The organism is Thermosulfurimonas marina (assembly GCF_012317585.1).
Classification (GTDB): domain Bacteria; phylum Desulfobacterota; class Thermodesulfobacteria; order Thermodesulfobacteriales; family Thermodesulfobacteriaceae; genus Thermosulfurimonas_A; species Thermosulfurimonas_A marina.
The window spans coordinates 606,629-660,777 of the sequence record NZ_CP042909.1 but is presented as its reverse complement, the minus strand read 5'-3'; the positions used below and the strand labels follow the sequence as shown (position 1 = coordinate 660,777).

The 54,149-nt window shown below is 54.3% G+C and carries 62 protein-coding genes, 2 tRNA genes and 2 pseudogenes (2 of these 66 running past the window's edge); 48 read left to right on the top strand and 18 right to left on the bottom strand.

The genetic code is table 11. The features are described 5' to 3' along the window. Both FVE67_RS03525 and aspS read right to left on the bottom strand, forming a co-directional pair. Positions 1-1,954 carry the 5' portion of a bifunctional alpha,alpha-trehalose-phosphate synthase (UDP-forming)/trehalose-phosphatase gene (locus FVE67_RS03525; RefSeq protein WP_168719275.1) on the bottom strand. The gene continues 245 nt to the left of window position 1, outside the view, so 1,954 of the gene's 2,199 nt are visible here — the first part of the coding sequence; its start codon is at positions 1,952-1,954; its stop codon lies off the left edge, out of view. Further along, complete coding sequence (gene aspS / locus FVE67_RS03520) at positions 1,944-3,722, bottom strand: aspartate--tRNA ligase (protein WP_168719274.1); 1,779 nt, start codon at positions 3,720-3,722, stop codon at positions 1,944-1,946. Before aspS ends, FVE67_RS03525 begins: the two co-directional genes overlap by 11 nt. A 91-nt stretch (positions 3,723-3,813) precedes the next feature. Here aspS and pyrR point away from each other — a divergent pair, with 91 nt between their 5' ends. From pyrR to FVE67_RS03480, 8 genes are all read left to right on the top strand, one after another. Continuing rightward, the gene (gene pyrR / locus FVE67_RS03515) at positions 3,814-4,356 is read left to right on the top strand and encodes a bifunctional pyr operon transcriptional regulator/uracil phosphoribosyltransferase PyrR (protein WP_168719273.1); all 543 of its coding nucleotides are present in this window, start codon (positions 3,814-3,816) and stop codon (positions 4,354-4,356) included. A gap of 74 nt (positions 4,357-4,430) precedes the next feature. Continuing rightward, positions 4,431-5,732, top strand: a complete 1,302-nt coding sequence (gene thiC / locus FVE67_RS03510; RefSeq protein WP_168719272.1) for a phosphomethylpyrimidine synthase ThiC — start codon at positions 4,431-4,433, stop codon at positions 5,730-5,732. 75 nt (positions 5,733-5,807) lie between these two features. Then, positions 5,808-6,407 carry a TetR/AcrR family transcriptional regulator gene (locus FVE67_RS03505; RefSeq protein WP_168719271.1) on the top strand — a complete coding sequence of 200 codons (600 nt, stop codon included), beginning with the start codon at positions 5,808-5,810 and terminating at the stop codon, positions 6,405-6,407. After that, positions 6,404-6,778, top strand: a complete 375-nt coding sequence (locus FVE67_RS03500) for a hypothetical protein (protein ID WP_168719270.1) — start codon at positions 6,404-6,406, stop codon at positions 6,776-6,778. Before FVE67_RS03505 ends, FVE67_RS03500 begins: the two co-directional genes overlap by 4 nt. Before the next feature lie 10 nt (positions 6,779-6,788). After that, the gene (locus FVE67_RS03495) at positions 6,789-7,172 is read left to right on the top strand and encodes a hypothetical protein (protein WP_168719269.1); all 384 of its coding nucleotides are present in this window, start codon (positions 6,789-6,791) and stop codon (positions 7,170-7,172) included. Between the two features lie 95 nt (positions 7,173-7,267). Beyond that, entirely contained in the window at positions 7,268-8,053 is a 786-nt protein-coding gene (locus FVE67_RS03490; RefSeq protein WP_168719268.1) for an inositol monophosphatase family protein, read from the top strand. After that, on the top strand, positions 8,050-8,541 hold the full coding sequence (locus FVE67_RS03485; RefSeq protein ID WP_168719267.1) for an NUDIX domain-containing protein: 492 nt from the start codon (positions 8,050-8,052) through the stop codon (positions 8,539-8,541). Before FVE67_RS03490 ends, FVE67_RS03485 begins: the two co-directional genes overlap by 4 nt. Further along, positions 8,486-9,403, top strand: coding sequence for a GGDEF domain-containing response regulator (locus FVE67_RS03480; protein ID WP_168719266.1), 918 nt, complete (start codon positions 8,486-8,488; stop codon positions 9,401-9,403). Before FVE67_RS03485 ends, FVE67_RS03480 begins: the two co-directional genes overlap by 56 nt. On the opposite strand, the gene FVE67_RS03475 is transcribed toward FVE67_RS03480, so the two are convergent. Genes FVE67_RS03475 through hisB form a run of 4 tightly spaced genes read right to left on the bottom strand, consistent with a single transcriptional unit; the run spans position 9,400 to position 13,349 of the window. Continuing rightward, positions 9,400-11,388 carry a ribonuclease catalytic domain-containing protein gene (locus FVE67_RS03475; protein WP_168719265.1) on the bottom strand — a complete coding sequence of 663 codons (1,989 nt, stop codon included), beginning with the start codon at positions 11,386-11,388 and terminating at the stop codon, positions 9,400-9,402. The genes FVE67_RS03480 and FVE67_RS03475 overlap by 4 nt on opposite strands. Position 11,389: 1 nt before the next feature. Then, positions 11,390-12,112, bottom strand: coding sequence for a 1-(5-phosphoribosyl)-5-[(5-phosphoribosylamino)methylideneamino]imidazole-4-carboxamide isomerase (gene hisA / locus FVE67_RS03470; RefSeq protein WP_168719264.1), 723 nt, complete (start codon positions 12,110-12,112; stop codon positions 11,390-11,392). A 9-nt stretch (positions 12,113-12,121) separates the two neighbouring features. Beyond that, complete coding sequence (locus tag FVE67_RS03465) at positions 12,122-12,763, bottom strand: hypothetical protein (RefSeq protein ID WP_168719263.1); 642 nt, start codon at positions 12,761-12,763, stop codon at positions 12,122-12,124. A 10-nt stretch (positions 12,764-12,773) separates the two neighbouring features. Continuing rightward, entirely contained in the window at positions 12,774-13,349 is a 576-nt protein-coding gene (gene hisB, locus FVE67_RS03460) for an imidazoleglycerol-phosphate dehydratase HisB (RefSeq protein WP_168719262.1), read from the bottom strand. Between the two features lie 98 nt (positions 13,350-13,447). Here hisB and FVE67_RS03455 point away from each other — a divergent pair. The 8 genes from FVE67_RS03455 (at position 13,448) to FVE67_RS03420 (ending at position 18,936) form a co-directional block, all read left to right on the top strand. Beyond that, positions 13,448-13,534, top strand: a tRNA-Leu gene (locus FVE67_RS03455). Between the two features lie 22 nt (positions 13,535-13,556). Then, positions 13,557-14,840 (top strand): DEAD/DEAH box helicase, encoded by a 1,284-nt coding sequence (locus tag FVE67_RS03450; RefSeq protein WP_168719261.1) that lies wholly within the window; start codon positions 13,557-13,559, stop codon positions 14,838-14,840. A gap of 68 nt (positions 14,841-14,908) precedes the next feature. Beyond that, complete coding sequence (locus FVE67_RS03445) at positions 14,909-16,204, top strand: IMP cyclohydrolase (RefSeq protein ID WP_210534649.1); 1,296 nt, start codon at positions 14,909-14,911, stop codon at positions 16,202-16,204. Positions 16,205-16,327: 123 nt separating this feature from the next. Then, the gene (locus tag FVE67_RS03440) at positions 16,328-16,810 is read left to right on the top strand and encodes a hypothetical protein (RefSeq protein WP_168719260.1); all 483 of its coding nucleotides are present in this window, start codon (positions 16,328-16,330) and stop codon (positions 16,808-16,810) included. Continuing rightward, positions 16,789-17,418: an aminopeptidase gene (locus FVE67_RS03435; protein ID WP_168719259.1), complete on the top strand. Its 630-nt coding sequence runs from the start codon at positions 16,789-16,791 to the stop codon at positions 17,416-17,418. The genes FVE67_RS03440 and FVE67_RS03435 overlap by 22 nt, the downstream gene beginning before the upstream one ends. 4 nt (positions 17,419-17,422) lie before the next feature. After that, the gene (locus FVE67_RS03430) at positions 17,423-17,929 is read left to right on the top strand and encodes a BCAM0308 family protein (protein WP_168719258.1); all 507 of its coding nucleotides are present in this window, start codon (positions 17,423-17,425) and stop codon (positions 17,927-17,929) included. A gap of 3 nt (positions 17,930-17,932) precedes the next feature. Beyond that, the gene (locus FVE67_RS03425) at positions 17,933-18,211 is read left to right on the top strand and encodes a TraR/DksA family transcriptional regulator (RefSeq protein WP_168719257.1); all 279 of its coding nucleotides are present in this window, start codon (positions 17,933-17,935) and stop codon (positions 18,209-18,211) included. After that, complete coding sequence (locus FVE67_RS03420) at positions 18,211-18,936, top strand: CDP-alcohol phosphatidyltransferase family protein (protein ID WP_168719256.1); 726 nt, start codon at positions 18,211-18,213, stop codon at positions 18,934-18,936. Before FVE67_RS03425 ends, FVE67_RS03420 begins: the two co-directional genes overlap by 1 nt. On the opposite strand, the gene rpe is transcribed toward FVE67_RS03420, so the two are convergent. Beyond that, positions 18,853-19,536 carry a ribulose-phosphate 3-epimerase gene (rpe, locus tag FVE67_RS03415; RefSeq protein ID WP_168719255.1) on the bottom strand — a complete coding sequence of 228 codons (684 nt, stop codon included), beginning with the start codon at positions 19,534-19,536 and terminating at the stop codon, positions 18,853-18,855. The two genes, FVE67_RS03420 and rpe, sit on opposite strands and share 84 nt — an antisense overlap. After that, positions 19,526-19,915 (bottom strand): hypothetical protein, encoded by a 390-nt coding sequence (locus FVE67_RS03410; RefSeq protein ID WP_168719254.1) that lies wholly within the window; start codon positions 19,913-19,915, stop codon positions 19,526-19,528. Before FVE67_RS03410 ends, rpe begins: the two co-directional genes overlap by 11 nt. Positions 19,916-20,036: 121 nt before the next feature. Here FVE67_RS03410 and FVE67_RS03405 point away from each other — a divergent pair, with 121 nt between their 5' ends. The 15 genes and pseudogenes from FVE67_RS03405 to FVE67_RS03340 all read left to right on the top strand — a co-directional run bounded on the left by FVE67_RS03405 (position 20,037) and on the right by FVE67_RS03340 (position 33,467). Next, positions 20,037-21,395, top strand: coding sequence for a flippase (locus FVE67_RS03405; protein WP_168719253.1), 1,359 nt, complete (start codon positions 20,037-20,039; stop codon positions 21,393-21,395). Beyond that, positions 21,386-21,712: pseudogene (locus tag FVE67_RS09595) on the top strand (acyltransferase); the annotation flags it as partial. The gene FVE67_RS03405 and the pseudogene FVE67_RS09595, both read left to right, overlap by 10 nt. 84 nt (positions 21,713-21,796) lie before the next feature. Beyond that, a pseudogene (locus FVE67_RS09590) lies at positions 21,797-21,961 on the top strand (DapH/DapD/GlmU-related protein); the annotation flags it as partial. Between the two features lie 11 nt (positions 21,962-21,972). Beyond that, positions 21,973-22,854, top strand: a complete 882-nt coding sequence (locus FVE67_RS03395) for a sulfotransferase family protein (protein ID WP_168719251.1) — start codon at positions 21,973-21,975, stop codon at positions 22,852-22,854. Next, a complete protein-coding gene (locus tag FVE67_RS03390) occupies positions 22,847-23,899 on the top strand; it encodes a glycosyltransferase family 2 protein (RefSeq protein WP_168719250.1) in 1,053 nt (350 codons plus the stop codon). The genes FVE67_RS03395 and FVE67_RS03390 overlap by 8 nt, the downstream gene beginning before the upstream one ends. Next, complete coding sequence (locus FVE67_RS03385; protein ID WP_168719249.1) at positions 23,896-24,594, top strand: hypothetical protein; 699 nt, start codon at positions 23,896-23,898, stop codon at positions 24,592-24,594. The genes FVE67_RS03390 and FVE67_RS03385 overlap by 4 nt, the downstream gene beginning before the upstream one ends. Before the next feature lie 115 nt (positions 24,595-24,709). Then, the gene (locus FVE67_RS03380; protein WP_168719248.1) at positions 24,710-25,138 is read left to right on the top strand and encodes a hypothetical protein; all 429 of its coding nucleotides are present in this window, start codon (positions 24,710-24,712) and stop codon (positions 25,136-25,138) included. Then, entirely contained in the window at positions 25,131-26,267 is a 1,137-nt protein-coding gene (locus FVE67_RS03375; protein WP_168719247.1) for a glycosyltransferase, read from the top strand. The genes FVE67_RS03380 and FVE67_RS03375 overlap by 8 nt, the downstream gene beginning before the upstream one ends. A 1-nt stretch (position 26,268) precedes the next feature. Then, on the top strand, positions 26,269-27,099 hold the full coding sequence (locus tag FVE67_RS03370; protein WP_281347180.1) for a glycosyltransferase family 2 protein: 831 nt from the start codon (positions 26,269-26,271) through the stop codon (positions 27,097-27,099). Between the two features lie 3 nt (positions 27,100-27,102). Beyond that, the gene (rfbA, locus tag FVE67_RS03365) at positions 27,103-27,978 is read left to right on the top strand and encodes a glucose-1-phosphate thymidylyltransferase RfbA (protein WP_168719246.1); all 876 of its coding nucleotides are present in this window, start codon (positions 27,103-27,105) and stop codon (positions 27,976-27,978) included. Next, positions 27,975-29,177 carry an L-2-hydroxyglutarate oxidase gene (gene lhgO / locus FVE67_RS03360; protein WP_168719245.1) on the top strand — a complete coding sequence of 401 codons (1,203 nt, stop codon included), beginning with the start codon at positions 27,975-27,977 and terminating at the stop codon, positions 29,175-29,177. Before rfbA ends, lhgO begins: the two co-directional genes overlap by 4 nt. Then, positions 29,167-29,733, top strand: coding sequence for a dTDP-4-dehydrorhamnose 3,5-epimerase (gene rfbC / locus FVE67_RS03355; protein ID WP_168719244.1), 567 nt, complete (start codon positions 29,167-29,169; stop codon positions 29,731-29,733). The genes lhgO and rfbC overlap by 11 nt, the downstream gene beginning before the upstream one ends. After that, positions 29,730-30,716, top strand: coding sequence for an NAD-dependent epimerase/dehydratase family protein (locus tag FVE67_RS03350; RefSeq protein WP_168719243.1), 987 nt, complete (start codon positions 29,730-29,732; stop codon positions 30,714-30,716). Before rfbC ends, FVE67_RS03350 begins: the two co-directional genes overlap by 4 nt. After that, complete coding sequence (rfbD, locus tag FVE67_RS03345) at positions 30,713-31,582, top strand: dTDP-4-dehydrorhamnose reductase (RefSeq protein WP_168719242.1); 870 nt, start codon at positions 30,713-30,715, stop codon at positions 31,580-31,582. Before FVE67_RS03350 ends, rfbD begins: the two co-directional genes overlap by 4 nt. Positions 31,583-31,949: 367 nt before the next feature. Beyond that, positions 31,950-33,467 carry an IS1634 family transposase gene (locus FVE67_RS03340; protein ID WP_168719241.1) on the top strand — a complete coding sequence of 506 codons (1,518 nt, stop codon included), beginning with the start codon at positions 31,950-31,952 and terminating at the stop codon, positions 33,465-33,467. A 44-nt stretch (positions 33,468-33,511) separates the two neighbouring features. On the opposite strand, the gene FVE67_RS03335 is transcribed toward FVE67_RS03340, so the two are convergent. The 5 genes from FVE67_RS03335 to FVE67_RS03320 all read right to left on the bottom strand — a co-directional run bounded on the left by FVE67_RS03335 (position 33,512) and on the right by FVE67_RS03320 (position 37,691). Then, positions 33,512-33,587: transfer RNA gene (locus FVE67_RS03335), tRNA-Asn, on the bottom strand. An 18-nt stretch (positions 33,588-33,605) separates the two neighbouring features. Further along, positions 33,606-34,901: a serine--tRNA ligase gene (serS, locus tag FVE67_RS03330; RefSeq protein WP_168719240.1), complete on the bottom strand. Its 1,296-nt coding sequence runs from the start codon at positions 34,899-34,901 to the stop codon at positions 33,606-33,608. 20 nt (positions 34,902-34,921) lie between these two features. After that, positions 34,922-36,943: a ferrous iron transport protein B gene (feoB, locus tag FVE67_RS03325; RefSeq protein ID WP_210534647.1), complete on the bottom strand. Its 2,022-nt coding sequence runs from the start codon at positions 36,941-36,943 to the stop codon at positions 34,922-34,924. Further along, positions 36,928-37,173: a FeoA family protein gene (locus tag FVE67_RS09250; protein WP_210534646.1), complete on the bottom strand. Its 246-nt coding sequence runs from the start codon at positions 37,171-37,173 to the stop codon at positions 36,928-36,930. The genes feoB and FVE67_RS09250 overlap by 16 nt, the downstream gene beginning before the upstream one ends. A 77-nt stretch (positions 37,174-37,250) precedes the next feature. Then, positions 37,251-37,691: a Fur family transcriptional regulator gene (locus tag FVE67_RS03320; protein ID WP_168719239.1), complete on the bottom strand. Its 441-nt coding sequence runs from the start codon at positions 37,689-37,691 to the stop codon at positions 37,251-37,253. Between the two features lie 126 nt (positions 37,692-37,817). Between FVE67_RS03320 and FVE67_RS03315 the strand changes: the two genes are divergently transcribed. The 11 genes from FVE67_RS03315 to FVE67_RS03265 are packed head-to-tail and all read left to right on the top strand — an operon-like array spanning position 37,818 to position 45,904. Further along, positions 37,818-38,507, top strand: coding sequence for a response regulator transcription factor (locus FVE67_RS03315; protein ID WP_168719238.1), 690 nt, complete (start codon positions 37,818-37,820; stop codon positions 38,505-38,507). A 2-nt stretch (positions 38,508-38,509) separates the two neighbouring features. Then, positions 38,510-39,562 (top strand): sensor histidine kinase, encoded by a 1,053-nt coding sequence (locus FVE67_RS03310; protein ID WP_168719237.1) that lies wholly within the window; start codon positions 38,510-38,512, stop codon positions 39,560-39,562. A 30-nt stretch (positions 39,563-39,592) separates the two neighbouring features. Next, a complete protein-coding gene (gene pstS / locus FVE67_RS03305; protein WP_168719236.1) occupies positions 39,593-40,648 on the top strand; it encodes a phosphate ABC transporter substrate-binding protein PstS in 1,056 nt (351 codons plus the stop codon). Positions 40,649-40,691: 43 nt separating this feature from the next. Further along, positions 40,692-41,564, top strand: a complete 873-nt coding sequence (pstC, locus tag FVE67_RS03300; protein ID WP_168719235.1) for a phosphate ABC transporter permease subunit PstC — start codon at positions 40,692-40,694, stop codon at positions 41,562-41,564. Continuing rightward, a complete protein-coding gene (gene pstA / locus FVE67_RS03295) occupies positions 41,561-42,406 on the top strand; it encodes a phosphate ABC transporter permease PstA (RefSeq protein WP_168719234.1) in 846 nt (281 codons plus the stop codon). The genes pstC and pstA overlap by 4 nt, the downstream gene beginning before the upstream one ends. Further along, positions 42,396-43,181 (top strand): phosphate ABC transporter ATP-binding protein PstB, encoded by a 786-nt coding sequence (gene pstB, locus FVE67_RS03290; protein ID WP_168719233.1) that lies wholly within the window; start codon positions 42,396-42,398, stop codon positions 43,179-43,181. The genes pstA and pstB overlap by 11 nt, the downstream gene beginning before the upstream one ends. Next, entirely contained in the window at positions 43,178-43,447 is a 270-nt protein-coding gene (locus FVE67_RS03285; RefSeq protein WP_246167920.1) for a TMEM165/GDT1 family protein, read from the top strand. The genes pstB and FVE67_RS03285 overlap by 4 nt, the downstream gene beginning before the upstream one ends. Before the next feature lies 1 nt (position 43,448). Then, on the top strand, positions 43,449-43,922 hold the full coding sequence (gene ahbB / locus FVE67_RS03280) for a siroheme decarboxylase subunit beta (RefSeq protein WP_168719232.1): 474 nt from the start codon (positions 43,449-43,451) through the stop codon (positions 43,920-43,922). Between the two features lie 10 nt (positions 43,923-43,932). After that, positions 43,933-45,225, top strand: a complete 1,293-nt coding sequence (hemL, locus tag FVE67_RS03275; protein WP_168719231.1) for a glutamate-1-semialdehyde 2,1-aminomutase — start codon at positions 43,933-43,935, stop codon at positions 45,223-45,225. Between the two features lie 11 nt (positions 45,226-45,236). After that, complete coding sequence (locus FVE67_RS03270; protein ID WP_168719230.1) at positions 45,237-45,752, top strand: hypothetical protein; 516 nt, start codon at positions 45,237-45,239, stop codon at positions 45,750-45,752. Further along, complete coding sequence (locus tag FVE67_RS03265; protein WP_168719229.1) at positions 45,719-45,904, top strand: hypothetical protein; 186 nt, start codon at positions 45,719-45,721, stop codon at positions 45,902-45,904. Before FVE67_RS03270 ends, FVE67_RS03265 begins: the two co-directional genes overlap by 34 nt. Here FVE67_RS03265 and ilvC read toward each other — a convergent pair. Then, a complete protein-coding gene (ilvC, locus tag FVE67_RS03260) occupies positions 45,891-46,883 on the bottom strand; it encodes a ketol-acid reductoisomerase (RefSeq protein ID WP_168719228.1) in 993 nt (330 codons plus the stop codon). The genes FVE67_RS03265 and ilvC overlap by 14 nt on opposite strands. Before the next feature lie 104 nt (positions 46,884-46,987). Here ilvC and FVE67_RS03255 point away from each other — a divergent pair, with 104 nt between their 5' ends. Then, entirely contained in the window at positions 46,988-48,664 is a 1,677-nt protein-coding gene (locus FVE67_RS03255; RefSeq protein WP_168719227.1) for a 2-isopropylmalate synthase, read from the top strand. Here the strand turns inward: FVE67_RS03255 and FVE67_RS03250 are convergent. From FVE67_RS03250 to trpC, 4 genes are read right to left on the bottom strand one after another with little or no spacing between them, the layout of a single operon-like run. Beyond that, positions 48,651-49,427, bottom strand: coding sequence for a tetratricopeptide repeat protein (locus FVE67_RS03250; protein ID WP_168719226.1), 777 nt, complete (start codon positions 49,425-49,427; stop codon positions 48,651-48,653). The two genes, FVE67_RS03255 and FVE67_RS03250, sit on opposite strands and share 14 nt — an antisense overlap. Positions 49,428-49,466: 39 nt before the next feature. Further along, a complete protein-coding gene (gene hisG, locus FVE67_RS03245; protein ID WP_168719225.1) occupies positions 49,467-50,345 on the bottom strand; it encodes an ATP phosphoribosyltransferase in 879 nt (292 codons plus the stop codon). Next, on the bottom strand, positions 50,326-50,718 hold the full coding sequence (gene hisI / locus FVE67_RS03240; RefSeq protein WP_168719224.1) for a phosphoribosyl-AMP cyclohydrolase: 393 nt from the start codon (positions 50,716-50,718) through the stop codon (positions 50,326-50,328). The genes hisG and hisI overlap by 20 nt, the downstream gene beginning before the upstream one ends. 23 nt (positions 50,719-50,741) lie before the next feature. Further along, the gene (trpC, locus tag FVE67_RS03235) at positions 50,742-51,533 is read right to left on the bottom strand and encodes an indole-3-glycerol phosphate synthase TrpC (protein WP_168719223.1); all 792 of its coding nucleotides are present in this window, start codon (positions 51,531-51,533) and stop codon (positions 50,742-50,744) included. An 81-nt stretch (positions 51,534-51,614) separates the two neighbouring features. Between trpC and rpmH the strand changes: the two genes are divergently transcribed. The 5 genes in view from rpmH to jag are tightly spaced (at most 6 nt apart) and all read left to right on the top strand, a layout consistent with a single transcriptional unit that may run on beyond the window. Further along, complete coding sequence (rpmH, locus tag FVE67_RS03230; protein WP_168719222.1) at positions 51,615-51,752, top strand: 50S ribosomal protein L34; 138 nt, start codon at positions 51,615-51,617, stop codon at positions 51,750-51,752. A 2-nt stretch (positions 51,753-51,754) separates the two neighbouring features. Continuing rightward, entirely contained in the window at positions 51,755-52,105 is a 351-nt protein-coding gene (gene rnpA / locus FVE67_RS03225; RefSeq protein ID WP_168719221.1) for a ribonuclease P protein component, read from the top strand. Then, entirely contained in the window at positions 52,087-52,317 is a 231-nt protein-coding gene (gene yidD / locus FVE67_RS03220) for a membrane protein insertion efficiency factor YidD (protein WP_168719220.1), read from the top strand. The genes rnpA and yidD overlap by 19 nt, the downstream gene beginning before the upstream one ends. Beyond that, the gene (gene yidC, locus FVE67_RS03215) at positions 52,314-53,957 is read left to right on the top strand and encodes a membrane protein insertase YidC (protein WP_168719219.1); all 1,644 of its coding nucleotides are present in this window, start codon (positions 52,314-52,316) and stop codon (positions 53,955-53,957) included. Before yidD ends, yidC begins: the two co-directional genes overlap by 4 nt. Before the next feature lie 6 nt (positions 53,958-53,963). Further along, positions 53,964-54,149, top strand: partial view of an RNA-binding cell elongation regulator Jag/EloR gene (gene jag / locus FVE67_RS03210; RefSeq protein ID WP_168719218.1) — the 5' portion only. Its footprint extends 456 nt past the window's final position; the window shows 186 of its 642 coding nt (coding positions 1-186); it begins with the start codon at positions 53,964-53,966; its stop codon lies beyond the right edge, outside the window.

Below are 54,149 nucleotides of genomic sequence, written 5' to 3'. Positions count from 1 at the left end.
CCCGGGGTTTGACCTCGAGCACCTTCTGCCCCTCAAGCACCATGAGCCCCAGGGGTTGTACCAGATCCAGCAGGGCCTCCTTGAGTTCGTGGGCCCGCATCTCCCCCAGCTCCGACTCCGCCAGGCGGTAGTGCCAGACCAGGCTGTAGCGCTTCTCCTCCACGAAGGCCCCGGGGGTGCGGTCCGCATAAAGTTCCAGGATGGGACGCACCGTCTCCTTCCAGTCCTCCGTATATTCTCCGGTAATCTCCCAGGTGGAATCCCGGCGCACAAAGACCCCGTGTTCGGCCACCAGAGTAAGGGGAAGATCCCCAAACCACCGCTCAAGGGTCTCGGGGTCCCGGCCGCTGATGAGGACTACCCGGGCCACCTGGGCCAGGCGCTGAAGGAGGTCCCGCAGGGAGGCATCCGGCACGGCCCTTTCCGGGCGAGCCACAAAACCCGTAAGGGTTCCATCGTAGTCCAGAAAAAGGATGGGGTTTTGGGCCCGGCCGAAGGCCGAAAGGACCTCCTCTCGAGGGGCTCCAACGAGGCGGTGGGACACGAAGCTCTCCTGGAGTTTACGGGTCTCTTCCAGGGCCGAAAGGAATTCCCGGGCCCAGCGATGTACATCGTAGCGCCGCAGGCGCTCTTTCATCCGCCGGTTACGCTCGATCTTCTCGTCCCGGGGGAGGGAGAGGGCCTCGTGCAGGGCCCGCACCAGGTCTTCCTGACTGAAGGGATTGACCAGCATGGCCTCGGAAAGTTCGGCCGCCGCCCCGGCCATCTCCGAGAGGATGAGAACCCCCCGGTCCTCAGGCACCGTGGCCACATATTCCTTGGCGATGAGGTTCATTCCGTCTCTGAGGGGGGTGACTAGGGCCACCTCCGCCAGCCAGTAAAGGGCCGCAAGCTCCGGAAAATCCAGACTTCGATAGAGATAGTGTACGGGAGTCCAGCCCAGGGTCCCGAAGCGCCCGTTAATCCGCCCGATGAGTTCGTCCACTTCGCTCTTGAGTTCCTGATAATGTTCCACTTCGGTGCGCGAGGGAACCCCTACCAGGACCAGGACCACCTGCTCCCGCCACTCCGGATAGCGTTCAAGAAAGGCCTCGTAGGCCCAGAGTCTCTGGGGGATGCCCTTGGTATAGTCCAGGCGATCCACAGAGAGAATCAGGCGCCGTTCGCCCACCTCCCGCCGCAGGGCCTCGATCCGGGCCTGGACTTCGGAATCTTCCGCGGCCCGGGCAAACTTCTGATAGTCGATGCTGATGGGAAAGACCTCCACCTTGACCGCCCGGGTCTCGGTGGTCACCAGACCCAGTTGATGTTCATAACCCAGGAGGCGCCGGAGACTGCTCAAAAAGTGTCGGGTATATTCGTAGGTATGGAAACCCACCAGATCCGCCCCTAAAAGGCCCTCCAGGATCTCCCGCCTCCAGGGAAGGACCCGAAAGACCTCATAGGAGGGGAAGGGGATATGCAGAAAAAACCCGATTCTCGCCCGGGGAAGAAGTCGGCGAAGAAAGCCCGGCACCAAAAAGAGTTGATAATCGTGCACCCAGACCGTGGCCTCTTCGTCGGCCAGTTCGGCCACCGTCTCGGCGTACTTCCGATTGACCTCTCGGTAACCTTCCCAGTAGGCGGCCTCGAAGATGGTGTACTGGAGGAAGTAGTGGCAGAGGGGCCAGAGGGTGCGGTTAGCAAAACCGTGATAAAAGACTTCTATTTCTTCCCGCGAGAGACAGACCGGGTAACAGCCCAGACTTTCCAGTTCGGAGAAGACCTTCTTTTCGTGCCCGGCAAAGTCTTCGGCCGGAAGCCCCGGCCAGCCCACCCAAAGGATCTTTTCCGTAGAAATGGAGGAAAGGGCTGTAGCCAGCCCGCCCACACTGGGCTTAAAGAGAAAACCTTCCTCGGTGCGGGTGACGCTTACCGGAAGGCGATTAGCTACCAGGACAAACTTAGCCCCCACCTTCCTCCTTCTCCCAGCCCGGAAGAAGGTGAAGCTCAAGGAGTTGGGCCATGGAAACCTCTGCAGGAGCCCCGGTAAGGAGACACTGGGCCCGCTGAGTCTTGGGAAAGGCGATTACCTCACGGATGCTCCGGTAGCCCCCCATGAGCATCACCAGCCGATCAAAGCCAAAGGCCAGTCCTCCGTGGGGCGGGGCCCCGTATTCCAGGGCCTCCAGCAAAAAGCCAAACTTCTCCCGGGCCTCTTCCTCGGAAATTTGCAGGAGACGGAAGACCCGTTCCTGAACCTCTTTACGATGGATACGGATGCTGCCCCCTCCTACCTCTACCCCGTTGAGGACCAGGTCGTAGGCCCGCGAGCGCACCCGTTCCGGAGCCTCCTCCAGGAGCGGCAGATCTTCCTCTTTAGGAGAGGTGAAGGGGTGGTGTACGGCTACGAAACGCCCCTCCTCTTCGTCCCATTCTACCAGAGGAAAGTCCGTAATCCAGCAAAAGGAAAATTTACCCCGGGGAAGGAGACCCAAGCGCCGAGCCACCTCCCGGCGGAGCTCCGCCAGAGCCTCGTTGACCACTTCCGGCCGGTCGGCCACGAAAAAGAGGGTGGAGCCGGGCTCAGGCCGGAAGATCTCCCGCAAGCGTTCCAGGCGGCCCTCCTCAAAAAATTTCACGATGGGGGACTGAAAACCCTCCGGTCGCACCTTGATCCAGGCCAGCCCCTTGGCCCCGAATTCTCCCACAAAGGCCGTAAGCTCGTCGAGTTCCTTGCGGGAGAAATCCGCCGGGGCGCAGAGTCCCTTGATGATTCCGCCCCGGGAAAGGATCTCGGCAAAGACCTTGAAGTTCGTCCCCTCAAAGACCGAGGAGACCTCGTAAAGCTCTAGTCCGAAGCGCAGATCCGGCCGGTCGGTCCCGTAACGGGAGAGGGCTTCGGCGTAGGTCAGCCGCGGAAAAGGACGCTCAAGCTCTACCCCCAGGGCCTCACGAAAGATATGGACGACCAGGGCCTCGGTGAGATCCATGACCTCGGACTCGTCCACGAAAGACATCTCCAGGTCGAGCTGGGTAAATTCCGGCTGCCGATCGGCCCGCAGATCTTCGTCCCGAAAACAGCGCACGATCTGATAGTATCGCTCCACCCCGGCCACCATGAGGATCTGCTTAAAGAGCTGAGGGGACTGAGGAAGGGCGTAAAACTTTCCCGGATAGAGCCGGGAGGGCACCAGATAGTCCCGGGCCCCTTCCGGGGTGCTCTTGGTAAGAAAAGGGGTCTCGATCTCCAGGAAACCCTGGGCATTCAGAAACTCGCGGGCGGCCTGAGCCACCCGATGGCGCAGGATGAAGGGCTCCAGCCCCCCAGGCCGTCGCATATCCAGATACCGGTAACGCAGGCGCACCGGCTCGGAGACCGGGACCTCTTCGTCCAGGGGAAAGGGCGGAGTCTTCGATGGATTGAGGATTTCCAGCTCCTGAGCCTCCACCTCAATCTCTCCGGTGGGGATCTTGGGGTTTTCCATGCCCTGGGGCCGCCGGCGCACCCGCCCCCGCACCGCCAAAACGTATTCCGGCCGCAGGCGATGGGCCGTCTCGTGAGCCTCAGGGGCCGTGCCGGGTTCAAAGACCACCTGCACCATCCCGGACCGATCCCGGAGATCAATAAAGATCACCCCTCCGTGATCCCGCCGCCGCAGGACCCATCCGCAGAGGACCACCTCCTGGCCCAGATGATCCGGGCGCAAAATCCCGCAAGGGTGCGTGCGCTTGAGCTTCATTTTCCGCCTCCTCCAAAGCCCCTCCAATAAAACCCCAGGGCCGCGGGCAAGTCAACCTTGCGTAAGCCGCAAAGCATGTTTTGATTAAAATATGGCCCAAAAAATTCTGGCCACGGAAAAGGAGATCGAGCGCACCCTTCGGCGTCTGGCCCACGAAATCCTGGAAAGACACCGCGGGGGAGGAGACCTCCTCTTGGTGGGGATTCGGACCGGGGGAGTGCCCCTGGCCCGTCGCCTACAGCGCCTCTTCCAGGAAATTGAAGGGGTGAAGGTCCCGGTGGGGACCCTGGACATTAGTCTCTACCGGGATGACTGGAGCCGCATCTCCTTTCATCCCGAGGTCCGGGCCACGGAAATCCCCGTCTCCCTTGACGACCTCGAAGTCCTGCTGGTGGACGACGTCATCTACACCGGGCGCACCGTGCGGGCGGCCCTCGACGCCCTTATGGACTTCGGGCGTCCCCGAAGGGTGGAACTGGCGGTATTGGTGGACCGTGGACACCGGGAATTGCCCATTGAACCCAATTATGCGGGTTTTCGGGTAGAAACCCGCCCCGAAGAACACGTAAACGTGCTCCTTAAAGAAATCGACGGGCGCGACGCCGTCATCTTGGAAACTCCATCTTCCTCATAATCTCCTGGGCGTTTCCCAGAAACAGGTTATAATAGTCACGTAAAGAGGTCTAATTTGTGAAAAGGAGAACTAGCATGACTTTAAAGGAGCGGGTGGCCCGGGGAGAGATCCCGGAGGAAATTCGAAAGGTGGCCGAACGAGAGGCGGTGGCCCCCGAGGACCTGGCTCGGAAGCTGGCCGAGGGCCGGGTGGTTATCCCCTGGAACCGAAAAGTACGTCTGGAAAAGCCCTGCGCCATAGGAGAGGGGCTTACCACCAAGATAAACGCCAATCTGGGGACCTCGAAGGACGCTCCGGACCCGGAAAAAGAGCTTGAGAAGTTGCGGGTGGCCCTGGCGGCCGGAGCGGACACGGTGATGGATCTTTCCACCGGGGGCCCCATAGACGAAGTGCGTCGCCTTATCCGGGAGCACTGTCCGGTGCCCTTAGGGACGGTCCCCATTTACCAGGCTGCGGTGGAGGCGGTGGAGAAGAAGAAAAAGGCCATTGTGGAGATGACCGTAGACGAGATCTTTGAGGCCATAGTCCGTCACGCCGAAGACGGAGTGGATTTCATGACCGTCCACTGTGGGGTGACCCGGGAAGTGCTCGAACGCCTGGAAAAGCGCCGCCGGGTGCTGGGGGTGGTCTCCCGCGGGGGTTCTTTCCTGGTGGAGTGGATGATTTACAACAATCGAGAAAACCCCCTCTACGAATATTTCGACCGCCTGCTGGAGATTGCCCGGGAGTATGAGGTCACCCTCTCCCTGGGAGATGGTATTCGTCCGGGCTGTCTGGCAGACGCCACCGACGGACCGCAGATCCAGGAGTTGATCATTCTGGGAGAACTCACTCAACGAGCATGGGAGGCCGGAGTCCAGGTGATGATCGAAGGGCCGGGACACGTGCCCCTTAACCAGATCGAGGCCAATGTGCTTCTTGAAAAGCGCCTCTGTCACGGGGCCCCTTTCTATGTCTTGGGGCCGCTTCCTACGGACATTGCCCCCGGTTATGACCACCTGGTGGGGGCTATCGGTGGGGCGCTGGCCGGAGCCTCCGGGGCGGATTTTCTGTGTTACGTGACCCCGGCGGAACATCTGCGGCTGCCCACGGTGGAGGACGTGCGCGAGGGGGTGATCGCCGCCAAGATCGCGGCCCATGTGGCGGATCTGGCCAAGGGGATCCCTGGGGCCCTGGAGAAGGACCTGGCCATGGCCCGGGCCCGGGCGGCGCTTGACTGGGAGGCCCAGATCCGGCTTTCGCTCGATCCGGAAAAGGCCCGGCGTTATCGCATGGAAGGCGGGGCCTCGAGAAGCAAGGCCTGCACCATGTGTGGGGAATACTGCGCCATCAAGGTCTTTTCCCGGGCCGAAAAGCTTCTGCGCGGCGGGGCCTAAAGTTTTCAGCAAACCTTGACAGAGGCTCTCAAATTTTATATCTTAAAAAAACCGAACGGTCGGTTTGGAGGAAAGATGAGGGGAGGACAGGCCACCCGGGAAAAGATCCTTAGAGAGGCCCTGAGGCTCTTTCAGGAAAGGGGGCTGGCCGAGACCAGCATCTCCGACATCGAGGCTGCGGCCGGGGTGAGCAAGGGGGCCCTTTACTTTCACTTTCCGAGCAAGGAGGCCCTGGCCCTGGCCGCCCTGGACAAGGCCCGGGAGGACTTCAAGCGGTTTCTCCGGGAGGCCTTCGCCCAGGAGCCTCCGCGGGCGGCCCTGCGGCGATTTTTGGAAAAGATATATGAAAAACTCTCTCAGGAAGGCTTCCATACCGGCTGTCTTTTCGGAAATACGGCCATTGAAGTAGCCAACCGCCCCGGGCCCATCCGGGATTTCATTGAGGAGACCTTTGAGGAGTGGAAGACCTCCCTGGCCGGGGTCCTGCGCGAGGCCCAGGCCCGGGGGTGTCTCTGCCGGGAGCACTCTCCGGAGGATCTGGCCCTTTTCCTCATAGCCGCGCTGGAGGGGGCCATCCTCCTTTGTCGGCTCAAAAAAGAGGGAGGGCCGCTCCGCAAGGTGATGACCCTTCTTGAAGCCCTAATGCCCTTCGAAAAAGGAGGTGAAAAGATATGAAAAAGGTCCTCTTAGGATGGCTTCTTCTGGGGCTTTTCGCCTGTGGAGGCCGGGGAGTTTATCTCTACCAGGAGTCCGCCAACCCTTACGGAAACACCGATCGGCCTTGGGTAATTATCGGGGCCAAAGGGGTAGGCTCCGAGAGCCTGGAAAAGCGTCTCTGTAAAGAGGGAGAGCTCCGGGAGATCCTCAAGGAGGCCCGCCTTCCGGAGAAAACCGCGCGCAAACTCTTGGAGGCCGCCTGCGGCCCCAAGGCCTCGGCCGAAGGATTTCTCACTATCTACTATGAGGAACTCGCCCCTGAGGCCCGGGACCGCCTCAAGCGGGCCTTTGAAAGGCACGGATACACCCTAAACGATTACGGATGTTAAGGAGGTAACCATGAAAGTCCGCTACTTTTTACCCTTGATCTTTCTGGGTTTGCTTTGGGCCTGTGCCCCCAAGGCCCTCTACCTCCTGGATGTGACCGAGCCGGTCATTCCCCCGGATTCCCCTCAGCGCCCCTGGATCATGATCGGAAGCCGGAAATGGGGCTCAAGTAAGCTCTTTCAGAAGTTTTGCTTGAAAGGGGAGTTCCGGAAGATCCTCAAAGAGGCCCGCCTTCCGGAAGAAAAACAGCGGGAACTCTTTGAGGCCGCCTGTGGCCCCGAGCGCTCCACCGCGGCCTTCGTCCGGGCCTATTATAGTCTGGATGACGAGGCCCGCATCAATCTTCGGGAAAAGCTCGAAAACCACGGCTATATCCTCAACGAATTCCCCTGCTGAGGCTAGTTTTTAGGGCCCGCCGGAGGCGGGCCGCTTGCAAACCCCCGGAAGACGGTTATACTCCGCAGCCAAATCGCGGGCCGGGGGTGTTTTTTATGGATCTTTCTCGCTTGCGGGAGGTGGCCGAAGAAGCCGCCCAACGCGCCGGAAAATTCCTCCGAGAACACCTCTTCAAACCCCACCGGGTGGAACACAAAGGCAAGATCGACCTGGTCACCGAAGCCGATCCCGAAGCAGAGCGCCTTGCGGTGGAAGTCCTCCGCAAGCACACCCCGGAGATCCCGGTGCTCGCCGAGGAAATCTTCCGCACCGAGACCCGAGGACTTTACTGGCTGGTGGACCCCCTGGACGGGACCACCAATTACGCTCATGGATTCCCCTGGTTCGGAGTCTCGGTGGCCCTTATGGAGGACGAAAGACCCCTGGTGGGGGTAGTCTATCACCCCATGCTCGGGGAACTCTTTTCTGCGGCCCGGGGGCTGGGGGCCACCCTGAACGGGGCCCCCATCCGGGTCTCGGAGACCGCGGATCCGGAAAAGGCCCTGCTGGCTACGGGCTTTCCCTACAATATCCATGAAGCCCCGGACCAGGTGTTGCGCCTTTTTCGGGAGTTTCTGGTGCGGGTTCAGGGCATCCGGCGGGCCGGGGCGGCCTCCCTCGACCTGGCCTATGTAGCCTGTGGCCGCTTTGACGGCTTCTGGGAGCCCCTCCTCAAACCCTGGGACACCGCGGCCGGAGTCCTCCTGGTGGAAGAGGCCGGAGGCCGGGTGAGTGACTACCGGGGAGAGCCCTATCACCCCTTTAAAAAACATGTGGTGGCCAGCAATGGTCAAATTCACGAATTTTTGGTAAAATTTACTTCCAAGGAAGTGCCTGTATGAAAACCCATCTCCTCTGCCCCCACTGCGGGAAGGAAGTAGAAAAATATCGTAATCCTTTCCCCACGGTGGACCTCATCATCGAGACCCCCGGGGGGATCGTCCTGGTGCGCCGGAAAAATCCCCCTTACGGCTGGGCCCTTCCCGGAGGCTTTGTGGACTATGGGGAGAGTCTCGAGGAGGCGGCCTTGCGGGAGGCCCAGGAGGAGACCGGGCTTTCCGTAACCCTTCTCTGTCAGTTCTATACCTATTCCCGGCCCGGGAGGGACCCTCGCTTCCACACCATCACCACCGTCTATGTGGCTCGAGCGGAGGGGGAACCTCGGGGCGGAGACGACGCCGCCGAGGCCCGGGCCTTTGCCGTGGAGGAGCTTCCGTGGTCGGAGCTGGCCTTCGATCACGGAGAGATCTTAAGGGATTATCTGGAGATCAGGGATGCTGCGGGACGTATTGGAAAGCCTTCCTCACCCACCAAAGTTCCTCGTTGTTGACGACGAGGACGACGTCCGGGTGCTGCTGAGAGAGTATCTTTCCGGCCTGGGGCTTCCGGTGGTGGAGGCCCGGGACGGGGAAGAAGCCCTGCGCCTTTTTGAAGAAAAGGGGCCCTTTGAGATCGTGATCACCGATCTGGTCATGCCCGGGCTGGACGGTCTTACCCTCATCCGGCGCATCAAGGAAAGGGAACCGGAGACCATAATCCTGGCCATGACCGGCTACGCCCGGGATTACGGCTACGTAGATGTAGTTCTGGCCGGGGCGGACGATCTCATCCAGAAGCCCTTTTCTTTTGAGGAATTTGAGGCCCGACTGGCCCGTCTCCTGCGGGAGTGGAAACTCAAGGAGGAGTTGCAAGCCCTTTCCATCCGCGACGTCCTTACAGACATCTTCAACCGCCGCTACTTCGAAGAACGTCTGCTGGAGGAGACTATTCGGGCCTTGCGCCAGGACTATCCCCTTTCCCTACTCATGATCGATGTGGATCGTTTCAAACTCTATAACGACACCCGGGGGCATCGGGACGGAGACCTCCTCCTCAAGGCCCTAGCGGACATCCTCTGCCGCTGCACTCGAGAGAAAGTGGACCAGGCCTTCCGTTACGGAGGAGACGAGTTTGTGGTCCTCCTTCCCCATACCGACACCCGTCAGGCGGCAAAGGTGGCCGAAAGGATCCTAGAAAACTACCGTGAGGCGGGTTTTTCTCCCACCACCCTTTCCATAGGGGTGGCCAAGCTCCTTCCCGTGGAAAATCCCCGCAAGAGCGCCGACGATCTGGTGCGCCGGGCCGACGAGGCCATGTACCGCGCCAAGCGCTCGGGGGGCAACCGCGTGGAGGTGGATCCCGAAAGTCTTTAAGCCAAAGCGAGTTTGAGGACCTCCAGCCGAGGGTGAACCCTCTGGACCTTGACCCGGATCTCCTCTCCGACCCGGAGGCCGTGGCCCGGAGGAAGGGGCAGTTCGGCCGGAAGCATAAGATCCGGAAGGAGAACCCGAGCCCGTCTTTCTCCGGCCTCCAGCACCAGGGCCGGCAGAGTGCGCCCCTGAAAGTGGAGCCGAAGATACTTGAGGAGCCAGTAGCGCTGAGTGCGGGTGCGCACCTGAGCGGCTGCGGCCTGGACCTCCTCCAGCTCCACCAGGATCTCCCGCAGGGCCTCTTCGGAGAAGGGCGGAGTGCGCCCCAGGAGGGCCGCTCGGATCTGGTGTTGCATCAAAAGATCCAAGAGCCGCCGGATGGGGGAGGTTACCGTGGTGTAGGCTGGAAGCCCCAGGCCGTGATGAAATTCCGGAGAGAGTCCCAGTTCCCCCCTTACCAGAAAGCGCAATTGCTGAAAGGCCCGCACCAGATCGGCCTCTTCTCCCTCCTTGAGGATCCTTTCCAGGGGCTCCTTCTGGTACCGATAGAGGGCCGGGATCCCCCTTTCGTGAAGAAAGCGGGCCGCGGCGTAGTTGGCGGCGATCATGCATTCGGCCACCAGCTCCCGGGCGGCCGTAAACTCCAGGCGCTCCAAACGAATCTCCCCCTCCTCCACCCGGATGACCACCTCCGGGAGGGTGACCGCAAAGGCCCCCTGCCGACGACGCTCCTCCTGAAAGGCCCGGGCCAGGGTGTGGAGGGTAAAAAAGGGCTCCTTTCCCTCCGCCAGAGCCTGATCCACCTCCTCATAGGTGAGCCGACGGCTTACCCGAATCTCTGTAAGCCGGATCTCCGTCCGGAGGAGTTTCCCTTCCGGGGAAAAATGGAGAAAAAAGGAAAGGGCCGGTCGGCGTTCTCCCTCCCGGAGACTTAAGCGCTCCTCGGAAAGCACCGGGGGGAGCATGGGGATGATCCTTTCGGGAAGATAGAGGGTCTGGCCCCGGCGCCGGGCCTCGGAGAGAGTGCGCGAGTCGGGGGGGACCACCGAGGCCACGTCGGTGATGTGTACCCCCACCACCAACTTCCCTTCCTGCCTTTCCAGGGAAAGGGCATCGTCAAAGTCGCGGGTATCCTCGGCGTCGATGGTAAAGGTCTCTAGCCCGTTGAAGTCCTCTCGGGGGATCTCTTCGGGAAAAAGACCTTCGGCCTCCTCCAGGACCTCCTCCGGAAATTCCACCGGAAGACGAAAGCGCAAGATTTCGAGGTTTTCGTCCTCCTCAAAGACCCCGGCCCTTACCAGGAGCCGGAAAGGGGTCTCCGGTCCGGTGGCCTTGAGGCGGGAGAGGATTTCCTTGATCTCCTTGGCCTTGGGGGCTTCCTCTCCAAAAAGACAGTAGTCCCGCAGGGCGGAAAGATAGTAGGCCCTAATTTCTTCGGGGATCTCCGGGGGACTTTCTCCGCGCACCAGGGCCCCTAAAAACCTCTCTCCGAGGCTCAGGCGCCTCAGGCGTTCTTCCTCTCGCTTGCGGGCCAGAAGGAGGCGCTCCACCTCCTCCCGAGAGTGCACGGTGATACGCCCGTCGCGTAGGCGGAAATAGAGACGGTCGGCCAGCACGGCCCGCACCAGGGCCGCCACCTGGTCCTCCTCTACCCCGGAACCAAAATAGATTTCGGCCAGCTCAAAGGGGTCAAAGCTTTCGGCCTCCCCCTCTACCAGTTCCCAGATCTCGGAAAGGTCGAGTTCCTCGGCCAGGGCCTGCCGGCGGGCCTCGCTCTGGGCCAGGAGATCCAAGATTTCCTGCCGGGAAAGCCGAGGGTAGGTCTTTCGGGAGACGAGGAGAGTTTGGCCAGAGGAGACCGTCTCTTCCTTTCCTGAGGGGAGAAGGACCCGCAGGCGCTTGCCCTTTTGTCCCAGAACGAAGGCCGCCTGCGGACGTCCGTGCTGGATCACCTCGGCGATGCGGTCCCGAATCTCCGGGCCTTCCATGCTAGCGGGCTGCCCTCAGGGCCTCCCGGAGGTCCAGGGTTCCCTCGTAAAGGGCCCGGCCCACAATTACTCCGGAAAGCCCCCTTTTTTCGAGGGGCTTGAGACGCAGAATATCCTCCAGTCTAGCCACTCCGCCAGCCAGAGTCACGGGAAGACTCACCACCTCCAAAAGTCTTTCCAGACGCCCGGTATAGACTCCCTCTCCGGTTCCGTCTCTTTCGATCTCCGTAAAGATGATCCCCGCCACCCCGGCCTCTTCCAGCCTTTGAGCCAGCTCCAGATAAGAGAGATTCTCGGCCTCGGTCCAGCCGGAGACCGCCACCCTTTCCCCCCGCACGTCGAGACTCACCAGGATGCGTCCCGGAAAGGCCCGGGCGGCCTCCCGCACCAGTTCCGGGGCCCGGCAGGCCACGGTCCCCAGAATGACCTGAAAGACCCCGGCGGAAAGATAAGCTTCAATGGTGGCCAGATCCCGAATCCCTCCCCCCACCTCTACCGGCACCCGGACCGCCCGGGCCATCTCCACCACGAGCTCAAAGTGCACCGGGCGGCCTTCTCGGGCCCCGGAAAGGTCCACGATGTGGATCTTTTCCGCCCCGGCCTCGGCAAAGGCCCGGATCTGGCTCACCGGATCCTCCCCGTAAACTGTCTCTTGACTGTAGTCCCCCTGGTAGAGGCGCACGCAACGGCCGTCCTTGAGATCAATGGCCGGAATGACCAGCATGGCAACCTCCTAAGAGCCTGAGGGATAGGGAAAGTCCTTGAGGAGCTGCCGCAGCCCCCTCTGGGCCAACTCCCGGGCGGTAAGCCAGCGCACTCCACCGTAAAGGCGGATCTTAAAAAGGTTTTCACTCAAAGGCTGCTGGGTCTCGTCAAACCAAGCCTTCCAGAGGATCCTTCCACTTCGGGCCTCAAAGAGGACCAGGGCAAAGGCTACCGAAGCCGGGCGTTCCACGGCATAGCCCCGACCCCACCTTTCCTGGTAGCGAAAGACCCGGGCATAGAGCAGGGCCTCCACCGAAAGGCGCTTTCCCAAAAACCGGGCCCACTCTACCAAGGTGGGCCTTTCCGTTTGAGCCAGAAACTCCTCCCGCAGGGCCTGATATTCCTCCCTCGAGACGAACCGGAAGCCCGGCCTTCCGGAAAGCATTTCCCGCAGGAGATTATCCAGGACCTCTGGAGCCTCAGGGGCAATCTCTCCGCCGGCGATTTCCTTTACCGGACAGGGAAAGAGAATTCCTTCCGGCTCACAGACGGCCTCAAAGGGCAGTACCGCCACCGTTCTCGGGGCCTTGAGCACCGGGGAAGACACCCTCCGGGCACAGGCGGAAAGAAAAACGATGGCCAAAAATACCAGAAGCCCCTTCCAACGCATGTCAGCCTCCTCAAAGGACTCCCTTGGTGGAACGGGGCCCTCCTTCCAAGGGACTCAGGGCCCGGGAAAGGGCCACGGCCAGGGCCTTAAACACTGCTTCAGCCATATGGTGGGCGTTTTCCCCGTAAAAAAGCCGCACATGGAGGGTAAACCTTCCATTCATGGCCAGGGCCTTGAGAAACTCCGGCACGAGCTCCAGGTCAAATTGTCCTACCCTTTCGGCCGGAAAGCGGCCTTCGAAGCGGAAAAAGGGCCGCCGGACCAGATCTACCACCGCCTGGGCCAGGGCCTCCTCCATGGGCACCGTGGCTTCCCCGTAGCGGGAAAGACCCGCACGGTCTCCCAGGGCTTCCTCTAGGGCCTCCCCCAGTACGATCCCCACATCTTCCACCGTGTGGTGGGCATCTACCTCAAGATCCCCCCGGGCAGAAAGCTCCAACCCCCAGCCGGCATGATAGGCCAAGAGCTCCAGCATGTGGTTCAGAAATCCCACCGGAGTCTCCACCCTTACCGCCCCTCCCCGAGGGTCCAGCTTCAAGCGGACTTCCGTCTCCCGGGTTTGGCGCTCCTTTTCTACCGCCTTCACCCTCTTCCTCCGGGATTTTCTTCCACCCTAAAAGCTTGCGCCCTTTTTGGCAAGTCCAAGTTGACAGTTTTCGGGTTGGGCATTATTCCTTAAAGGGAGCCGAGGTGGCGGAATTGGTAGACGCGCTGGATTCAGGATCCAGTGGGGATACCCCCGTGCGGGTTCGAGTCCCGCCCTCGGCACCAAGAGCGGCTCCTCGGGGTCCCTATGGAGAGTGGGGCAGGTGAGATTAAGGCTCTGGCGGTTCCGCTTCACGGGCGGCCTCTGGCCCAGTTTCCCCTTCATCCTCTTCTAAAGGAGCGTCTTTCCGCCTCGGGGATCACCCGCACCACCATTCTGCAGGACCTGGCTTTTTCGGAGGTCCTCCGTGGCCGAGACCTCATCCTGAGGGCCCGGCGGGGAAGTGGCAAGGGTCTTCTTACCGTCCTTTGGGCGGCCAACCGCCTCCTTTCCGGAAACGGAAACGAAGAAGCCCGTCCGGTGGCCCTGGTGGTGACCTCGAGCCCGGAACGGGCCCGGGCCTTGGCCGACTGGGCCCGGAGGCTCCTGGAGGGCCTGGAACATCGGGTAGCGGTCTTTTCCGGAGAGGGCCCCCATCTCGAGGCCGAACTCCCGGAGGTGGAAAAGGGGCCCCATCTCCTTTTTACCACTCCTGACGGACTCTCCCGCCTCCTCAAATGGAATCTTCTGCGCTTTCACGGGTTGCGCCTCCTGGTCGTGGACGAACTTGAGGTTATGGTCTCCCGTAGTCAGACCTTTGTGCGCCAGCTTCTGGGTAAGCTTCCCCCGCCGGACCGGCGTCAGACTCTCGTTCTTTTGGGAGACCTCTCCTACCCGGCCCTGGAGGTAGCCGCAGAGATCACCCGGGAGCCGGAAGAAATCTATGTAGAGGAGGGGAGGAGGGATTTTTCCGGGCTGAAGCTGGCGGTAATACACGTTTCGGAGGAGGAAAAATGGCCCCTTCTTTTAGGAATCCTGCGGCAGAAGGGCTGGCCCCGGGCCCTGATCTTTGTAAATGAAAAAGTCACTGCCCAGCGTCTTACCGACGATCTCAAGGCTGTGGGCCTTAAGGCGGCCTTTTTGAAACCAGAGCTTCCCCTTCCCCTGCGGCTCAACTTCCTTAAAGGCTTTGCCCGGGGGGATTACCGGTTGTTGGTGGCCACCGATGCCGGCTGCCGCTTCATCCAGGACCCGGAACTGGAACTCATCATCAATTACGATCTTCCGGAAGTCCCCAGTGATTTCCTTCAGCGGGCGGCCCGGATCCGCAAGGAATCCGGCGAGATCCTCTCCCTCTGTGACGAAACCGGGGCCTTTTTCTTGGAAGCCATTGAAGAACTTCTGGGACGCCGCATGGAGGTCCTCTATCCCGAGCCGGAGGAGGAATGGCTGGTCTCCCCGGCCCTGGTGCGGGAGGAACTGGGAGGGAAAGGCGCTGCCCCTCGCCGCAGGCCCCGTCCGGGAAAGGGCCGTCCTCGCTCCCGGAGGTAAATACCATTTGACGGGGAAGGTCCTTCGGGGCTATCCTTGAGAAAAAATTTCCGGCAGGGGGTGCGATCGTGGCCGAAGACCTGAAGAAGATGTACCGGGAGATCAAAGGAGACCATTTCCCACCGGAGATCCGCATCACCTTCGGGGATCAGACCCTGGTTTACCGCAAACGCACCTGGAAGATCGAAGTGGAGCCCGGAGTAATCGAAGAGCGGGGGTTGCGCTACGGGGAAAATCCCGACCAGGAGGCGGCCCTTTACGAACTGGTAAATGGCAACCTGGTACTCGGGGAATGTGAGTATATCCAGCCCGGATGGGGGTTGGTCTCCAGTCTCCGGGAAGAGGATATGCTCCAGTTCGGTAAACACCCCAGCAAGACCAATCTTACCGATGTGGACAACGCCCTAAACATCCTGCGTTATCTTTCCAAGAAGCCCTGCTGCGTAATCGTAAAACACAACAATCCTTGCGGCGTGGCTTACGGAGAGAGTATTGCCGAGGCCTTTGTGCGGGCCTTTCGAGCCGACCGCATTGCGGCCTTCGGCGGGGCCCTTGCCTTGAACCGGCCGGTGGACAAGGCCTGTGCCGAGGCCATCAGCGAGCAGTATTTCGAGGTGGTGGCCGCTCCGGAGTACGAGGAAGGAGCGGTGGAGATCCTGAAAAAGCGTAAGAACCTGCGCATCATCCGCATCCGGCGCATAGATCGTCTGGAGGAATACTGGGGAGTGCCGGTAGTGGAATTCAAGAGCCTTATCGACGGGGGACTCATCGTCCAGCAGTCTCAGATCAATCGGGTCCGCGGGCCGGAGGACTTAAAGCCTGCGGTGGCCAAAAAACCCGATGGTACAGAGGTGCGCTGCCGGCGTGAACCCACCGAGCGGGAGATCCGCGATATGCTTTTTGGTTGGGCGGTGGAGATGGGAGTGACCTCTAACTCCGTCCTTTTCGTGAAGGATGAGTGCACGGTGGCTATTGGTACCGGGGAGCAGGATCGGGTGGGAGTTACGGAGATCGCCATCTTCAAGGCCTACACCAAGTACGCCGATCTTCTTTGCTACGACCGCTACGGTATTCCCTATAAGCAACTGGAACTGGAGATCCGTAAGGGTCAGCGTCCAGAATCCCAGAAGATTGAAATCGATGAGGAGACCCGGGCGGCCCGGGCCGGGCTTCCGGGCTCGGTTATGGTCTCCGATGCCTTCTTCCCCTTCCGGGACGCGGTGGATGTAGCCATTCGCGAGGGCATTTCGGCCATCATTCAGCCCGGAGGCTCCCTGCGGGACTGGGAATCCATTGAAGCCTGTAACGAGGCCGAGCCCCCGGTAGCCATGGTCTTCACCGGCCAACGGGTCTTTAAGCATTAGTCATGACTTGGCAGCAACGAGACAACCTGGCCAAGTTTTTTTGGGACCTAGCTAAAATTTGTTAAAAGAGACCTCAGGAGGAAGATGTGCTAGGAAAAGGGGGCGTGTGAAGCGGGATCTGATATGGCTTACCAGTGGTTGCCTCCGAGCGAGAAACACCAGCCCCTGTGGCCTGGGGAGTGTGTAGAGATACGGGAACTTCCCAACGGACTGCGGCTGGAGATCTGGGACTATTCCCGTCGGCTGGCCGGAGACCGCTGGCTGGTAGGACTCCTTATCCAGATCCCCATCCGCCCGAGCCGGGAGCACTTCTCCTCACCGGAGCTCTATGAGCGCTTCGTCCGCGAAGAAGGCCTCTTTTACTATCGATATCGCAAAGAACGGCACTTCGTGGACGAGCGGGAAAGAGAGGCGGTTTTCTTTTCCCTTAAAGAAAATTTCCTGCGGGCGGCCTTAGATTATCTTTCCCATCCGGAGTTTGCCGAACGCTTTCTGGCCACCGAGGTCCCCCTTTATGAACGGCGAATACAGTGGGAAGAGGAAGTCCGCCGGCGGGAGGAAGAGGCCGAAAGGCTGGAGGAGTTATGGCGGGATCGGCCTCTATAGAACGCCTGGAGGCCGGGGGGATTTTCTTTAAGGTCTTCTTTCCCCCACGGCCCTCCCCGGGGCTTCTCCTCCTGCCCGAGAGCCGCTCCTCCACCGTGGAGTCCCTGGCGGAAAAACTCCTCCTCGAGGAATTTTCCGTGGTGCTTCCCGAGAGCTTTCCGGGCTATACGGAAATTCTTACGGCTTTTGAGGACCTTCGGTCAAACTCCCCGGTGAAGTCCCGGGTGCTTCAATGGTGGGTCTGGGGAGAAGGGCGGGGAGGGCTCTGGGCCCTCAGGCTCTCCCGGGACTTGGGCGCGGAGATCCGGGGGCTGATCCTCGACAGCCTCCGGGCCGAAGATCGGGAGGAGGCCTCGGGGCTTCTTTCCGCCTTGCGCAAACCGCACCTCCTCTTTCACCCCCAACTGGAAGACTCTTTCCCCTTTCCTGAGGCCGAAAGGATGTTTACTTTATCTCCAGCCCATGCAAAAAAGCTTCTCCTTCTTCCGGGAATGAGGCGGGGCGAAGTCCTTTTAAAAAGTCCGGATCTCTATGTGCAGACCATAGCCGAGTTCGTCAACCCGCGCGCGGGGCGCTGGCGCCGCAAAAAAGACTCTTTAAGGGGGTGAGATTATGGCCCGCAAGGGAGACAAATGGCTGCGTGAACGGCACGAATATCAGACCAGCGAAGACCCCTATCTCACCGATGAAGCTCCAGCCGGAGAGGCTATCTGCCCTCGCTGTCACGCCGTCTTTCGGGACAAGCGTTGGCTAATCGACGAGGAATTCTATGAAGAATATAAGGACACAGATTTCGTTCCCAAGATTATCTGTCCCGGATGCCGTAAAGCCTTGGATCATTACGCCATGGGCTATCTTTATCTTTCCGGGCCCTTTTATGAAAAACATCGGGAAGAGATCATGCGCATTATCCAGAACGAAGTAGAGCGGGCCCGAGGGGTTAATCCTCTCCACCAGATCATCACCATGTATGAGGAAGACGGACGCACGGTCATTGAAACCACTACGGATCATCTGGCCCAGCGCCTGGGTCGGGCCATTTACCGGGCCTACAAAGGCAATCTCACCTTCCGCTGGTCGGAAGGTGACAAACTGGTACGAATTTATTGGGAGAGGTAAAGGGTGTTCTTTTCGGAAAGGCGTCCCCTTAAGCCGGAGGAACTGGCCCGCTTTCGGGAGGTCCTGGAGCGTCGGCTCCGGGAGTGTGAAAGTCGGGGGTGTGAGAAGAGCGGGCTTCCCGAGCGCATCCGGCAGGCCTTAGCGCGCATGGAACGCGGAGAATACGGCCGCTGCGTGGACTGTGGCCAGTGGTTGCGTCTCAAGCGCCTGGAGACTGTGCCCTGGGCAGAACGGTGCCGCGCCTGTCAGGAGCGCTGGGAGATGCTCTCGGCGGTGGAATAATGTTCCGCGTCACCCCCAACCGTCTCACCTTCCTGCGGGTCCTCCTTTTACCCCTTCCCTGCGTGCTCCTTTACGGGGGGCCGGAAATGAAACTCACCGCGGTGGGGGTGGGCTCTTTCCTGGGCCTTACGGACTATCTAGATGGCTGGCTGGCCCGGCGCACCCGCCCCTCTCGCCTGGGGACCCTGCTTGACCCGGTGGCCGACAAGGTTTTTGTGACGGCCATCTACCTCCTTATGGTGCACCTGCGTTATCTCTCCTATCTCCCGGTGGCCCTAATCCTCCTGCGGGAGATCTTGGTGGGGAGCCTCAGAGGAAGCGGACGAAGGCTTTCCGTCTGGCCGTTGGCTCGAGTGAAGACCGCTTTCCAGATGGCCGGGGCCGGGCTGGTAATCCTGGCCTTTGTATTTTTTGATCCTGAAAGGGCCTGGAGTTTTGGGAGCTTGGTAGCCTGGCTGGCTGCGGCCCTCACCTGGCTCAGCGCCTGGCCCTACCTACGGGAAGGACTAAGGGGTCTTTCGGCCAAAGAGGCCCTGCGGCTAGGGATCGGGCTTCTTCCGGCGGTGATCCTGCTTGCCCTTTTCCCGAGCTCTCAAGCCTTCTGGTGGCTTCCTTACGGCGGGCTGGTCTTCTATTTCCCTCTAACCCTTCTCGCAAGCCTTCTCCGCCGCTTGCCGGATAGCCCGGATGGCCCCGGCGTAGTCTCCGGCCCCGAAGACTGCTGAACCCGCCACCAGGATTTGGGCCCCGGCTGCGGCCACCTGCCCGGCGGTCTCCGGTCCTACCCCTCCGTCCACCTCAATGGTGACCGCAAGCCCTCTTTTAGCGATCATTTGGGCAAGCCTCCGGATCTTTTCGGTGATCTGGGGAATATAGCGCTGGCCGCCAAAACCGGGATTAACGCTCATAATCAGCACGAAGTCCAGCTCCGGAAGGACCCACTCAAGGACCTCGAGCGGAGTGGCGGGATTGAGGGCCACCCCGGCCTTTTTCCCCAGCTCCCGGATGCGGGAGACCGTACGGTGAAGATGGCGACAGGCCTCGGCATGCACGGAAATGAGGTCCGCCCCGGCCCGGGCAAATTCGGCCAGATACCGGTCCGGCTCTTCGATCATGAGATGAACGTCAAAGGGCAGCCGGGTGTAGGGCCTTAAGGCCGCGATCACCGGGGGGCCAAAGGTCAGATTGGGGACAAAGTGCCCATCCATCACGTCCAGATGAAGAAGGTCGGCCCCGGCGGCCTCCACCGCCCGCACCTCTTCGGCCAAACGCGCAAAATCCGCCGAAAGGAGGGAAGGGGCAATGCGGATCCCTTTATTTATCATCGTCTTTCACCCCAGGAAAAGTGACCACCTTGTCCTTGGAAGAAGGCCTTTCCGGACGGGGAGGAGAGGGGCGATCCGGCTCCGGCGGAGGCTGGGGCAACTGGCGCCGATATTGGAGGGCCAGGCTTTCCGGGACCTCGGTGCTGTACCAGACCACATTCTGGCGCTGCACTACGATATGTTCCAGGCCCAGGAGGACCGGTCGCAACCCCCCGGAGTCCGCAGCTACAAAGGCCGGCCACTCAAAATCGAAAAATTCTCGTTTTTCTAAAACAAAGTTGAGGCTCTCAAAGCCGTGATGGAAGCAGACCAAACCTAGATAAAGCCCGGAGGTGGTCTGCAGGAGAACCAACTGTTTCCGCGTAGCCTTCTCGAGCATCTCGGTCCTGGCCCCTTTTGGTCAAATCTGACGGCTTCATCTTAACCCGAGAGGCCCACAATTCAAACCCGCCTTGTCCTTTTACGGGTATTCTGGAAGAAGTTTACAAAGCTAAATCGCCATGATAGATATTCCTGCTGTGGAGAAGTTTAAAGCAAGGATAAATGGAGACCCTCATCTTAAGGAGCTGATAAAGGGAAGCTTGACCTTCTTCGTTCTAAGGGTTTTAGGCTTTGCCGTAGCCTACATCTTTACCCTTTCTGTTACGAGAAACCTCGGTGCGGGGGCATGGGGTATATTTGCCCTATGCCTTACCGTTCTCCAGATAACCTCTGTTATAGGTAGGCTGGGACTTGACACGGCACTTTTGAGGTTCATAGCTCAGTACAACGCTCAGGGGAAGGGAGCAACCGCGAGAAGTATATATCTCAAATCATTAATTCTGGTTGTCCCCTTTTCTCTATCCCTTTCCGTTGCTCTCTACTTCCTGGCTCCTGTGCTTTCCGAAAAGGTTTTCGGTAAAAGTTATTTAACTCCTTACTTGAGGTTTACAGTCTTGGCAGTGATTCCTTTTGTGTTGCTGTACATAAACTCGGAAAGCCTAAGGGCTTTTAAAAAAATAAAGGAATACACGATATTTCAAAATTTGCTGCCATTTCTTATTGCCTTATTCTTCCTTGGAATCTTCTTCACCTATTTACATATCAAAAGTACAGAAGCGGTCATCTATGCTTATGTTATCGGAATAGGAATAGCGTTCTTGTTAAGTTCCTTACTTCTCCAAAGAGAATTCGTTAAAACAAACGGGATACGAGAAGATATTTCTCTTAGGGATATCCTCTCTGTTTCTTTTCCCATGCTCATGTCAAGCTCTCTTTCTATGATAATGTCCTGGACGGATACGATAATGCTCGGGATGTGGAGGACGGAAGAGGAGGTAGGAATTTATAATGTAGCGGTGAGGCTTTCTACAATTACTAGTTTCACTTTGATGGCAATAAATTCAATTGCAGCACCCAAGTTTGCCGAGTTCTGGGGAAAGAATGACCTGGAAGGGCTAAAAAAGGTAGCTCAGCAATCTACTAAGTTAATATTCTGGAACTCGGCTCCCATACTTGTGTTATATATATTCTTCCCGGAGTTCTTTATGGGTATATTCGGAGAGGAGTTCAAGAAAGGAGCCATGGCGCTTGTAATACTTTCGTTAGGACAGTTTGTTAATGCTGCAAGTGGGAGTGTTGGATATATATTAAATATGACTAATAACCAGAGAATATTACTTTACACTGCTTTACTATCAACTTTAGTGAATATAGTATTAAATTTTATTTTGATACCAAAATATGGGTTATTAGGAGCTGCAATTTCTACAGCTATAACTGTAACTCTTTGGAACATACTTTGCATTTTATATTTAAAAGTGAATTATAAATTAAGGTTTTTTTATCTTCCGAACTTTCTGGAGAGAAGATGTTTCTGAAGTTGTGTAAAATTTATACTAAGTTGATACAAAAATTATCGAATAAATGGTGGACTATTGTTTTTAAAGTCAAATACTTTCCCTTTGTGAAGATAGAAAGAGGGGCATTTGTTCAGAAAGATGTTAAATGTATATTTTTTTGGATAAATAACAAACCTTTAAGAATTATATTAAAGGAAAAAGCTAATATAAGAAGCAATACGATTATTCAAGGTTCTGGAATCTTAGAAATAGGAAAGAACTCATTTATAGGTTCATACTCAGTAATTGGAGTTAACGAAAAAATTATTATCGGTAATAATGTTATGATAGCACATAATGTTTCAATCAGAGATACAGACCACAAATTTAATAGAACAGATCTTCCCATGATTCAACAAGGAATCAGCACAGCACCTGTTGTTATAGAGGATGATGTATGGATTGGCCATGGAGCTATAATCACTAAAGGAGTAAAAATAGGAAAGGGGGCTATAGTAGCTGCTGGAGCAGTTGTTACTAAAGATGTCCCTCCTTACGCTGTAGTAGGAGGGGTTCCAGCTAAGATTATTAAATATCGTAAATAGGAGGAACATTGATGCCATTACCTAACTTTCTATGTGTAGGTGCTCAAAAGGCAGGAACTACAACATTGCACGATATATTAATCCAGCATCCAGAAATATATCTTCCTGAAATAAAAGAAACCAAATTTTTTCAAGATAATTCTAAATATAAAAAAGGTTTAGATTACTATGAGAAAGAGTTTTTTGGAAAGTGGAATGGAGAAAAAGCTGTAGGTGAGATTGATCCAGAATATATGTATTTTGAATATGTTCCTGAAAGGATATATAAACACTTAGGAAAGGATGTCAAGATAATATTTATGTTAAGAAATCCGGTAGATAGAGCATATTCTCATTATTGGATGAGTTATAGACGAGGGTATGAAACAGAAACCTTTGAAAGGGCTATAGAATTAGAGGAAGAGAGAATAAAAATAAATGAATTCCATAAAAACCATTTTAGTTATATAGATAGAGGATTATATGCCAAACAAATAAAACGGTATCTAAAATTCTTTTCAAAGGAAAATATGTTTTTCATTATATTTGAAACAGAATTTCTGAAGGATAGAGAAAAGACAATTAAATCTCTGTTGAAATTTTTAGAGGTAGATACAAAAGTAGTTCTGGATCTTAATATCAAAAGTAATCCAGCAAGCATGCCTAGGTTAAAAATGTTGAGAGATTTTATATACAAACCTAACTATGTAAAGAAAGTAGGAAAATTTCTAATGCCAAGTAAAAAATTAAGACAAAAGATTTTGATGACTTTAGATAAAATTAATCAGAAGCCTATGAAACCTCCTGAACTAAGTAGGAACGTCAGGAAGAAATTATTATCTCAATATTTTATAGATGACATTAAAGATTTAGAAATTATCTTGGAAAAAGATTTAAGGATTTGGTATGAATAGAAGTTTTCCTAAAGTTTACATAATAGTTCTTAATTACAACGGCTGGGCGGATACGATTGAGTGTTTGGAGAGTGTATTAAGAAATGATTATCCTAATTATCAGGTTATAGTGGTGGATAATAACTCACCAAACAACTCTATGGAATACATAAAAGCATGGGTTGAAGGTAAGCTTGATGTGTGGGTTAATCCTAACCATCCTTTAAGATATCTTTCTTTTCCACCTGTTAAAAAGCCAATTCCTTATGTTTACTACAACCGTGAAGAAGCAGAAAAGGGAGGAAATCCTGAGCTTGAAGAAAGTTTGATGGATAAAATCCCAGAAGGAATTACTACCAGATACCCTCTTATTTTTATTCAATCAGGAGAAAATTTAGGCTTTGCCGGTGGAAATAATGTGGCTATAAGGTATCTTTTAAAAAAAGAAGTCGATTTGGAAAATACATTAATATGGTTATTAAATCCTGATATGGTAGTTGAAAAACAATCTATTTGCAAAATTATTGAGTTTGAAAAAAACTTAAAAAATAATAAAAACATTTTTGGAACAATCATAAAAGATTATAATAATATAAATGTACTCTTACTATTTGGTGGATGGAAAATATTGCCATTTGTGGGTACAGTTAAACCTGTAAAAAGTTCGAAAGAAATTAATAAAATTTCATTTATTTCTGGAGGGAGTTTAATAACTTATTTACATACTTTCAAAGAGATAGGATTACTTCCAGAAGATTATTTTTTATATTGGGAAGAAGCTGATTGGTGCACATACGCAACTAAAAAAGGATATAAATTTTTAGTTATCAAGGATGTAACCGTTTATGATAAAGGAGGGACATCTATCGGAAGAAATAGTCAAAAAGCAGTATATTTCTATACGAGAGGAATGTTAATGTATTCGAGAAAATACCATAGTAAAATAGAAATGGTATCTATTATTTTAATACGATTTGTCAGGCTTATTAAGGCGATTGTGCAAAGGGATAAAAATTATATTTTGGGATGTTTAAAGGCTTTTAAGTATTTATGGGTCAAAAAATGAAATATACCTTTTCAGGAAATTTAATTTTAACTTTAGAAATATTACTATTAATTTTTTTACCAGAATTTATATTTGTATGTTTTAATACCTCTTCCGTTACAGTAGGTTTGCTTTTAGCTTGCGTGATAGTTATTATGTTTAATTTTCGCAAATTTAAAATAAATATAGAGTTGCTTTTAATTCTTATGTTTATATTAGTATTTTTACATCTAATATCTATTATTATATATTTTAAAACAGGGTATATAAAACCATTATTATCCTTACTACCTTTCTATTTTATGTTAATAGCTTCTTATTTACTGAGTAAAAAATTTATCAAATTGAGTATTTTTGAAATTGAAAAAATTACTTTTGTAATTCTAAATACTTTATTTACTGTTGGATTTTTAAGTAAATTTTATGATCCTTCTTTTTGTAATTATGGTTTATTAAACAAACCTGTTTTTCCTATATCGGAACCTAGTCATCTTGCTTTAGCTATAAATATATTTTTAATTCCGTATATTTTAGTAACTAACTTTAAAAAAGGATTATTTGTTTTAATAAATGCTAGCCTTTTATCTTTTTTATTACCTTCAGCAACTCTATTAATTAGTACTTTATTAACCACCTTGTTTTTTTTTTTAAAAAAATTTATACAAAAAGAGATATTTTATATTATCATATTTAATAATCTTTTTAATTTGGTTTAGTGGTTTATTTGAATTACTTAAAAATCCTTACTTTTATGAAAGAATAATTGGTGTTATTTCAAATGATGAAAAAATAGAAAACCTTTCCACTTTGGTATATTTACAAGGTTGGAAGTTGGCTTTTTATAATTTTAAAGCGAATTACGGTTTTGGATTAGGCTTTCAGATGCTTGGTACACAAGAAACTTATTTGAGTGACTATAGTTATGTAATTGAAAAAATTACTGGTAAGATTTTAAACTTAGAAAATGGTAGTTTTGTGGCTTCTAAACTAATTACAGAATTTGGAATTTTAGGAATTGGGATTCTAATTTTATATATATACTGGTTTATAAAATTTCTATTAATTTACCCTGTGAAAATATCAAAATCGACATATTTTTATGGTATAATTGCAGGTTTTTTTATTGACTTATTTATTCGAGGAACAGGTTATTTTAATACCGAAGTATTTTTTATATTCGTTGCAATATATTCTTTAATTTTTTTAAAAAAATCATATTTTCTAAGGAGAAATTTTAATGCCAATATCGAATATGATTAAAAAGAAAATTCTACTTATTAGCCATTCTTTAAATTCTTCAGGTGCTCCAAAAGCTTTATTAGAATTAATAAAGAATAAACCCAGTTATATTGATTCTGAAGTTTGTTTATTAGGGTTAAGGTTCAACGATTTAAAGAAAGAATTTGCAAAATATATAAATAATATGAAAATAATTACACCTTATCCGAGTAAAAACTCATTTGTGGATTTGGCTCAAAGAATTATGGCAATTCCTAAAATAATTTATTATTTAATATATATAAAACCGAATCTTATTGTTATAAATAGTGCAGCAAATAGCAGGGCTTTAATTGTTTCAAGCCTTTTAAAAAGAATCTTTAACTATAAGATTATTCTTTATGTCCACGAGTATGAAGAAACGTTTAGAGCATTTAAATTTCTCAGGAAGAAAACTATATGCTTAGCAGACAAAATATTAGTAGTTAACAATGACCAAGAAAAATGGATTAAGGATAAATTAGGTTGTAATAAAAATATTTTTGTTATTCCAAATGGAATTAATTTTGAGGAAATCGCTTATTTAATCAAGGAAAATCCAGAAGATAGATTTCTCCAATTTATAAATAAATACAACTTTATTGTTTCAAATGTAGGGATTCTAACTAAAATAAAGGGATTTGATTTGTTTTTAGATATAATAAAAAATTTTAAAGGACAAGATGATATAGCATTTGTAATTATAGGTGATTTTTTATATGATAAAGATAGATATGAATTTATTTCCAAACTTAAGCAAGAAGGATTAGATGATAGAGTATATATAACAGGTGTTACTAAAAATATTTTTAAATATTTGAAATACTCAAATTGTGTAACGATAACATCACGTTCAGAAACATTTTCTCGTGTAGCTTTGGAATCAATGTCTATTGGAATTCCAGTAATTGCTTTTAATATTAAAGGATTAAGAGAAACTTTACCTTCTAATTATCCATATCTTGCTTCTCCTTTTAATACAAATGAGTTTGTTAATTTAGTATTGGAAATCTATAATTTATCTGAAAAAGATAGAAGACATTTAAAAGAAATGCTAAAAGCACACAGCATTAAGTTTGATATAAAAAAAATATCTAATTTGTTTTGGAAGATTATAAAGGAGGAGCTTTAAAGTGTTAAATATATCTGTTGTCTTATACAATACACCTGAAAATATGTTAAAAAAATGTCTTAACAGTGTTATTACAAGCAATTTGGTACACAAAATATTTCTAATAGATAATTCACCCAAAAACATTTTATCAAAATTTAAAAATCATGATAATAGAATAGAATATATTTTTAATGGGAAAAATTTGGGTTTTGGAAAAGCTCACAATATAGCTTTAAGAAAATCCATAGAGGAGAAAGTACCTTATCATCTTGTATTAAATCCGGATGTATATTTTGAAAAAGGCGTATTAGAAGAGCTTTATAAATTTATGGAAGAAAATACAGATGTTGGTCTTGTTATGCCAAAAGTGTTATATCCCGATGGAAAAATCCAATATCTTTGTAAACTCTTGCCAACTCCTTTTGATTTATTTGGAAGAAGATTCTTAAACTTTCCACCATTTAAAAAATATATAGAAAAAAGGAATGAAATCTATGAGCTTAGATTTACCGGATATAACAAAATGATGGTAGTCTCTCACCTTTCTGGGTGTTTTATGTTTATAAGAACTCAAGTTTTAGAAAAAGTTGGTTTGTTTGATGAAAGATTTTTTATGTATTTGGAAGATACGGATTTATCAAGAAGAATTTATAAATTTTCTAAAACTGTATATTATCCACATGTTTATATATATCATGAGTTTGGAAAAGGTTCATACAAGAATTGGAAATTGTTAACTTATCACATAAAATCAGCTATTTATTATTTTAACAAATGGGGCTGGTTTTTTGATAAAGAAAGAAAAGAAATAAATAAAAAAACTTTAGAAAAGCTCGGTATAGGAGGCTAACAAATGAAATCAATCATCCTTGCAGGAGGTAGTGGAACAAGGTTATATCCCGTTACGAAAGTGGTTAATAAGCATCTTCTTCCCATTTACAACAAGCCGATGATTTACTATCCCCTTTCTCTTGTTATGCTGCTCAGGATAAGGGAGGTTCTTCTGGTCGTGAATCCTCAGGACTTAGAAAGTTTTAAAAAACTACTCGGTGATGGGAGCCAGCTGGGTATGAGTATAGAATACGCTATTCAGGAAAAGCCGAGGGGGCTTGCGGAAGGCCTCATACTGGGGGAGAAGTTTATAAACGGCGATAAAGTTTTCTACCTTCTAGGGGACAATATATTTTTCGGTCATGATCTTCCGAAGATAATGAAGGAGGCTATGAAGGAGGTACAGGAGAGGGGAGGAGCTTACGTTTTTGGATACTACGTAAAGGACCCGGAGAGGTTCGGTGTTGTGGAGTTTGATGAAAAGGGAAACGTTATCTCCCTTGAGGAAAAACCAAAAAAACCGAGGTCCAATTATGCCGTTGTGGGGGCTTACTTTTACGACGAGGAGGTGGTAGAAATAGCAAAGAGGGTAAAACCCTCAAAGAGGGGAGAGCTGGAGATAACCTCGGTAAATGAGGAGTATCTGAAGAGAGGGAAGCTGAGGGTTAAAATACTCGGCAGGGGTTTTGCCTGGTTCGATGCAGGAACGCACGACAGCTTTCTTGAAGCGGGAGAGTTTGTGGAGACCATAGAGAAGAAAACGGGCTTGATGATAGGGTGTATAGAGGAGATAGCCTACAGGAACGGATGGATTGATAGGGAGCAGTTAATAAAGCTTGCAAAGACCATGAGCAAGACTGAGTATGGAAAGTATCTTATGAGGATTGCAGAGGAATGATAGTTATATGTGGTGGCGGTATTTTAGGGCTTTCCATTGCTAGAAAACTATTAGAAAAAGGGGCGGATGAGATAACAATTATAGAGAAAGAGAAGGATTTAGGGGTCCACGCCTCAGGCAGGAACAGCGGGGTCTTACACGCAGGCATATATTACACTCCCGACAGCCTTAAAGCCAGGTTCTGTTTAAAGGGCAATCTCCTGATGAGGGAATACTGTAAGGAAAAAGGAATACCCATACTGGAAACGGGTAAAGTTATAGTAACGAAAAGTGAGAGTGAGATACAGGTATTAAAGGAGCTTTATAACAGAGCTCTGAGGAACGGAGCCAGAGTTGAACTCGTGGATGAGAGTGGGGTTAAAGAGATAGAACCTTATGCAAGAACCGTTGAGCTTGCACTGTACTCTCCACTGACAGCTGTTGTAAATCCCATAAAAATACTGGAGGCTATTGAAAAGGAACTTACGGAAAGTGGGAAGGTTAAAATCCTTAAAGGAGTTAAGTTTGAAAAGTTAAAGAGCTCTAAGGAAATCCTGACAAACAGAGGAAGTTTAAGGTTTGAAACTTTTATAAATTGCGGGGGAGCTTACGCTGATAGAATAGCTCATGAATTTGGGGTCGGATTAAAGTACAGGATAATTCCCTTCAAGGGGACTTATAAAAAGCTAAAGAAGGAAAAAAGATATCTGGTAAGGGGAAACATATATCCCGTGCCCGACATAAGAAACCCGTTTTTGGGAGTTCACTTTACTAAAAGCTATAATGGGGATGTTTACATCGGTCCAACTGCAATACCGGCCTTAGGGAGGGAAAACTACGGTCTTCTGAGGGATATAGACAGAGAAGCTCTGAAGATTTTGTGGCAGGATGCCTACCTCTTCTTCGTAAACGAAAAATTCAGGAACGTTGCTTTAACAGAACCTAGGAAGTATCTGGACAGATTCTTCTTCAAAGACATAGAACCTATGGTTGAGGGGCTCTCTATAGAAGATATTGAACCCTCCGACAAGGTGGGTATAAGACCACAACTTGTGGACTGGGAAAAGAAGGAGCTCGTTATGGACTTCCTTGTTATAAAGGAAGGAAATAGCGTTCACATATTGAATGCCATATCGCCGGCCTTCACAAGCGCCTTTGCCTTTTCCGAATATGTTGTAAATAACTATATCTTGCAGGAGGTAAGAAGGAATGCCCTTTGAGTTCAAGCCCCTTGAAATTCCAGACGTCATACTCGTTAAACCGAAGGTCTTTGGTGACGAGAGAGGCTTTTTTATGGAAACCTACAAAGCTTCAGAGTTCAAAGCCAACAGGATTCCGTACGATTTTGTCCAGGACAACCATTCAAGGTCCCAGAGGGGAGTCTTAAGAGGGCTCCATTACCAGCTGAGACCCATGGAGCAGGGAAAACTCGTCAGATGTATGAGGGGGAGGATATGGGACGTTGCTGTAGATATAAGAAAAGGCTCCCCCTGGTACGGGAAATGGGTAGCAGTAGAACTCTCTGAAGAGAACAAGCTTATGCTCTGGGTTCCTCCCGGGTTCGCCCACGGTTTTGTGGCTCTGGAAGACGGGACGGAGGTTATTTATAAAGTTACCAAGGAATATGCCCCGGAGCTGGACAGAGGAATTATATGGAACGACCCGGACCTCGGAATTGAGTGGCCCATAGAAGACCCCATCCTTTCCGAGAAGGATAGAAAACAGCCGAGGTTAAGGGATGCGGAGAACAATTTTGTCTATGGAGGTGAGTTATGAGAGTGCTTGTAACGGGTGCAGGAGGTTATATCGGAAGTGTCCTTGTCCCCATGCTCCTTGAGAAAGGCTACAATGTGCTAGCTCTTGATAGGTTCTTCTTCGGAAGAGACAGGTTACCTCCTGAAAGTGAAAATCTGAGAATCCTTGAGGAGGATATAAGGTTCTTTGAAAAAGAAATATTGAAGGATGTTTATGCGGTGATAGACCTGGCAGCCCTATCCAACGATCCTTCGGGTGAACTGGACCCGGTAAAAACATGGTCAATAAATTACCTTGGTAGATTTAGAGTTGCTACACTGGCAAAACTCATGGGCGTGAAGAGATATATACTTCCTTCTTCGTGCAGTGTTTACGGCTTTCAAGATGAAGTCGTGGATGAGACATCACCGACAAATCCTTTAACTACATACGCTAAAGCTAACCTTAAAGCGGAGAGAGACATACTCAATCTTGCGGACGATAAATTTACCGTTGTTATACTCAGGCAGGCTACGGTTTATGGTTTATCCCCGAGGATGAGGTTTGACCTCGCCATAAACGGTATGGTTAGAGGATTCTTTAAAAATGGAAGAATTCCGATTCTTAGGGATGGAACCCAATGGAGACCCTTCGTACATGTAAAGGATACTTCAAGGGCAATGTTATTGGCCCTGGAATCTCCCAAAGAAAAAGTGAACAGAGAAGTTTTTAATGTTGGTTCTGATGAGCAAAACTATCAGATATTTGACCTTGCAAAGAGGGTCGCACAGGCTATAGGGATACCCTTTGAGTACGAGTGGTACGGGTTGCCTGACCACAGGAGTTACAGGGTAAGCTTCAAAAAGATAAGGGAAGTGCTTGGCTTCAAACCGGACTACAACGCAGAGAGGGGGGCCGTTGAGATATGGGAAGCTCTTAAATCCGGGAGCCTTGATCCGGATGACCCGACGACCATAACCGTTGAGTGGTACAAGAAACTTATACAGAAAGGTGTTATGGTATGAAGGTGGTTGTTATAGGAGCAAGTGGTCAGCTTGGACAGGACATAGTAAACGCTAAGCCAGGACTCGTCAAATTGGTGGGTTTAACACATTCAGATATTGAAATAACGGATAAAGATTCTGTATTTAGTGTATTAACTTCTCTTGAACCAGATGTTATTATAAACACAGCCGCTTTTCACAAGACGGACCTCTGTGAAGATGAGCCCGAAAAAGCCTTTTTTATTAACGCTGTAGGGGTGAAAAACCTTGTAGAAGTGTGTAAGAGCATGGATTCTATCCTTGTTCACATAAGTACAGACTACGTATTTGACGGAGCAAAGATAACAGAAAAAGAACCCTATACCGAGGAAGATTTACCTAATCCCATAAACATATACGGTATATCCAAATATGCAGGTGAGCTTATAGTTAAGAATTACCTTGATAAGTACTACATAGTTAGGGTTGCAAGCCTTTATGGGAAAGCAGGGGCAAGCGGAAAGGGGGGAAACTTCGTTTACACAATTCTTAAAAAAGCAAAAGCGGGAGAACCCTTGAGGGTAGTTGACGATATCTTTATGTCCCCAACTTATACCCTTGATGCGGCAAGGGAGATATGGAAATTGATTTTAGAGGAAAGACCTTTTGGCACCTATCACGTTACAAATTTAGGATACTGCTCCTGGTACGAATTTGCAAAAAAAATCCTTGAGTATGCGGGGGTTGACGCAAGCATAGAACCTGTCAAACATACGGAATTTAAAACAAAGGCTAAAAGACCCCTCTGGAGTCCGTTAAAAAGTGTAAAGGGTATTGAACTTAGACCTTGGGAAGAAGCTCTAAAGGAGTTTATAGGGGGAGTGTCCACCCAATTGTGGAAATTGTAAAATGACCAAATCACAAAAAGGAGGGTGGACACCATGAGCAAAATTCAGAAGGCCCCTAAGCCACAGGAAGTACAAGGCACCATCAAAGAGTTTACCTCAAGTTTGACAGTCACGAAGGGTCGACGAATCTGAAGTGAGCATTTCCGGCCCGAAATGGCCCCTAAATTGTAAAAGCTAAAACTTGGGTTTGACAGTCGGGAAGGATCGACGAATCTGAAGTAAGCATTTTCGGTCCAAAATACCCCAAAAATGCCCTCTATTTTCCCCTCTCTTTTCATGCTCTACTGTTTTTATTTTCAAATGTTGTGCTACGTATACAAGAATTACCTCTTGATATAAAGAGAGATAATGCTAGCATGTTAGTGCTATGTATATCCGAACCAAAACCTTCAAAAACAAGGACGGGTCCACTAGAACCTACCTCTATATTGTGGAGGGCAAGCGGGTCAACGGAAAGGTACGCCAGAGGATCGTGGCCAACCTGGGGCGCCTGAAAAAACTCCAAGAGGGAGAACTGGATAAGCTGATAGAGGGGCTGGCCAAGTTTTCCCGGAGACAATGGATAGAAGCTCAGGCTCGAAGCATTCAGGCCCAATGGGCCAAGGACTTTGGTCCGGCTTTGATTTTCAGAAGACTTTGGGAAGATCTTAAGCTTAGTAGCATACTGAAGGAGCTTCTTGCCGGAACGGAGATTGCCATAGATGTGGAGGAAGCGGTTTTTGCCATGGTTTTGAACCGGCTCTGTGATCCGGCCTCAAAACTCGGGGTCAGCCGATGGAAGGAGACAGTCTATCGGCCGGAGTTTGAAAGGCTTAAGCTACACCATTTCTACCGGGCTCTTGATTTTCTGGCCGATCATAAGGAGGAAATAGAGGAGAAGCTTTTTGAGAGGATAAGGGATCTATTTCATTTGGAGCTTGATTTGGTGTTTTGGGACACGGCGAGCGTGTATTTTGAGGGGAGAGGGGCGGAGGGGTTTTGCGAGTATGGATTTTCGAAGGATCATCGTCCGGACAGGGTGCAGGTGATATTGGGGTTTCTTATGACGCGGGAGGGGATACCGATAGCCCACGAGGTATTTCCGGGGGCTACGGCGGACGTAGAGACCTTTCGGGTGGTGCTAAAAGACTTACAGAATCGGTTCAGGATAAGGCGGGTCATTCTTGTGGCGGACCGGGGGATGGTGAGTCGGGAGGTGAAGGGTAACCTTAAGGTGAAGGAAGTCTGGCATGAGGGGAGGCGTTATCTGATTTGTTTCAATCCGGAGGAGGCGGAGAGGGAGAGGCTTTCCCGTGAGGAGATGGTAGGGAAGCTTGAGGAGAAGCTCAGGGCCGGGGGTCTTAAGGGGCTTATAGGAAACCGGGGTTATCGTCGGTATTTGAAGGTGGAGGGGAGTTCGGCGGTTGTTGATCGGGAGGTTTTGGAGGAGGAGGCTAGATATGATGGGAAGTATGTGCTTGAGACGAATGCGGGGTTAAGTGTGGAGGAGGCGGCTTTGGCGTATAGGGGACTTTGGCAGGTAGAGAGGGCCTTTCGGGAGATGAAAAGCGGTCTGGATCTTAGGCCGGTGTATCACTGGACGGAGAAGCGGATTCGGGGGCACATCATGGTATGTTTTTTGGCCTTTGTGCTGGAGGTGGTGCTGATGAGGAGGCTGAGGGAGGTTGGCTACGAGGGAAGTTATCAGGAGGTGATGACGGATCTTGAGCGGCTTAAGGCGGTGGAGGTTACGGTGGATGGGAGGAATTACTTGGTGAGGACGGAACTTGAGGGGAAGGCCTATGAGGTATTCAAGGCGGTGGGGATAAGGGTACCAGGGAGGGTTCTTGAGGTGGGAGGAGAGGATGTTGTGGAATGCGGGGGTAGTATGCCCGGAAACCGTTGATACAAGCGAATTTTTTTGCCCGGGGTGTCAAAGTTGAGTCAAAATGGCTCCCCGGGCAGGACTCGAACCTGCAACCCTCGGGTTAACAGCCCGATGCTCTGCCGATTGAGCTACCGGGGAACCTTGAAGTTAAACTTATTAAGAGCTCCTCAGACTGTCAAGAGGCTCGATGCGCTCAAGCCCTCCCATGTAGGGCCGCAAGACCTCGGGAATAAGGACCGAACCGTCGGCCTGCTGATAGTTTTCGAGGATGGCCATCACCGTGCGGCCTACCGCCACCCCTGAGCCGTTCAGGGTGTGCACAAAGCGGGGCTTGCCCCCTCCCTTGGGTCGATAGCGAATGTTGGCCCGGCGGGCCTGGAAGTCCTCACAGTTGGAACAGGAAGAGATCTCTACAAAACGCCCCTGCCCCGGGGCCCAGACCTCGATATCGTAGGTTTTGGCCGCGGCAAAGCCTAAATCTCCGGTACAGAGAAGGACCACCCGGTAGGGAAGACCCAGGAGTTGAAGCACCTCCTCGGCGTCCAAAAGGAGACTTTCCAACTCTTCGTAAGAGGTCTCCGGGGTGGTGATCTTCACCAACTCCACCTTGTTGAATTGGTGCTGGCGGATGATCCCCCGGGTGTCCCGTCCGTGGGCCCCGGCCTCGGAGCGAAAACAGGGGGTGTAAGCGGTGTAATAAAGGGGAAGAACCTCCTCGGGCAGGATCTCCTCTCGGTGAAGGTTGGTCACCGGAACCTCGGCCGTGGGAATGAGGTAATAATTCCAGCCCTCGAGCTTGAAAAGGTCCTCCTTAAATTTGGGAAGCTGGCCGGTTCCGATCATGGTGGCCTCGTTCACAATGAAAGGGGGGAGGACCTCCTGGTAGCCGTGTTTTCTCACGTGGAGATCCAACATAAAATTGATTAGCGCCCGTTCGAGTAAGGCCCCGGCCCCCCGATAGACCACAAAACGTGAACCGGTAATCTTGGCCGCCCTCTCAAAATCCAAGATCCCCAGGGCGGTTCCGATCTCCCAGTGGGGCTTGGGTTCAAAATCAAATTGCGGAAGATCCCCCCAGCGTTTGACTACCTGATTCTGGGTTTCGTCCTCCCCCACGGGCACACTTTCGTGCGGGAGATTGGGGATCTCTAGAAGCAGGGCCTCTACCTCGGAGGTCACCTCCCGGAGCCTTTCCTCGAGGGCTTTAAGCCTTTCGCCCACCTCTTTGACCCGGGCCACCAGGTCCGGCACCTCGCGTCGCTCGCGCTTGGCCCGCCCGATCTCCTCCGAAAGGGTCTTCCTTTCGTGACGCAATCCGTCCACCTCGGCCACCAGACGCCGCCTTTCGGCATCAAGCTCCAGCAGGCGCTCCAGAGGATACTCTCCCCCGCGGGTGGCCAGCCGGGCCTTTACCCACTCGGGCTTTTCCCGAATGAGCCGAATATCGAGCATACTTCCTCCTTTTTGCGGCCCTATCCTAGCACAAGGAGCCCCAAACGATAAGTGAGAAAGGCCATCACCCAGGCCAGAATCAATTGATAGACTATATTTATCAGGGGGTAGCGCAGGCTTCCGGTCTCCTTCCAGATGGCTACAAGGGTTCCCACACAGGGCACATAAAGGAGCACAAAGACCATGAAGGCCAGGGCGGCGGCCGGGGAAAGCCCCGAGGCCCGCAGAGCTTCCTCCAAGGTCTTCCCCCCCTCTTCTCCGGCCTTGTAAAGCACCCCCAAAGAGGAAACCACCACCTCCTTGGCCACAAAACCCGAAATGAGGGCCACGCTCATGCGCCAGTCAAAACCCAGAGGGGCCAGAGCCGGCTCGAGGAGTTTTCCCGCCCGACCGATGTAACTCTGATCCAGAGGAGGGGGGCTATGATCTGCCCGGGGAAAGGCGGTAAAGACCCAGAGGAGCACCGAGGCCGCAAGGATCACCCCGCCCATCTTGCGCAGATAGACCCGGGTCTTGTCCCACATGTGAAAAAAGAGCCCCCGCAGGGTGGGAAGACGATAGGGAGGAAGCTCCAGCACGAAGGGGGTGTCCTCCTCCTTTATCAGGATGCGGCCGAAAAAGCGAGCAATGAGGGCTGCCAGAACGATCCCCAGGGCATAAAGGGCGAAGACCACCTGGGTCTCGTGGCCCCGGAAAAAGGTCCCGGCAAAGAGCACATAGACCGGAAAGCGGGCCGAACAGCTCATGAGGGGATTGATGAGGATGGTCAGAAGCCGCTCCCGGGGATTCTCCAGGGTGCGCGTGGCCAGGATGGCCGGAACATTACAGCCGAAACCCATGAGAAGGGGGATAAAGGCCTTGCCGTGGAGCCCCAGGGAGTGCATGACCCGATCCATGATGAAGGCGGCCCGGGAAAGATATCCGGTGTCCTCAAAGAGACTGATCCCCAAAAAGAGAAAAAGGATGTTGGGAAGATAGACTAAAACCCCGCCCACCCCACCGAGCACGCCCTCCACCAGGACCTCCCGCAGGAGACCCGGCGGAAGATGGGCCCGCAGGAGATTTTCCGCAAGCTCCAGGAGATGCTCCAGCCAGGCCACGGGATAGGCCCCGAGCTTGAAGGTAAGGTAAAAAAGGGCGTACATCAGGGCGATAAAGATGGGAAAGCCCAGGACCCGATGGGTCAAGAGATCATCCAGTCGTTCGGAGAGGGTGCGGCGGGAGATGGCGGAAACCCGCACCGCCTCCCGCACCAACCCGGCAATGAAACCGTAACGGGCCTCGACGATCAGGGCCTCCGGGGCCTCGTCGAAAAGGCGTGAAAGCCTTTCGGCCAGGCGCTCCCGCAAAGCAAGGATCTCGGCCCCTCCGGGCTCTTTTTTCACCCGGGAAACCACCTCCCGATCGGCCTCAAGGATTTTCAGGGCCAGCCAGCGCCGGGGATAACCCGGAAGAAGGTCTCTTTCTTCAAGGGCCGCCAGGATCTCCGAAAGGGCCTCCTCGATCTCTTTGCCATAGTAAATGTGCACCGGCTGGGCCCGCAGCTGTCTCCGGGCCACCCGGGCCAGGGTCTCCTTCACCTCCTCCATCCCCAGGCCCTTGGTCCCCACGGTGGGGACCACCGGGACCCCTAAGAGCCGGGAAAGGACCTGGTGATCCACATAAAGACCCCGGCTCTGGGCCACGTCGATCATGTTGAGGGCCACCACCAGAGGGCGGCCCAACTCCATGAGCTGAACAGTGAGATAGAGGTTGCGCTCCAGATTCGAGGCGTCTACCACATTGAGAATGACCGCCGGCTGATCCTCCAGGATGAAGTTGCGGGCGATGACCTCCTCCAGGGAATAAGGGGTAAGGGAATAGATCCCGGGGAGATCTACGATGCGCAGGGTGAGATCCCCCACCCGGCACTCTCCCTCCTTCTTTTCCACGGTGACCCCGGGCCAGTTGCCCACCTTCTGGCGGGCTCCGGTGAGGGCGTTAAAGAGGGTGGTCTTGCCGGCGTTGGGATTGCCGGCAAGGGCCACTACGACTTCGGACATTTCTCCACCAGGACCTTGGCCGCCTCTTCGTGTCGCAAAGCCACGTGGTAGCCCTTGATTTCGTATTCCACCGGGTCCTCAAGGGGGGCGTAACGGATAACCCGGATGCGGGTTCCGGGCAAAAACCCCATCTCCAGAAGACGCTGCCGAAAGGCCCCGTTTCCCAAAACCTTGACGATAAGGCCTTCCTCCCCGGTCCGCAATTCGTCGAGGGTAACCAGATTTTCCATGCGGGGGCATGACCCCGGCCCCTTTTTACAGCCTTTCTTTCCCCGGCCCCACCGCCAACGCCACCTAAACCCCATCCCTAGCCCTCCTTAAGACAGGCTGCACAATAGCCCAGAAGTTCGTAGCGCACCCTCTTGATCTCCGCGCCGTGTTTCCTCCGGAATTCTTCAGCCACCTCCTCCAGGCGTTCGTCCTGGAATTCCTCCACCCGACGGCAGGAGAGACAGCGAAAGTGGGCATGCGGCTCATGTCCGTAAATGTGCTCGTAGTGCATGTGGCCGTCCTCCTGATAGACCTCCTGGACCAGACCACACTCGATAAGAAGAGGCAGGGTACGATAAATGGAGGCCTTGGAGATGCGATGTCCCTGATTGCGGAGACGGAGATAAAGCTCGTCCACATCGAAGTGATCGTGGATCTTAAGAATTTCCCGCAGAATGATCTCCCTTTCCGGGGTATAGCGGAGACCTTTTTTGCGAATGAATTCCCGGAAAATTTCCATCTCCGAAGGCTGCGACATAAGGCCTTCCTTATTGAAAATTTGTTGCAATAACTTAAACCTTCCTCGGAAATTGTCAAGGATGAGGAAAGGTTTTTAAGGCCGAGGCCTTACGGAAGGGGGGCGAATCCGGTAGAATGTTTAAAAATGGCCGCCCGAGTCCTTATTGTAGAAGATGAGCCGGAGGTGGCAGAACTTGAGCGACGGGCCTTTGAGCGGGAGGGGTTCCGGGCCGAGGTGGCCGGAAGCGCCTCTGAGGCCTTTCGTCGGCTGGCCCATGGATTTCCGGACCTGGTGATCCTGGATCTCATGCTCCCCGACCAGGACGGACTGGAGATCCTGAAGTTTCTTCGGTTTCGGAAGGAGCTTTCCCGGGTCCCGGTGATCATCGTCTCCGCCCGGGGAGAAGAAGTGGATCGGGTTTTAGGGTTTGAACTGGGGGCCGATGACTATGTGGTCAAGCCTTTTAGCCCCCGGGAGCTGGTACTGCGGGCCAAGGCCATCCTTAAACGCCTGCGGCCTCCTTCGGAAGGCCAGATCCTGGCCCACGGTCCCTTGCGGCTTTTCCCCGAGGAATTTCGGGCCGAGGTAGAAGGCCAGGAAGTAAGGCTCACCCCCATGGAATTTAAACTTCTGCAGACCTTTATGGAGGCCCCGGGGCGGGTCTTCTCTCGGGAGACCCTTCTGGAAAAGGTTTGGGGATACACCTACCAAGGCTACGCCCGCACCGTGGACACCCATGTGAAACGACTGCGAAAGAAACTGGGGCCCGCGGCCTCCCTTCTGGAAACCATCTGGGGGGTGGGATATCGTCTGCGCTCTCTTTCGGGAGAATGAGTTTGTGGCGTAAATTCCTGGGCAAAAAGGCCCCTTCTCCGGCGCCGGTCTCTGAAGAAGGGGCCTCTTTGCCCTTAGAGGAGATCCTGCAGGAATGGCCTCTTCCGGCGGCCGTGGTGGACCGCCAGCGGGGAGTACCCTGGTCCAGCCGGGCCTTGAAGGCCCTTTCCCCCTCTGGAGAACTCCAGCATCTCCTCGAACTTCCCTTTTCGGAACTGGTAGAGATCCATCGTCGGCTCTTTGAGGAGGGCGAAGTAGAAGAGGAGGTCGAGTACCGGGAAAGAGCCTTCCGGGTGCTCGGCCGGCGCATATCCTCGGAGCTTGCGGTCCTCGCCCTGGTGGAGGTCACCCGAGAGCGCACCCTGGAGAAAGAGCTCCGCTTCCTGGCCTCCACCCTGGCCCATGAATTTCGCACCCCTCTTACGGCCCTCCAGGGATATGTGGAGGCCCTGGAGGAGGAGCTTCCGGCCGAAGGCTATCCTCGGGAGATCCTCTCGGCCATTCGGGAGCATCTCCACCGCCTCACCCGCCTGGTCAAAGAACTTCTGGAACTTTCGCGCCTTTCCGGTCGAGATCTCCGGTGCGAAGCCCTTCCGGTGGCGGCCCTCCTTCAGGCCCTACGCCGGGCGGCCGAACCCCTCCTTCAGCCCAAGGGCCTCCGGCTGGAAATCCATCCGGAAAAAGATCTTACGGTGCGGGGAGACCCGGACTATCTGGTACAGGCCCTCCTCAAGGTGCTGGAAAACGCCGTGCGTTACAGTCCGGAGGGGGGCCGGATCATCATAGAGGTGCGCAGTCAGGGAAAGAAAGTCCGGATAGCTATTCGGGACGAAGGGCCGGGGGTGCCGGAGGAGCTGCGGTCCCGGATCTTTGAGCCCCTGGTGCGGGGGAAAAATTCTCCGGGCCTGGGCCTGGGCCTGGCCCTGGCCCGGCGCCTGGTGTGCCTCCAGGGAGGGGATCTTCTTCTGGAGCCCTCCGGGCAGGGGGCCACCTTCGTCTTTCTGCTCCCGGTTTCGTCGCCGGAGGTTCAAAATTTTGCCACAGGAAAAGGATAGGATATTTCCAAAATCTGAAGGAGGTTCTTTATGCGGAAATGGATTTGGGTCCTGGTCCTTCTTCTGGGAGCTTTCTCCGGATCGGCTCTGGCGGAAAAGATAACCCTCCTTGGGGCCGGAGCCACTTTTCCCTACCCTCTCTATTCTAAATGGTTCTATGTGTACTACCAGAAGACCGGGATAAAAGTGAACTATCAGTCCATCGGCTCCGGGGGAGGTATCCGCCAGATTCTGGCCCGCACCGTGGATTTCGGGGCCTCAGACGCCCCCATGACCGAGGAGGAACTGGCCAAGGCCCCGGCCGAGATTTTACATATCCCCATGGCCTTAGGGGCCGTGGTGATCTCCTACAACCTCCCCGGGGTACCCTCCGGACTCAAGCTTACCCCGGAGGTCCTGGCGGACATCTTTCTGGGAAAGATCCGCAGGTGGAACGATCCCCGGATTGTCAAGCTCAATCCGGGCCTGCGCCTTCCGGGTTTGCCCATCGTGGTGGTCCATCGTTCCGACGGCTCCGGGACCACCTTCAATTTTACCTACTACCTGGCCCAGGTGAGCCCGGAGTGGAAAAAGCGCGTGGGCTATGGCAAGGCCGTGCGCTGGCCCACGGGTCTGGGAGGCAAAGGTAACGAGGGGGTCACCGGTTATCTAAAACAGCTCCCCGGGGCCATCGGCTATATCGAACTGGCCTACGCTCACCAGAACCACCTTCCCGTGGTGGCCCTCCAAAACAAGTCCGGGAATTTCATCCTTCCCACCCTTAAGGCCATCTCTGCCGCGGCCAAGACCAAGATTCCCCCGGACACGCGGATCATCCTGGTCAATACCGACGCCCCCGACGGTTATCCCCTTTCAGCCCTCACCTGGATCCTGGTCTACAAGGAACAGGCCTATAACGGGCGCTCCTTTGAACGGGCCAAGGCCTTGGTGGACCTCCTCTGGTGGTGTGTGCATGAGGGCCAGCAATACAATGAAAGTCTGCTTTATGCCCGTCTTCCGGAAAACCTGGTCCGGATCGATGAAGGGCTGATCCGTTCCATCACCTATCAAGGAAAACCCATCCTTGGGGGCTGTCCCGGAAAATAGGGGGACTTGTCCTCCCCGGGGGCTCTGGTAAAAGAGACTGACTATGCGTTTGGCCGACCCGGATCGAGTATTTCGATACTTGTGTTGGGCCCTGGCGGTGGGCCTGGTAGTCCTGGTGCTGGCCGTAGGGCTCACCCTCCTCTGGGGAAGCCTTCCCAGTATCAAGGCCTTTGGAGGGCGTTTCCTTTGGGGGCGGGTATGGGATCCGGTAAACGAAGAATTCGGAGCCCTGCCTTTCATCGTGGGCACCCTGGTCACCTCTCTGGCCGCCCTGGTCCTGGCTTTGCCTTTTGCCCTTTCTTCCGGGATCTTCCTTGCGGAATATGCCCCGCCGAGGCTGGCTGGGCTCCTGGCCTCCCTGGTGGAACTTTTAGCGGGGATCCCTTCGGTGATTTACGGCCTCTGGGCCCTCTATTATCTGGTACCTCTGGTGCGCTGGATAGAAATGCGCCTGGGGGTCCCCCCCTTCGGGCTGGGACTACCCTCGGCCTCTCTGGTTTTGGCCATCATGATTCTCCCCTATGCGGCCTCCATTACCCGGGAGGTCTTGCGCCTGGTGCCTCAGGAACTGAAGGAGGCGGCCTACGGCCTGGGGGCCACCAAGTGGGAGGTCATTCGCCGAGTATGTCTCCCTTATGGTCTTTCGGGAATCGTGGCCGGTCTTCTCCTTTCCCTGGGTCGGGCCCTGGGAGAGACCATGGCCGTAACCATGGTGATCGGAAACCGCTCGGAAATGCCGCAAAGCCCCTGGGATCTGGCCAATACCATGGCCAGTGTCATCGCCAACGAGTTCACCGAGGCCTCCAAGGACCTCCACCTTTCGGCCCTGATCGAGATCGGCCTCCTCCTCTTTCTCATCACTTTGGTGGTGAACACCCTGGCCCGCATAATTATCGTGAGGCTTGAGGTGCGATGAGACCCCTCTGGTGGCGCAAGTTCAAAGACCGCCTGGCCCTTGCGGTCATCTTTCTCCTGGCCCTCTTTCCGGCTCTGCCCCTTTTCCACATTCTTTACGGGATTTTTAAGCAGGGTCTTCCGGCCCTTTCCTGGGAATTCTTTACCAGTCTCCCCAAGCCTCCGGGTGAGGAAGGGGGAGGGGTGGGCAACGCCCTGGTGGGCACCCTCATGCTTTCCCTTCTGGCCTCCCTCATGGCGGTCCCGGTGGGGGTCCTCTGCGGGATCTATCTTTCGGAATTTTCCCGGGGGAAATTCGGGGAGGTGGTGCGCATCTGCGCGGACGTGCTCCAGGGGGTGCCCTCCATCGTGCTGGGGATCGTGGCCTATCTCTGGGTGGTCAAACCCATGGGGCACTTTTCGGCCCTTTCCGGGGCCGTGGCTTTGGCCATCATGATGCTTCCGGTAATCGTGCGTTCCACGGAGGAGATCCTCAAACGCATTCCGGAGGCCTTGCGGGAGGCCTCCCTGGCCCTGGGGGTGAACTACTGGCGCACGGTGCTCAAGGTCCTCCTTCCCACGGGCCTGGTGGGGATCACCACGGGCATCCTCCTTTCCCTGGCCCGGATCATGGGAGAGACCGCGCCCCTTCTTTTCACGGCCTTCGGCAACCCCTTCTGGAACCTCAATCCCCTACAACCGGTAGAGGCCCTGCCCCTTACGGTCTTCAAATACGCCATCAGCCCTTATCCCGAATGGGTGCGCCAGGCCTGGGGGGCTAGCGCGGTCCTCACCCTGCTGGTTCTGGGGCTGAATCTCTTTTCCCGATTCCTGGCCCGGAGGCTCGGAGGAAATGGGCGCTAAGGCTATAGTGGACCCTAAAGAGCCGGCCATCTTCGACATCCGCAATCTTTGGGCCTATTACGGAGAGAAACCGGCCATCCGGGAGGTCACGGTCAAGATCCCCGAAAAGAAGGTCACCGCGGTTATGGGCCCTTCGGGTTGCGGGAAGACCACCTTCATCCGTTGCCTCAACCGCCTGCATGAGCTCACTCCCGGGGCCCGAGTGGAAGGGGAGATCTACCTCAAAGGGGAAAACATCCTGGATCTGGATCCGGTGCTGGTCCGGCGCCGGGTGGGCATGGTCTTCCAACGCCCCAATCCCTTTCCCACCATGACCATCTACGACAACGTCCTTGCCGGCTACAAGCTCTTGGGGATACGCCTTCGGCGGGAAGAGGCCGACCGGATCGTGGAGGAGGCCCTGCGCAAGGCCGCCCTCTGGGAGGAGGTCAAGGACAGTCTCCACAAACGGGGGACCTATCTTTCCGGGGGACAACAGCAGCGGCTCTGCATCGCCCGGGCCCTGGCCATAAATCCCGAGGTCCTCCTCATGGACGAGCCTACCTCGGCCCTGGATCCCAAGTCCACGGCCAAGATCGAGGAACTGGTGGTGGAGCTCAAGCGTAGCGTGACCATCGTGATCGTGACCCATAACATTGCCCAGGCTGGACGGGTTTCCGATTATACGGCCTTTTTCTATTTGGGGGAGTTGGTGGAATTTGGCCCCACTTCCCAGGTCTTTACCGTGCCCCGGGATCCCCGGACAGAGGATTTTCTCAAGGGGAAGTTCGGATGATGAAGACCTTCCTGGCCGCCCTTATTACGGTTTTTTTGGCCGAACTGGGAGACAAGACCCAGCTGGCCACCCTGGCCCTTGCGGCCCGGGAAGGGCGTTTTTGGCCCGTCTTTTTGGTAGCAGCCCTGGCCCTGGTTCTGGCTGCGGCTTTAGGGGCAGCCGCCGGAAAATTTCTGGGAGAACTCCTCCCTTTGAGGTACCTCCGGATCCTTTCCGGGGGCCTTTTCGTTCTCCTGGGAATTTTGATCCTCTGGGGAAAGATCTGAAATGGTCGAGCTCACCGAACTGGAAAAACGTCTGGTGGATCTCCTTTCGGAAGGGCTCCCGCTCGTGGAAAGGCCCTTTGCGGTACTGGCCGAAAAACTGGGAGTCACGGAAGAGGAAGTCCTGGCGGCGGTAAAGACCCTTCAGGAAAAGAAGATTATCCGGAGGCTTGGCGCCCTCATTCGGCACAATCTTTCCGGCTATGAAGGCAACGTCATGGTGGCCTGGCGGGTGCCGGAAGAAAGGGTGGAAGAGGTAGGGAGAAAGCTGGCCGCTCATCCCGCCGTAAGTCACTGTTATCTTCGCCGCCCGGGGCCGGATTGGCCTTATAACCTTTACACCATGGTGCATGCGGCCTCGGAGGGGGAATGTCGGCGTCTGGTGGCCGAAATTTCCCGGGATCTTGATCTTCCCGACTACGAAATGTTATTTACCGAAAAGGAGATCGTCCGCCGCACGCGGAGGTATTTTTCGTGAGGAGGTAAAAATGGCGGGAACGAAATCCAGAGCCTATTTTGCCGAGGCGGTGAAGGTCATCCCCGGAGGGGTGAATAGCCCGGTGCGGGCCTGCAAGAGCGTAGGGGCCGAGCCCATCTTCTTTGAACGAGGCAAAGGCCCCTTCCTCTATGATGTGGATGGGCGCCGGTATATCGACTATGTGGCCTCCTGGGGGCCTCTCATCCTGGGGCATGCCCATCCCGAGGTGGTGGCCGCGGTGAAGGCCGCGGCCGAAGGGGGGACGAGCTTCGGGGCCCCTACCTGGGCCGAGGTGGAGCTGGCCCGGCTCATCTGCGAATGTGTGCCCTCCATCGAGAAGGTCCGTCTGGTCAACTCCGGGACCGAGGCCACCATGAGCGCCATCCGCCTGGCCCGGGGCTATACCGGACGCAAGAAGATCGTAAAGTTCGACGGTTGCTACCACGGCCATGCGGATTCCTTCCTGGTGAAGGCCGGCTCCGGAGTGGCCACCCTGGGAATCCCTGGAAGCCCCGGGGTGCCGGAAGAGATCGTGGCCAACACCATAAGCCTCCCTTATAACGACCTTTCCGCGGTGCGGGAGTGCTTTGAGGCCGTAGGTCAGGAGATCGCCGCGGTGATTGTGGAGCCCATCGCCGGGAACATGGGGGTGGTGCCACCGGAGCCCGGTTTCCTGGAGGGCCTGCGAGAGATCACCCGGAAGCACGGGTCCCTTCTCATCTTTGATGAAGTCATCACCGGTTTTCGGGTGGGGCTGGGAGGGGCCCAGGCCCTTTACGGGATCGAGCCGGATCTTACCTGTCTGGGAAAGATCATCGGCGGAGGGCTTCCCGTAGGGGCCTACGGGGGCAAGGCGGAAATCATGGACTACATCGCCCCGGAAGGTCCGGTCTATCAAGCCGGAACCCTTTCGGGAAATCCCCTGGCAGTAGCCGCAGGTCTGGCCACCCTGCGCCTTCTTCGCCGTCCCGGAACTTACGAACGCCTGGAGGAGCTTTCAGCGCGACTCTTTGAGGGCCTTTCGGAGGCGGCCCGCAAAGCCGGGCTCCCGACCACGGGGAATCGGGTGGGCTCCATGATGACCCTCTTTTTCCGGGAGGGCCGGGTGACCAACTTCGCCGAGGCCGCAGCCTCGGATACGGCCCGTTACGGGGCTTTCTGGCGGGCCATGGCCCGCCGGGGAGTCTATCTGGCTCCCTCCCAGTTCGAGGCGGCCTTCGTCTCCCTGGCCCACACCGAGACCGAGATTGAAGAAACCCTTGAAGCCGCGCAGGAGGCCTTGCGGGAGGTAGCCCAATCTTAACCAAAACCTTTTTGAAAACCCTGGATCTCTTTGAATCCTCTTCCCATCTGGTGGAAGATTGGGCGCTCATCGGAAAATTGGCCTTAGCGGCCCAGGTGGAAATCCTCCCCACCATCGATCTGGACTTTCTGGTATCTTTCAAAGATTTCGAAGGTCTCAGAAGACTTTTAGCCTCTCTTAATTTTGAGATCGCGGTGGTAGAGCTTCCCGAAGGGAAAAAACTCTTGCGCTTCTGGGAAAAAAAAGATTTAGTCCCTGTAGATCTGGTAGAAGCCAAATATCCGTGGGAAAAGGACATCCTCCAAGAGGCTTTGGTTCTGGAGGTCTTTGGTCAAAAGGTTAAGGTAGCCCGTAAAGAAGACATTCTGGTTTTAAAGTTGGCCCACTATCGAAGCTTTAAGGATCAGACGGATCTAGAAATTCTTCTGCGGGATCCCTCCTTGGATCATGAAAGGGTAGAACATTTGGCAAGGAAGGCGGGAGTCGAAGAAAAATGGAAAAGATTGAAGATGCAAGGGAGCTTATAGAAAAACCCCCGCCCTTTGGGCGGGGGGATGCCCATTTAAGGGAACTTTACCAGCGTATGCGCCCGGGCCAAAGGCTCGAGGTGGCCCTTTCCCTCGGCGATCTCCTGATAGAGCTCCGGCGGGCCCTGGGCAGGAAGACTATTTCTTCTTGAGCCAGGGCATCATCTCTCGCAGTCGGGCCCCGACCTCCTCGATGGGGTGGGCGGCCTCCTGGCGGCGCAGGGCGTTCATGACCGGACGGCCAGCCTGATTTTCTAAAATCCATTCCCGAGCAAAGCGTCCACTCTGAATCTCTTCCAGGATGCGCTTCATCTCCTCCTTTACCCGCTGATCGATAATCCGCGGCCCCCGGGTAAGATCTCCGTATTCCGCGGTATCGCTGATGGAATAGCGCATGAAGGAAAGCCCGCCCTCATAGATGAGATCCACGATGAGCTTGAGCTCGTGGCAGCATTCAAAATAGGCCAGCTCCGGAGGATAGCCGGCCTCCACCAGAGTCTCGAAGCCGGCCTTGATCAGGGCCGAAACCCCGCCGCAGAGCACGCACTGCTCCCCGAAAAGGTCGGTCTCGGTCTCCTCCCGGAAGGTGGTCTCGATCACCCCGGCCCGCGTGCCACCGATCCCCTTAGCGTAAGCCAGGGCCCGGGCCAGGGCCTGGCCGGTGGCGTCCTGATGCACGGCCACCAGACAGGGCACCCCGGCCCCTCGCTCGAACTCCCTCCTCACCAGGTGCCCCGGGCCTTTGGGCGCCACCATGGTTACATCCACCTCCTTGGGAGGCACGATCTGCCCGTAGTGGATATTGAATCCGTGGGCAAACATGAGCATCTTGCCCGGAGAAAGGTTGGGCTCGATGGCTTCTCGATAGAGCTGGGGCTGGATCTGGTCCGGCACCAGGACCATGATAATTTCCGCCCGGGAGCAGGCCAGGTGCGGGGCTAAAACCTCAAAACCGTCGGCCTGGGCCCTCTCGTAACTGGGGCCCCCGGCCCGGAGTCCCACGATCACCTTAAGGCCGCTGTCCCGGAGATTGAGGGCGTGGGCGTGCCCCTGACTACCATATCCCAGGATGGCAATGGTCTGGTCCTTAAGAAGCGAAAGATCCGCATCCTGATCGTAGTAGATCTTCATGAGGGCCTCCTTGAGATAAGGTTTCTTTCTCCTTACCTAGCACCGCTTGTGAGGGGCGTCAACGGGCATTAAAATCTTTTTCAGTTTTTAAAGGAGGCCCTTTGATGATTAACCGGGTTTACATCTTCGATACCACCCTGCGGGACGGAGAGCAGTCCCCCGGGGTCTCTCTTTCCATGGAAGAGAAGATCGAAATTGGCCGGGCCCTGGTAGACCTGGGGGTGGACGTGATCGAGGCCGGTTTTCCCGTGGCTTCCCCTGGAGATTTCCAGGCGGTCCAGACCCTGGCCCGAGAGCTTCGGGGGGTGGAGATTGCGGCCCTAGCCCGGGCCAACCCCAAGGATATCGAGACCGCTTGGGAGGCCTTAAAAGAGGCGGAAAATCCCCGGATACACACCTTTATTGCCACCTCGGATATCCATCTCCAGTACAAGTTGCGCAAGAGCCGGGAGGAGGTCCTGCAGCTGGCCCAAGAGGCCGTAAGATGGGCCCGAAAATTTACCCCCAATGTGGAATTTTCCGCCGAGGACGCCACCCGAAGCGACCGGGAATACCTGGCCGAGGTCGTAGTGGCTGTAGCCCAGGCCGGGGCCCGGGTGATCAACATTCCGGATACCGTGGGCTATACCGTCCCTCAGGAATATTACGACCTCATAGTCTTTCTGGTGGAAAGGCTTCGCCAGGCCGGCTTTGGAGAGGCCCTGGATAAAGGAGAACTCCGTCTTTCGGTGCATTGTCACAATGATCTAGGACTGGCGGTGGCCAACAGCGTAGCCGCCCTTTTGGCCGGGGCCCGTCAGGTGGAGTGCACGATAAACGGCATCGGAGAGCGGGCCGGAAACGCGGCCATGGAAGAGATCGTCATGATCCTCCGCACCCGGGGGGACTATTTTCAGAAGGCCCTGGGCACGGCCCTGGAGACCGGCATAGATACCCGAAAGATCGTGCCCACCAGCCAACTGGTCTCGCGCCTTACCGGGATGTTCGTTCAACCCAACAAGGCCATTGTGGGGGCCAACGCCTTTGCCCACGAATCGGGCATCCATCAGCACGGGGTCATCGCCCATCGTCTCACCTACGAAATCATGGACCGGGAGTCCGTGGGCTGGAGCGGAAGTGCCATTGTCCTGGGCAAACATTCCGGACGCCATGCCGTAGACTATAAATTGCGTTCCCTGGGCTGGAAGCTCTCCCGCGAGGCCCTTTCCCGGGTCTTTGAACGCTTCCGCACCGAGATCAAGGACGTCCTGCGCCGCATCCCTGACGAATATTTAGAGGGCATCCTCTATGACGAGTATCTCTCCGAAAACTACCGCTATCGAGTGATCTCCGCTCAGGTCTCGAGCCTTTACGGGACTTCCCTTAGCCCTATTGCCCAAGTGGAAGTAGAAGACCGAAAGACCGGAAAGAGGGTGGCTGTGGCCGTGGGCGTGGGTTCGGTGGACGCAGCCTTTAAGGCCGTGGCCCGGGCTCTGGGTTATCGTTTCGGAGAGGAGGGGGAAGGGGAGAGGCTTCGCCTGGTAGACTTTCATATCGACGCCCTGGGTAAGGGGACCGAGGCCGAAGGAGTCTGTGGAGTCATCCTGGAGGATGCCTCCGGCAGGCGCACCGCCGGCCTCGGCCGGGATGGGGACATCGTGGCCGCGGGGATCAAGGCCCTCCTCAACGCCCTCAACCGCCTGGAGGCCTCCCGAGAGGCCGGTGAGACCCTGCGGGAGCGTCTGGCCCGGGAGGCCGAGGCCGAGGGCCCAAGGGCCGAACCCCAGCCTATGTGCCGCTAGAGTCCTCCCCGGAGGAGAGATTCTCGAGAAGGAGAAGCCGATCTTCGGCCTTCAAGGCCCATTCACTTTCGGGGGCCAGCTCGGTGATAGATTTCCAGATCCTCCGGGCCTTATCCAGTTCCCCCAGGCGGAAGCAGGCCTCCCCCAGCCAGTAGCGGGCAGCCATGTCGCTGTGGTCGAAGCGCACGGCCCGGCGGAAGTTGAGCTGGGCCTCTTCCCAGCGCCCCTTCTCAAAGGCTATGAGCCCGGCGTAATAGTAGGCCTTGGCGTAGCGAGGGTTGAGCTTGAGGGCCTTTTCCAGAGAGGCCAGGGCCTTTTCATCGTCGCCCTTTTTGTGATAGGCCCAACCCAGGTTAGTCAGGGCCATAAAGGGCTTGGTATAGAGGGGATTGGCCAGGGCCTTTTCAAAGTAGTCGATGGCGGTATCGTAGTGGCCCTCAAGGAGGGCTAAGGCCCCCAGATTGTTTAGGGCCTCAGAATACTGGGGATCGAGGAGAAGGGCCTGCTGGAACTGGGCCCGGGCCTTCTCATGATCTCCTCGCCCCATATAAATCAGGCCCAGAATATTATAGACCTCCGGATCTTTGGGCAACTCTTCTTTGGCCAAAAGGGCCTCTCTCAAGGCCTCCGGATAACGCCCGTCCTTGAGATAGACATAGGCCAACTCCTTGTGCATGCCCGAGGCCTGCTTGCGGTAGGTAGCTTGGGGCCCGCAAGCGGAAAGGAGGAAAACGATGCTCAAGAAAAAGACCAATTTTCTCATAAGCCCCCCTCTTTGGTGTTTTTTATCTTTATAGCATTTTTAGATCACTTTGTTGAGGGCGTATTCGATGATCCCCTGAGCTCCGGCCTCTATAAGGCGGGGGACCAGCTCCCGCACCACCTCCTCGGAGACCACCGTCTCCACCGCGTACCAGCCCTCCTGATAAAGCCGGGCGATGGTGGGGGCGGTAAGACTGGGAAGGAGTTTGACCACCTTCTCGAGATTCTCCTCGGAGACGTTCATCTTAAGGCCTACCAGACGATCCGCCCGGAGGGCTCCCTGCAAGAGGAGGGCCAGCTGCTCGATCTTCTTGCGCTTCCAGGGATCCTGCCAGGCGGCCTCATTGGCGATGAGTTGCGGATGGGTGACCAGGAGTTCGTGGATGATCTTCAGCCCGTGGGCCCGAATGGTGGAGCCGGTCTCGGTGACCTCCACGATGGCGTCGGCCAGACCCTGGACCACCTTGGCCTCCGTAGCCCCCCAGGAAAACTCCACCTTTACCTCGATGCCCCGCTCGGCGAAATAACGCCGGGTGAAATTCACCAGTTCGGTGGCGATCTTTTTGCCCCGCAGGTCCTCCAGGGTGCGGATCTCCGAGTCCGCAGGCACGGCCAGCACCCACCGGGCCGGCCGCTTGCTCACCTTGGAGTAGACCAGATCCGCCACCGGGACCACTTTAGAATCATTTTCCAGGATCCAGTCCTTGCCGGTGATCCCGGCATCGAGCACCCCGGCCTCCACGTAGCGGCTCATCTCCTGGGCCCGACAGATGGCGCAGGAGATCTCTGGATCATCAATTTCGGGAAAATAACTCCGGTGATGGACCTTTACCCTCCAGCCGGATTTCTCCAGGAGTTCGATCGTGGCCTTCTCCAGGCTTCCTTTGGGGATACCGAACTTAAGCACCCTTTCGCCCATAGACCTCCTCCGGATCGAAAATCTTCTCCCCTACGATCTCCACTTGGCCCTCCCGGAGACGCCTGAAAAAGCAGGAACGGTAGCCGGTGTGACAGGCGGCCCCCCCGTGTTGTTTCACTTTTAGAAGCACGGCATCCGCATCGCAATCCAGGAGCACCTCCCGCACCTCCTGAATGTGTCCGGAAGTCTCCCCCTTGAGCCAGATCTGGCCCCGGCTGCGGCTGTAAAAATGGGCCTTTCCGGTCTCCAGCGTCTTCCGCCAGGCCTCCTCGTTCATATAGGCCAGCATGAGGACCTCCCCGCTTTCGGCATCCTGAACGATAGCCGGCACCAGGCCGCCCATTTTCGAAAAGTCCGGGGTCACCTGCGCCATTTTGGCCTCCTTCCGGGTTTTTACTACGAGCCCTTGAGCCCGGCAAGGTGTTCGGTGAAAGCCTTAAGACGGGCCTCCGGGTCCGGGGCCGTAACCAGGGCCTCCCCGATAAGAAAGGCGGCCACCCCGGCCCGGGCCAGAGGCTCGAGGGTCTCCGGATGCGAAAGTCCGCTTTCAGAGACCACCACCCGTCCGGGGGGAATCCGGGGAAGGAGCCTCAGGGTGGTTTCCACCGAGACCTCAAAGGTCCGTAAATTCCGGTTATTGATCCCTATAACTTGGGCCCCGGCCCAAAGGGCGGTCTCCAACTCCTCCTCATCGTGGACCTCTACTAAGGCCGAAAGCGAAAGACGTCGCGCATAGGCCAGAAGTTCGCGCAGGTCCTCCACCGTAAGGGCGGACACAATGAGAAGCACGGCGTCGGCCCCGAAGGCCCGGGCTTCTTCGATTTGTACCGGATCCAGGATAAAGTCCTTGCGCAGGAGAGGGAGGTCCACCTCGGCCCTCACCGCGGCCAAATATTCTAGGGAACCCTGAAAGAAGGGCTCATCGGTAATCACGGAAAGGGCCGCGGCCCCACCTCTCTGGTAGGCCCGGGCCAGACGCAGCGGATCGAACTCCGGGGCCAGAAGGCCCTTGGAGGGGGAGGCCCTTTTGATCTCGGCTATAATGGCCGGGCGGGCCCTTTCCAGGACCCGGGCCAGGTCCCGGCGAGGAGCCTCCCAGAAGGGACGAAAAAAGAGTCCCCGCCTTCTCCGGGCCTCCACCTCTTGCCGTTTCTTTTCCAGAATCCTTTCCAGAAAGTTTCCTCCCATTGACAGTCCCCGGGCCTCCGGTTTTATTTAGGCCAAACATTTTAGTCCATCCGGTGGAAAATTTAAGGGCGGAGGCTGGAAATGCCTAAAAGGACCTATCAACCGAGCCGGATAAAGCGCAAGCGGTGTCACGGTTTCCGGGCGCGGATGAGCACCCGCTCCGGGCGGAGAATCCTGCGCAATCGGCGGCGTAAGGGCCGCTGGCGTCTTACGGTTTAGGTTTGAAGCGTGAGGGGCTTTCCCGGGCCGAACGTCTCTCCCGCAAGCGAGACTTCGAAAGGGTCTTCCGGGAGGGGCGAAGGCTCGATCTTCCCTATCTCCGTGTGGTCTATGCCCCGAATGCCTGCGGTCGGCGCCGCATCGGATTTGCGGTCTCCAAAAGGGTGGGCAAGGCCGTGGTGCGCAACCGCATAAAACGCCTGCTACGAGAGACCTTTCGCCGGAACAAAGAGATCTTTCCCCCGGGATGTGATTTTATTTTCATCCCCCGGCCCGAGGTGGTCCGGCTTTCGCCGCAGGAGCTGGCCCGGGACCTTGCGGAGGCCTTTCAGAAATGCTCACCCAGGCGATAACGGCCCTCATCCGGCTTTATCGTTGGTTGCTTTCTCCCTGGCTTCCCGGAAACTGCCGTTTTTATCCCTCTTGCAGCCGCTACGCCGAAGAAGCCCTGCGGCGTCACGGGCTTTTCCGGGGAGGATGGCTGGCCCTCAGAAGAATCCTGCGCTGTCACCCCTGGCATCCCGGGGGCTACGATCCCGTTCCTGAAGGAGGACGAACGGTATGAAAAAGGACTCAGATATGGAGATGCGGGCCCTGCTGGCTGTAGTGGCCTCGCTTTTAATTCTTTTGGCCTTCAATACCTGGTATGCCAAACGTTACGCCCCCTCTACCTCTCCCAAGAGCCGTCCGCAGGCCTCTTCGCCCGCCAGAAAAGAGGCTCGGCCTGAAACCCCTCTTCCTCTCAAGGAAAGGAGGTCCTCTCCGAGTCCTTCTCTTTTGCGGGTGGAGGTCCTTCCCGTGGAGACCGAGCTCTTTTCCGCCCAGATGACCGAAGCCGGCGGCCGCTTCTTGAGCTTCAGGCTCAAAAATTACCGAGAGGACAAGGGCCCGAAAGCTCCCCTGGTAGAGTTGGTCTCCGCCCCCAAACAGGGCTTACCCATTGAGGTCTATCCTGCAGGGCATCCGGAGCTTGCTGTCCGTCCCGTAAAAGGCGAACCCCGGGCCCTCCGACTAACCGATGCCGAGAGGGGAAAAATCCTCTTTCGGCCTCAAGGAACCTCTCCCCTTTCCCTGGAAAGGGTCTTCAGCTTTTCGGCCAAGAGCTACCTTTTTCACCTGGAGGTAAAAGTAACCAACCCCGGGGAAAAGCCGGTCCAGGACCGGCTCCTTTTTCGGATCGTGGGGGCCCCCTTTTCCCGGTCCACCCGCTATGTCTTTAAAGGCCCGGCCTACATGGACGGAAAGAAGCTCGAAGAGATCAAACTTAAAAAGCCCGGAAGTTTTCGAGAGTATGCCGGGCCGGTCTCCTGGGTGGCTTACGAGGATGCCTACTTTATCCTGGCCCTCCTTCCGGAAGATCGTAAAGGTCCCTGGCGTCTTACTTTTCGGCGTCTTGAAAGGGATACAGACGAGGTCATCCTCTGGTCCCCGGAGTTCACGCTTTCCCCTGGGGCCTCCAAGACCTTTCGTCTGGCGGCCTATTTCGGGCCCAAGCGCATGGAAGACCTCAAAGCCGTGGGGCGGGGGCTGCCGAAGGCCCTGCACTTCGGCTTTTTCGACCCAGTGGCCAAGCCCCTCCTCTGGTGCCTTAAATTCTTTCATCGTTACGTAGGCAATTACGGGCTGGCCATCATTCTCCTCACTTTCTTGGTGCGCATTATCTTCTGGCCCCTCAATCATCTGAGTTACAAAAGCATGAAAAAGATGCAGGAAATCCAGCCCATCATCCAGCGCCTGCGGGAAAAATACCAAGATGATCCGCAACGCCTCCAGCAGGAACTCATGCAGGTCTACCGGACCTATAAGATCAATCCCTTCTCCGGCTGTCTCCCCATGCTCATCCAGATCCCGGTCTTTTTCGCCCTTTACAAGGTGCTCCTTCAGGCCATCGAACTCCGTCATGCCCCCTTTTGGGCCTGGATCGACGACCTTTCCGCCCCGGATCGTTTGCCGGTGGGCTTCGACATCCCCTACCTTCACGGCCTTCCGGTGCTCACCATCCTTATGGGAATCTCCATGTATGTGCAGCAAAAACTCTCTCCCACCTCTCTTGATCCTACCCAGGCCCGCCTTATGCTTATTATGCCGGTCTTCTTTACCGTGCTCTTTGTAAACTTTCCTTCGGGCCTGGTGCTCTACTGGCTGACCAACAACCTGCTTTCCATTGTCCAGCAGGTAATGATCAATAAACTTCACGCGAGGTGAGGAGCGATGACCGAAGAACGCATTTTTGAGGCCAAGACCGTAGATCAGGCCATCGAGGAGGCCTGCCGGGTGATGGGCTGTCTTCCGGAGGATCTGGAAATCGAAATCTTAGAACACGGCTCAAGCGGGCTCTTCGGCCTGGGGGCCAAGAAGGCCAAGATCAAGGCCCGCCTTAAGCCGGAAAAGATCCTC

Coding starts and splice junctions, on each gene's coding strand:
- aspS (WP_168719274.1), bottom strand. CDS start 3,722: ATGAAGCTCAAGCGCACGCACCCTTGCGGGATTTTGCGCCCGGATCAT.
- pyrR (WP_168719273.1), top strand. CDS start 3,814: ATGGCCCAAAAAATTCTGGCCACGGAAAAGGAGATCGAGCGCACCCTT.
- thiC (WP_168719272.1), top strand. CDS start 4,431: ATGACTTTAAAGGAGCGGGTGGCCCGGGGAGAGATCCCGGAGGAAATT.
- FVE67_RS03505 (WP_168719271.1), top strand. CDS start 5,808: ATGAGGGGAGGACAGGCCACCCGGGAAAAGATCCTTAGAGAGGCCCTG.
- FVE67_RS03500 (WP_168719270.1), top strand. CDS start 6,404: ATGAAAAAGGTCCTCTTAGGATGGCTTCTTCTGGGGCTTTTCGCCTGT.
- FVE67_RS03495 (WP_168719269.1), top strand. CDS start 6,789: ATGAAAGTCCGCTACTTTTTACCCTTGATCTTTCTGGGTTTGCTTTGG.
- FVE67_RS03490 (WP_168719268.1), top strand. CDS start 7,268: ATGGATCTTTCTCGCTTGCGGGAGGTGGCCGAAGAAGCCGCCCAACGC.
- FVE67_RS03485 (WP_168719267.1), top strand. CDS start 8,050: ATGAAAACCCATCTCCTCTGCCCCCACTGCGGGAAGGAAGTAGAAAAA.
- FVE67_RS03480 (WP_168719266.1), top strand. CDS start 8,486: ATGCTGCGGGACGTATTGGAAAGCCTTCCTCACCCACCAAAGTTCCTC.
- FVE67_RS03475 (WP_168719265.1), bottom strand. CDS start 11,388: ATGGAAGGCCCGGAGATTCGGGACCGCATCGCCGAGGTGATCCAGCAC.
- hisA (WP_168719264.1), bottom strand. CDS start 12,112: ATGCTGGTCATTCCGGCCATTGATCTCAAGGACGGCCGTTGCGTGCGC.
- FVE67_RS03465 (WP_168719263.1), bottom strand. CDS start 12,763: ATGCGTTGGAAGGGGCTTCTGGTATTTTTGGCCATCGTTTTTCTTTCC.
- FVE67_RS03450 (WP_168719261.1), top strand. CDS start 13,557: ATGGAGAGTGGGGCAGGTGAGATTAAGGCTCTGGCGGTTCCGCTTCAC.
- FVE67_RS03440 (WP_168719260.1), top strand. CDS start 16,328: ATGGCTTACCAGTGGTTGCCTCCGAGCGAGAAACACCAGCCCCTGTGG.
- FVE67_RS03435 (WP_168719259.1), top strand. CDS start 16,789: ATGGCGGGATCGGCCTCTATAGAACGCCTGGAGGCCGGGGGGATTTTC.
- FVE67_RS03430 (WP_168719258.1), top strand. CDS start 17,423: ATGGCCCGCAAGGGAGACAAATGGCTGCGTGAACGGCACGAATATCAG.
- FVE67_RS03420 (WP_168719256.1), top strand. CDS start 18,211: ATGTTCCGCGTCACCCCCAACCGTCTCACCTTCCTGCGGGTCCTCCTT.
- rpe (WP_168719255.1), bottom strand. CDS start 19,536: ATGATAAATAAAGGGATCCGCATTGCCCCTTCCCTCCTTTCGGCGGAT.
- FVE67_RS03410 (WP_168719254.1), bottom strand. CDS start 19,915: ATGCTCGAGAAGGCTACGCGGAAACAGTTGGTTCTCCTGCAGACCACC.
- FVE67_RS03405 (WP_168719253.1), top strand. CDS start 20,037: ATGATAGATATTCCTGCTGTGGAGAAGTTTAAAGCAAGGATAAATGGA.
- FVE67_RS03395 (WP_168719251.1), top strand. CDS start 21,973: ATGCCATTACCTAACTTTCTATGTGTAGGTGCTCAAAAGGCAGGAACT.
- FVE67_RS03390 (WP_168719250.1), top strand. CDS start 22,847: ATGAATAGAAGTTTTCCTAAAGTTTACATAATAGTTCTTAATTACAAC.
- FVE67_RS03385 (WP_168719249.1), top strand. CDS start 23,896: ATGAAATATACCTTTTCAGGAAATTTAATTTTAACTTTAGAAATATTA.
- FVE67_RS03375 (WP_168719247.1), top strand. CDS start 25,131: ATGATTAAAAAGAAAATTCTACTTATTAGCCATTCTTTAAATTCTTCA.
- rfbA (WP_168719246.1), top strand. CDS start 27,103: ATGAAATCAATCATCCTTGCAGGAGGTAGTGGAACAAGGTTATATCCC.
- lhgO (WP_168719245.1), top strand. CDS start 27,975: ATGATAGTTATATGTGGTGGCGGTATTTTAGGGCTTTCCATTGCTAGA.
- rfbC (WP_168719244.1), top strand. CDS start 29,167: ATGCCCTTTGAGTTCAAGCCCCTTGAAATTCCAGACGTCATACTCGTT.
- FVE67_RS03350 (WP_168719243.1), top strand. CDS start 29,730: ATGAGAGTGCTTGTAACGGGTGCAGGAGGTTATATCGGAAGTGTCCTT.
- rfbD (WP_168719242.1), top strand. CDS start 30,713: ATGAAGGTGGTTGTTATAGGAGCAAGTGGTCAGCTTGGACAGGACATA.
- FVE67_RS03340 (WP_168719241.1), top strand. CDS start 31,950: ATGTATATCCGAACCAAAACCTTCAAAAACAAGGACGGGTCCACTAGA.
- serS (WP_168719240.1), bottom strand. CDS start 34,901: ATGCTCGATATTCGGCTCATTCGGGAAAAGCCCGAGTGGGTAAAGGCC.
- feoB (WP_210534647.1), bottom strand. CDS start 36,943: ATGTCCGAAGTCGTAGTGGCCCTTGCCGGCAATCCCAACGCCGGCAAG.
- FVE67_RS09250 (WP_210534646.1), bottom strand. CDS start 37,173: ATGGAAAATCTGGTTACCCTCGACGAATTGCGGACCGGGGAGGAAGGC.
- FVE67_RS03320 (WP_168719239.1), bottom strand. CDS start 37,691: ATGTCGCAGCCTTCGGAGATGGAAATTTTCCGGGAATTCATTCGCAAA.
- FVE67_RS03315 (WP_168719238.1), top strand. CDS start 37,818: ATGGCCGCCCGAGTCCTTATTGTAGAAGATGAGCCGGAGGTGGCAGAA.
- pstS (WP_168719236.1), top strand. CDS start 39,593: ATGCGGAAATGGATTTGGGTCCTGGTCCTTCTTCTGGGAGCTTTCTCC.
- pstC (WP_168719235.1), top strand. CDS start 40,692: ATGCGTTTGGCCGACCCGGATCGAGTATTTCGATACTTGTGTTGGGCC.
- pstA (WP_168719234.1), top strand. CDS start 41,561: ATGAGACCCCTCTGGTGGCGCAAGTTCAAAGACCGCCTGGCCCTTGCG.
- pstB (WP_168719233.1), top strand. CDS start 42,396: ATGGGCGCTAAGGCTATAGTGGACCCTAAAGAGCCGGCCATCTTCGAC.
- FVE67_RS03285 (WP_246167920.1), top strand. CDS start 43,178: ATGATGAAGACCTTCCTGGCCGCCCTTATTACGGTTTTTTTGGCCGAA.
- ahbB (WP_168719232.1), top strand. CDS start 43,449: ATGGTCGAGCTCACCGAACTGGAAAAACGTCTGGTGGATCTCCTTTCG.
- hemL (WP_168719231.1), top strand. CDS start 43,933: ATGGCGGGAACGAAATCCAGAGCCTATTTTGCCGAGGCGGTGAAGGTC.
- FVE67_RS03265 (WP_168719229.1), top strand. CDS start 45,719: ATGGAAAAGATTGAAGATGCAAGGGAGCTTATAGAAAAACCCCCGCCC.
- ilvC (WP_168719228.1), bottom strand. CDS start 46,883: ATGAAGATCTACTACGATCAGGATGCGGATCTTTCGCTTCTTAAGGAC.
- FVE67_RS03255 (WP_168719227.1), top strand. CDS start 46,988: ATGATTAACCGGGTTTACATCTTCGATACCACCCTGCGGGACGGAGAG.
- FVE67_RS03250 (WP_168719226.1), bottom strand. CDS start 49,427: ATGAGAAAATTGGTCTTTTTCTTGAGCATCGTTTTCCTCCTTTCCGCT.
- hisG (WP_168719225.1), bottom strand. CDS start 50,345: ATGGGCGAAAGGGTGCTTAAGTTCGGTATCCCCAAAGGAAGCCTGGAG.
- hisI (WP_168719224.1), bottom strand. CDS start 50,718: ATGGCGCAGGTGACCCCGGACTTTTCGAAAATGGGCGGCCTGGTGCCG.
- trpC (WP_168719223.1), bottom strand. CDS start 51,533: ATGGGAGGAAACTTTCTGGAAAGGATTCTGGAAAAGAAACGGCAAGAG.
- rpmH (WP_168719222.1), top strand. CDS start 51,615: ATGCCTAAAAGGACCTATCAACCGAGCCGGATAAAGCGCAAGCGGTGT.
- yidD (WP_168719220.1), top strand. CDS start 52,087: ATGCTCACCCAGGCGATAACGGCCCTCATCCGGCTTTATCGTTGGTTG.
- yidC (WP_168719219.1), top strand. CDS start 52,314: ATGAAAAAGGACTCAGATATGGAGATGCGGGCCCTGCTGGCTGTAGTG.